The organism is Mycobacterium sp. IDUB_36 (assembly GCF_055419225.1).
Map to the genome: position 1 here is coordinate 860,905 of NZ_JBVAXH010000002.1, position 57,671 is coordinate 918,575.

Annotated in this window: 46 protein-coding genes and 3 tRNA genes (1 of these 49 running past the window's edge); 14 read left to right on the forward strand and 35 right to left on the reverse strand. The window is 65.8% G+C overall.

Features of this window, described 5'->3' with window-relative positions; translation table 11 throughout:
• Positions 1-26: 26 nt before the first annotated feature.
• The 8 genes from ACZYW1_RS22265 to lipQ form a co-directional block, all read right to left on the reverse strand.
• Positions 27-4,829 carry an NAD-glutamate dehydrogenase gene (locus tag ACZYW1_RS22265; RefSeq protein ID WP_463788617.1) on the reverse strand — a complete coding sequence of 1,601 codons (4,803 nt, stop codon included), beginning with the start codon at positions 4,827-4,829 and terminating at the stop codon, positions 27-29.
• 44 nt (positions 4,830-4,873) lie between these two features.
• Entirely contained in the window at positions 4,874-6,550 is a 1,677-nt protein-coding gene (gene ettA, locus ACZYW1_RS22270) for an energy-dependent translational throttle protein EttA (RefSeq protein ID WP_463788618.1), read from the reverse strand.
• Positions 6,551-6,677: 127 nt separating this feature from the next.
• Entirely contained in the window at positions 6,678-7,127 is a 450-nt protein-coding gene (ssb, locus tag ACZYW1_RS22275; protein ID WP_463788619.1) for a single-stranded DNA-binding protein, read from the reverse strand.
• A 222-nt stretch (positions 7,128-7,349) separates the two neighbouring features.
• Positions 7,350-9,356, reverse strand: coding sequence for a bifunctional copper resistance protein CopD/cytochrome c oxidase assembly protein (locus ACZYW1_RS22280; RefSeq protein ID WP_463788620.1), 2,007 nt, complete (start codon positions 9,354-9,356; stop codon positions 7,350-7,352).
• Positions 9,357-9,380: 24 nt separating this feature from the next.
• Entirely contained in the window at positions 9,381-11,720 is a 2,340-nt protein-coding gene (locus ACZYW1_RS22285; RefSeq protein ID WP_463788621.1) for a glycerol-3-phosphate 1-O-acyltransferase, read from the reverse strand.
• Entirely contained in the window at positions 11,717-13,384 is a 1,668-nt protein-coding gene (locus ACZYW1_RS22290) for an HAD-IB family hydrolase (RefSeq protein ID WP_463788843.1), read from the reverse strand. The genes ACZYW1_RS22285 and ACZYW1_RS22290 overlap by 4 nt, the downstream gene beginning before the upstream one ends.
• 62 nt (positions 13,385-13,446) lie before the next feature.
• Entirely contained in the window at positions 13,447-14,904 is a 1,458-nt protein-coding gene (locus ACZYW1_RS22295; protein ID WP_463788622.1) for a wax ester/triacylglycerol synthase family O-acyltransferase, read from the reverse strand.
• A 231-nt stretch (positions 14,905-15,135) separates the two neighbouring features.
• Positions 15,136-16,383, reverse strand: a complete 1,248-nt coding sequence (lipQ, locus tag ACZYW1_RS22300) for an esterase LipQ (RefSeq protein ID WP_463788623.1) — start codon at positions 16,381-16,383, stop codon at positions 15,136-15,138.
• A 187-nt stretch (positions 16,384-16,570) separates the two neighbouring features.
• Here lipQ and ACZYW1_RS22305 point away from each other — a divergent pair.
• Both ACZYW1_RS22305 and ACZYW1_RS22310 read left to right on the forward strand, forming a co-directional pair.
• Positions 16,571-16,644, forward strand: a tRNA-Arg gene (locus ACZYW1_RS22305).
• A 100-nt stretch (positions 16,645-16,744) separates the two neighbouring features.
• Positions 16,745-17,500: an enoyl-CoA hydratase gene (locus tag ACZYW1_RS22310; protein WP_463788624.1), complete on the forward strand. Its 756-nt coding sequence runs from the start codon at positions 16,745-16,747 to the stop codon at positions 17,498-17,500.
• Between the two features lie 15 nt (positions 17,501-17,515).
• Here ACZYW1_RS22310 and ACZYW1_RS22315 read toward each other — a convergent pair whose 3' ends face one another.
• The 5 genes from ACZYW1_RS22315 to ACZYW1_RS22335 are packed head-to-tail and all read right to left on the reverse strand — an operon-like array spanning position 17,516 to position 23,538.
• The gene (locus ACZYW1_RS22315; RefSeq protein ID WP_463788625.1) at positions 17,516-18,334 is read right to left on the reverse strand and encodes an HpcH/HpaI aldolase/citrate lyase family protein; all 819 of its coding nucleotides are present in this window, start codon (positions 18,332-18,334) and stop codon (positions 17,516-17,518) included.
• Positions 18,334-18,837 carry a MaoC family dehydratase gene (locus ACZYW1_RS22320; protein WP_463788626.1) on the reverse strand — a complete coding sequence of 168 codons (504 nt, stop codon included), beginning with the start codon at positions 18,835-18,837 and terminating at the stop codon, positions 18,334-18,336. The genes ACZYW1_RS22315 and ACZYW1_RS22320 overlap by 1 nt, the downstream gene beginning before the upstream one ends.
• On the reverse strand, positions 18,834-19,994 hold the full coding sequence (locus tag ACZYW1_RS22325) for an acyl-CoA dehydrogenase family protein (protein WP_463788627.1): 1,161 nt from the start codon (positions 19,992-19,994) through the stop codon (positions 18,834-18,836). The genes ACZYW1_RS22320 and ACZYW1_RS22325 overlap by 4 nt, the downstream gene beginning before the upstream one ends.
• On the reverse strand, positions 19,991-21,982 hold the full coding sequence (locus ACZYW1_RS22330; protein WP_463788628.1) for an acetyl/propionyl/methylcrotonyl-CoA carboxylase subunit alpha: 1,992 nt from the start codon (positions 21,980-21,982) through the stop codon (positions 19,991-19,993). Before ACZYW1_RS22330 ends, ACZYW1_RS22325 begins: the two co-directional genes overlap by 4 nt.
• A 5-nt stretch (positions 21,983-21,987) precedes the next feature.
• Positions 21,988-23,538: a carboxyl transferase domain-containing protein gene (locus tag ACZYW1_RS22335; RefSeq protein ID WP_463788629.1), complete on the reverse strand. Its 1,551-nt coding sequence runs from the start codon at positions 23,536-23,538 to the stop codon at positions 21,988-21,990.
• An 81-nt stretch (positions 23,539-23,619) separates the two neighbouring features.
• Here ACZYW1_RS22335 and ACZYW1_RS22340 point away from each other — a divergent pair, with 81 nt between their 5' ends.
• Together ACZYW1_RS22340 and ACZYW1_RS22345 are read left to right on the forward strand one after the other, a co-directional pair.
• Positions 23,620-24,255, forward strand: coding sequence for an SACE_7040 family transcriptional regulator (locus ACZYW1_RS22340; RefSeq protein WP_463788630.1), 636 nt, complete (start codon positions 23,620-23,622; stop codon positions 24,253-24,255).
• A 99-nt stretch (positions 24,256-24,354) separates the two neighbouring features.
• The gene (locus ACZYW1_RS22345; RefSeq protein ID WP_463788631.1) at positions 24,355-25,110 is read left to right on the forward strand and encodes an MmpS family transport accessory protein; all 756 of its coding nucleotides are present in this window, start codon (positions 24,355-24,357) and stop codon (positions 25,108-25,110) included.
• Here ACZYW1_RS22345 and ACZYW1_RS22350 read toward each other — a convergent pair.
• Positions 25,107-26,423, reverse strand: a complete 1,317-nt coding sequence (locus ACZYW1_RS22350) for an MFS transporter (protein WP_463788632.1) — start codon at positions 26,421-26,423, stop codon at positions 25,107-25,109. The two genes, ACZYW1_RS22345 and ACZYW1_RS22350, sit on opposite strands and share 4 nt — an antisense overlap.
• A 24-nt stretch (positions 26,424-26,447) precedes the next feature.
• On the opposite strand from ACZYW1_RS22350, the gene cmrA reads away from it, so the two are divergent.
• Positions 26,448-27,251: a mycolate reductase gene (gene cmrA, locus ACZYW1_RS22355; protein ID WP_463788633.1), complete on the forward strand. Its 804-nt coding sequence runs from the start codon at positions 26,448-26,450 to the stop codon at positions 27,249-27,251.
• Position 27,252: 1 nt separating this feature from the next.
• On the opposite strand, the gene ACZYW1_RS22360 is transcribed toward cmrA, so the two are convergent.
• A complete protein-coding gene (locus tag ACZYW1_RS22360) occupies positions 27,253-28,800 on the reverse strand; it encodes a helicase HerA-like domain-containing protein (protein ID WP_463788634.1) in 1,548 nt (515 codons plus the stop codon).
• Between the two features lie 119 nt (positions 28,801-28,919).
• On the opposite strand from ACZYW1_RS22360, the gene orn reads away from it, so the two are divergent.
• Both orn and ACZYW1_RS22370 read left to right on the forward strand, forming a co-directional pair.
• On the forward strand, positions 28,920-29,567 hold the full coding sequence (orn, locus tag ACZYW1_RS22365) for an oligoribonuclease (protein WP_463788635.1): 648 nt from the start codon (positions 28,920-28,922) through the stop codon (positions 29,565-29,567).
• Between the two features lie 34 nt (positions 29,568-29,601).
• Positions 29,602-29,674 (forward strand) — tRNA-His (locus tag ACZYW1_RS22370).
• 47 nt (positions 29,675-29,721) lie between these two features.
• Here ACZYW1_RS22370 and ACZYW1_RS22375 read toward each other — a convergent pair.
• Both ACZYW1_RS22375 and ACZYW1_RS22380 read right to left on the reverse strand, forming a co-directional pair.
• A complete protein-coding gene (locus ACZYW1_RS22375; protein ID WP_463788636.1) occupies positions 29,722-29,898 on the reverse strand; it encodes a hypothetical protein in 177 nt (58 codons plus the stop codon).
• 130 nt (positions 29,899-30,028) lie between these two features.
• Positions 30,029-31,243 (reverse strand): L,D-transpeptidase, encoded by a 1,215-nt coding sequence (locus ACZYW1_RS22380; protein WP_463788637.1) that lies wholly within the window; start codon positions 31,241-31,243, stop codon positions 30,029-30,031.
• Between the two features lie 161 nt (positions 31,244-31,404).
• On the opposite strand from ACZYW1_RS22380, the gene ACZYW1_RS22385 reads away from it, so the two are divergent.
• Positions 31,405-31,480 (forward strand) — tRNA-Lys (locus ACZYW1_RS22385).
• Here ACZYW1_RS22385 and ACZYW1_RS22390 read toward each other — a convergent pair.
• Positions 31,481-32,071 carry a TetR/AcrR family transcriptional regulator gene (locus ACZYW1_RS22390; protein WP_463788638.1) on the reverse strand — a complete coding sequence of 197 codons (591 nt, stop codon included), beginning with the start codon at positions 32,069-32,071 and terminating at the stop codon, positions 31,481-31,483.
• A 47-nt stretch (positions 32,072-32,118) separates the two neighbouring features.
• Between ACZYW1_RS22390 and ACZYW1_RS22395 the strand changes: the two genes are divergently transcribed.
• Complete coding sequence (locus tag ACZYW1_RS22395) at positions 32,119-33,006, forward strand: lysophospholipid acyltransferase family protein (protein ID WP_463788639.1); 888 nt, start codon at positions 32,119-32,121, stop codon at positions 33,004-33,006.
• Between the two features lie 4 nt (positions 33,007-33,010).
• Here ACZYW1_RS22395 and ACZYW1_RS22400 read toward each other — a convergent pair whose 3' ends face one another.
• A complete protein-coding gene (locus ACZYW1_RS22400) occupies positions 33,011-33,238 on the reverse strand; it encodes a DUF3618 domain-containing protein (RefSeq protein ID WP_463788640.1) in 228 nt (75 codons plus the stop codon).
• 118 nt (positions 33,239-33,356) lie between these two features.
• Here ACZYW1_RS22400 and bcp point away from each other — a divergent pair, with 118 nt between their 5' ends.
• Genes bcp through ACZYW1_RS22415 form a run of 3 tightly spaced genes read left to right on the forward strand, consistent with a single transcriptional unit; the run spans position 33,357 to position 34,706 of the window.
• Complete coding sequence (gene bcp / locus ACZYW1_RS22405; RefSeq protein WP_463788641.1) at positions 33,357-33,836, forward strand: thioredoxin-dependent thiol peroxidase; 480 nt, start codon at positions 33,357-33,359, stop codon at positions 33,834-33,836.
• A 5-nt stretch (positions 33,837-33,841) separates the two neighbouring features.
• Positions 33,842-34,360, forward strand: a complete 519-nt coding sequence (locus ACZYW1_RS22410) for a hypothetical protein (RefSeq protein ID WP_463788642.1) — start codon at positions 33,842-33,844, stop codon at positions 34,358-34,360.
• 28 nt (positions 34,361-34,388) lie between these two features.
• Entirely contained in the window at positions 34,389-34,706 is a 318-nt protein-coding gene (locus tag ACZYW1_RS22415) for a hypothetical protein (RefSeq protein ID WP_463788643.1), read from the forward strand.
• Here the strand turns inward: ACZYW1_RS22415 and ACZYW1_RS22420 are convergent.
• The 3 genes from ACZYW1_RS22420 to ACZYW1_RS22430 all read right to left on the reverse strand — a co-directional run bounded on the left by ACZYW1_RS22420 (position 34,703) and on the right by ACZYW1_RS22430 (position 35,849).
• The gene (locus ACZYW1_RS22420) at positions 34,703-34,990 is read right to left on the reverse strand and encodes a DUF732 domain-containing protein (protein ID WP_463788644.1); all 288 of its coding nucleotides are present in this window, start codon (positions 34,988-34,990) and stop codon (positions 34,703-34,705) included. The two genes, ACZYW1_RS22415 and ACZYW1_RS22420, sit on opposite strands and share 4 nt — an antisense overlap.
• A 120-nt stretch (positions 34,991-35,110) precedes the next feature.
• On the reverse strand, positions 35,111-35,488 hold the full coding sequence (locus tag ACZYW1_RS22425; RefSeq protein WP_463788645.1) for a hypothetical protein: 378 nt from the start codon (positions 35,486-35,488) through the stop codon (positions 35,111-35,113).
• Entirely contained in the window at positions 35,481-35,849 is a 369-nt protein-coding gene (locus ACZYW1_RS22430) for a hypothetical protein (RefSeq protein WP_463788646.1), read from the reverse strand. The genes ACZYW1_RS22425 and ACZYW1_RS22430 overlap by 8 nt, the downstream gene beginning before the upstream one ends.
• A 592-nt stretch (positions 35,850-36,441) precedes the next feature.
• Here ACZYW1_RS22430 and ACZYW1_RS22435 point away from each other — a divergent pair.
• Positions 36,442-36,813 (forward strand): hypothetical protein, encoded by a 372-nt coding sequence (locus tag ACZYW1_RS22435; protein ID WP_463788647.1) that lies wholly within the window; start codon positions 36,442-36,444, stop codon positions 36,811-36,813.
• Positions 36,814-36,947: 134 nt separating this feature from the next.
• Here ACZYW1_RS22435 and ACZYW1_RS22440 read toward each other — a convergent pair whose 3' ends face one another.
• The 7 genes from ACZYW1_RS22440 to ACZYW1_RS22470 form a co-directional block, all read right to left on the reverse strand.
• Positions 36,948-37,310 (reverse strand): DUF732 domain-containing protein, encoded by a 363-nt coding sequence (locus tag ACZYW1_RS22440; RefSeq protein ID WP_463788648.1) that lies wholly within the window; start codon positions 37,308-37,310, stop codon positions 36,948-36,950.
• Between the two features lie 124 nt (positions 37,311-37,434).
• Positions 37,435-38,274 (reverse strand): phage major capsid protein, encoded by an 840-nt coding sequence (locus ACZYW1_RS22445; RefSeq protein ID WP_463788649.1) that lies wholly within the window; start codon positions 38,272-38,274, stop codon positions 37,435-37,437.
• A 187-nt stretch (positions 38,275-38,461) separates the two neighbouring features.
• Entirely contained in the window at positions 38,462-38,926 is a 465-nt protein-coding gene (locus ACZYW1_RS22450; protein WP_463788650.1) for a hypothetical protein, read from the reverse strand.
• Between the two features lie 438 nt (positions 38,927-39,364).
• Complete coding sequence (locus tag ACZYW1_RS22455; protein WP_463788651.1) at positions 39,365-39,634, reverse strand: hypothetical protein; 270 nt, start codon at positions 39,632-39,634, stop codon at positions 39,365-39,367.
• Positions 39,634-39,807, reverse strand: coding sequence for a hypothetical protein (locus ACZYW1_RS22460; protein ID WP_463788652.1), 174 nt, complete (start codon positions 39,805-39,807; stop codon positions 39,634-39,636). The genes ACZYW1_RS22455 and ACZYW1_RS22460 overlap by 1 nt, the downstream gene beginning before the upstream one ends.
• A gap of 80 nt (positions 39,808-39,887) precedes the next feature.
• The gene (locus ACZYW1_RS22465) at positions 39,888-40,706 is read right to left on the reverse strand and encodes a helix-turn-helix domain-containing protein (RefSeq protein ID WP_463788653.1); all 819 of its coding nucleotides are present in this window, start codon (positions 40,704-40,706) and stop codon (positions 39,888-39,890) included.
• Complete coding sequence (locus tag ACZYW1_RS22470; RefSeq protein WP_463788654.1) at positions 40,706-40,909, reverse strand: hypothetical protein; 204 nt, start codon at positions 40,907-40,909, stop codon at positions 40,706-40,708. Before ACZYW1_RS22470 ends, ACZYW1_RS22465 begins: the two co-directional genes overlap by 1 nt.
• A gap of 1,619 nt (positions 40,910-42,528) precedes the next feature.
• Between ACZYW1_RS22470 and ACZYW1_RS22475 the strand changes: the two genes are divergently transcribed.
• The gene (locus ACZYW1_RS22475) at positions 42,529-42,807 is read left to right on the forward strand and encodes a DUF732 domain-containing protein (RefSeq protein ID WP_463788655.1); all 279 of its coding nucleotides are present in this window, start codon (positions 42,529-42,531) and stop codon (positions 42,805-42,807) included.
• Positions 42,808-42,817: 10 nt separating this feature from the next.
• Here the strand turns inward: ACZYW1_RS22475 and ACZYW1_RS22480 are convergent, their stop codons facing one another.
• From ACZYW1_RS22480 to ACZYW1_RS22505, 6 genes are all read right to left on the reverse strand, one after another.
• Positions 42,818-44,407, reverse strand: coding sequence for a recombinase family protein (locus ACZYW1_RS22480; protein ID WP_463788656.1), 1,590 nt, complete (start codon positions 44,405-44,407; stop codon positions 42,818-42,820).
• A 425-nt stretch (positions 44,408-44,832) separates the two neighbouring features.
• On the reverse strand, positions 44,833-45,225 hold the full coding sequence (locus ACZYW1_RS22485) for a CDGP domain-containing protein (protein ID WP_463788657.1): 393 nt from the start codon (positions 45,223-45,225) through the stop codon (positions 44,833-44,835).
• 753 nt (positions 45,226-45,978) lie between these two features.
• Entirely contained in the window at positions 45,979-47,313 is a 1,335-nt protein-coding gene (locus tag ACZYW1_RS22490) for a M20/M25/M40 family metallo-hydrolase (RefSeq protein ID WP_463788658.1), read from the reverse strand.
• A gap of 105 nt (positions 47,314-47,418) precedes the next feature.
• The gene (gene acpS / locus ACZYW1_RS22495) at positions 47,419-47,811 is read right to left on the reverse strand and encodes a holo-ACP synthase AcpS (RefSeq protein ID WP_463788659.1); all 393 of its coding nucleotides are present in this window, start codon (positions 47,809-47,811) and stop codon (positions 47,419-47,421) included.
• A gap of 75 nt (positions 47,812-47,886) precedes the next feature.
• Positions 47,887-57,120 carry a fatty acid synthase subunit beta domain-containing protein gene (locus ACZYW1_RS22500; protein WP_463788660.1) on the reverse strand — a complete coding sequence of 3,078 codons (9,234 nt, stop codon included), beginning with the start codon at positions 57,118-57,120 and terminating at the stop codon, positions 47,887-47,889.
• 488 nt (positions 57,121-57,608) lie between these two features.
• Positions 57,609-57,671, reverse strand: partial view of a low temperature requirement protein A gene (locus tag ACZYW1_RS22505; protein WP_463788844.1) — the 3' end only. Its footprint extends 1,173 nt past the window's final position; only the last 63 of its 1,236 coding nucleotides appear in the window; the start codon falls outside the window, past its right edge; it ends in the stop codon at positions 57,609-57,611.

The following is a 57,671-nucleotide window of genomic DNA, read 5'->3' on the forward strand; positions in this document are numbered from 1 at the left end:
GCTGCTCTGCATCGTCGCCGGCTGGCTCAACCTGCTGCTCCTCGCCCGCTGGTACGCGTCATCGAACGAATCTGGCGCGCCGCCACCGATAGTGTGGCCAGATCACGCTGACCGCTTTCGTAGATCTCGATCAACGTCCGGCGCGCCCGCTCGACTCGCGACGCGCTGGTGTGCTCCCATTCGGCGATCTTCTCCTCGCCGGTCTCGTCCGGCTCGCCGACCGCCAGCACGTCGAAACACAGCGAGCGCAGCGACGAGTAAATGTCGTCGCGAATCGCCAAGCGCGCCAACGAGTGCCAGCGGTCGGCACGTGGCAGTTCGGAGACCGCGGTGAGCAGGCCGTCGGTACCCAGTCGATCCATCAACGCGAAGTATGTGTCGGCGACCTCGGCGGGGTCCCGGTCTTCGATGTCGGCGACGTCGATGATGTCCAGCAGGCTGTACCTGTACAACCCGACGGCGACCATGTATCCGAGGTCGTCCGATGCGCCTTGCCGGACGAAGTCCGCGGCCTCCTTCTCGACGATCGCTTTGTCGTCACCGCGCAGCCACTCCGACATCCGCGGCGTCAGTGCCGCGACTTTCTTTGCGAACCGGTTGATTTCAGCACCCACGGCCAGCGGTTGCGGTCGGTAGTTGAGCAACCATCGGGCCGCTCGGTCGATCAGGCGGCGGGTGTCCAGCGTCATCTGGTCGGACACCGTGATCGGCAGCCCGGCGTCTCGAATGCTGTGCCACAGTTGCCCGATGCCGAAGATGGCGTCTGTCGCCGCGTAGGTGCGGACGGCATCCACCGGGCTGACCCCGGTGTCGTGCGTGATGCGGTAGTCGTAGCTGATCCCGGCGGTGTCCACCAGATCGTTGACCAGCATGGTGGTCACGATCTCGCGCCGCAGCTGGTGGGTACGGATCGCCGGCCCACTCCGGGTCCGCAGTGCGGACGGGAAATACTGCGGCAACTTGCGTGCGAACACCTCTTGATCCGGCAGATCGCTTTCCAGCAGTTCGTCTTTGAGCGTCAACTTGACGTGGGCCATCAGCGTCGCGAGCTCCGGTGAGGTGAGCCCCAGGCCGACCTCGAGCCGGCGCGCGATCTCCTTCTCCGATGGCAGCGCCTCCAGTTCGCGGTTGAGGCCCCGCTCGGCCACCAGATACCTGATCTGATCGGCGTGCACCGGCAGCAGGCTCGGGGCGTTCGCACGGCTGGTGCCCATCAGATCGTTCTGATCGGCGTTGTCGGCGAGCACCAATTCGGCGACCTCGTCGGTCATCGACTCGAGGAGCTCTGTGCGTTCACCCGCGTCGATCTTGCCCGCGGTCACTTCCGCGTCGACGAGGATCTTGATGTTGACCTCGTGGTCCGAGCAGTCCACACCCGCGGAGTTGTCCATCGCATCGGTGTTGATACGGCCGCCGCACAGGTCGAACTCGACGCGGCCGAGCGCCGTGACCCCCAGATTGCCGCCTTCGCCAACGACTTTCGCGCGCACCTGGTTCCCATTGACCCGTAGCGAATCGTTGGCGCGATCGCCGACGTCGGAATCGGATTCCGCTTCGGCCTTGATGTAGGTGCCGATACCGCCGTTGAACAGCAGATCGACCGGTGCCCGCAGGATCGCGCGGACCAGGTTGGGTGGCGTCATCTCGTGCACGTCGTCTTCGATGCCCAGTGCAACGCGCACCTGCTCACTGATCGGAATCGACTTGTGCTCGCGGCTGAAGACGCCGCCGCCCACGGAGATCAGCGACGTGTCGTAGTCATCCCAACTGGAGCGGGGCAGGTCGAACATCCGCTGCCGTTCCTGCCAGGAGGACGCCGGATCGGGATCGGGGTCGAGGAAGATGTGCCGGTGGTCGAAGGCGGCGAGCAGCCGAATGTGCTTGGACAGCAACATGCCGTTGCCGAACACATCACCGCTCATGTCGCCGACGCCGACCACGGTGAAGTCCTGGGTCTGGGTGTCGACACCCATCTCCCGGAAGTGACGCTTGACCGCTTCCCAGGCGCCCTTGGCGGTGATGCCCATGACTTTGTGGTCATAGCCGACCGATCCACCGGAGGCGAAGGCGTCACCCAACCAGAACCCGTAGGACTCGGCGACGTCGTTGGCGATGTCGGAGAAGGTCGCGGTGCCCTTGTCGGCTGCCACCACCAGGTAGGCGTCGTCACCGTCGCGACGCACGACTTCCCTCGGCGGCCTGACTTCCCGCGTGTTGTGGTCGACGTTGTCGGTGACGTCGAGCAGTCCGGAGATGAACAGCCGGTAGCAGGCGATGCCCTCGGCCCGGTTCGCGTCACGGTCGGCGGCATCGTCGCCGGTGGGCAGCGGTGGCTGCTTGACCACGAATCCGCCTTTGGCGCCGACCGGCACGATGACCGCATTCTTGACGGCCTGCGCTTTGACCAGACCCAGCACCTCGGTGCGGAAGTCTTCCCGGCGGTCCGACCAGCGCAACCCGCCGCGCGCCACGAACCCGAATCGCAGGTGCACGCCCTCGACCCGGGGTGAGTAGACGAATATCTCGAACTTGGGCCGCGGCAGTGGGAGCTCTTCGATGAGCTGGGCATCCAGCTTCAGCGCCAGCACATTCTGGATGCGTGCCGAATCTTGGCTCGTCACAAAGTAATTGGTTCGCAACGTGGCTTGGATCAGTTCGGCGAAGGCGCGCAGGACCCGGTCGGTGTCCATACTCACCAGTGCGTCGATGTCCTGGGCCACCGCGACGGCGGCAGCCTGCGCGTCGCGGGTCTTCGCGCTCGACGGGCCGGGATCGAAGAGCGCTTCGAACAAGGCCACCAGCGCCCTTGCGGTGGAGGGGTTTTCGTTGAGCACCGATTCGATGTGCGACTGGCTGTAGGCGAAACCGGCCTGCCGCAGATACTTCGCGTAAGCCCGCAGCAGCACCACCTGCTGCCAGGTCAGATCGGCGCGCATCACCAGCTCGTTGAAGCGGTCGGTCTCGGCGCGACCTTCCCAGATCGCGGTGACCGCATCGGCGAATCGCTGGGCGGTGGCTTCGCGTTCCGGGCCCGGCCCAGCGAGCGGGACGGTTGGTTGCGGACTGATCTTGAATTGGTAGATCCAGATCAGCAGCCCGTCGGGGCGGGTGACGGTGAAGGGTCGCTCTTCGAGTACCTCGACTCCCATCGACTGCAGCATCGGTAGCAGTTCGCTCAAGGATGCGGTCCGGCCACCCAGATACCATGTCAGCCGGACGGTTTCGTCGTAGTCGTGGTCCGACAGCACGAGTTTGACCGAATCGTCGGTCAGTTCGTCGAATATCGTGATGTCGCCGATCGCGTCGGCCGGTGTGACGAACTGTTTGTACGATTCGGTGAAGACACCGGCGTAATGCTCGGCCTCGACAGGGTTGATGTCGGCTGCGGACGCCTCGGTGATCAACCGGTCCGACCAGGTACGTGCGGCCTCGGTCAGCAGCGACTGAAGCCGAACCCGGTTCGCGTCGGAGGTGTCGATTTTCGTGGCGTTGTCTTCACGCAGCCGAACCATGAAATGCAACAGCGCCCACGGCGATTCAGTGACACGGGCGGTGAATTCAAGACTGGTGCCGCCGAACTCGCGAACCAAAATGTCCTCGATCTGCAGGCGCACCGCCGTGGTGTACCGGTCACGCGGCAGATACACCAGGCACGAGACGAAGTAGTCGAGGCGGTCGGCGCGCAAGAACAACAATGCGCGGCGGCCCGAACCGAGATCGACCACGGACTTGGCCATCGCCAACAGCTCTTGGGCGTTACGCGCGAAAAGCTCAGAGCGGGGCACGGTTTGGATGACGTCGAGCACCAACTGCCCGGGGTGGCCGGGATCGAGGTCGGCCAGGGCAATCGCCTCGTGTACCCGCCGCGCGATGATCGGGATCTCCAGGACGTCGGCGTTCATCGCCGCCACCGTGAACAGGCCGATGAGGCGGTGCTCGAAGACTTCGCCGTCGGCGTTCTCCCGGACGGCGAAGACGTAGGGGTAAGCACCGAAACGCAGGTAGCTCGCCACGTCGGTCTGCGCGAGCGCAAGCAACTCGTCGTCCAGCGTCAGCCGCGGGCGAGAACCCTTGCGGCGGCGCAACACTCCAAGGCTGGCAGTTGCCGCGTCGCCGGACACCCGGCCGTCGCGCACCGGGCAGCGCTGGTACCCCAGCAGGGTGAAATGCCCGGCGGAAAGCCAGCGCAGCAGCGTGGCGACGTCGGCGTTGTCGTCACCGGGATAGTGGCCGTTCGCGTTGGACTCGACGTCGTCGGCAAGCTCATCGAGAACTGCGATCATCGCCGCCGCGTCGGCCGCCACGCGCTTCAGGTCGGCCAGCACACCCGGCAGCAGACGTTCGGCCTCGTGCAGCGCGATGCGATCCACCGACGGCGCCAGCTCGACGTGAATCCAGGTCTCGTCGATGCCGTCGCCGGAGTCGTTGGGTCCGACGGCAAGCAGGTCGCCGGCGTCGTCGCGGCGGACCCGGAACACCGGGTTCATGATCGCGGCGTAGGCGACCCCCAGCCGATGCAACAGCACGGTCACCGAGTCCATCAACATCGCGCCGTCGTCGGTGACCACCTGCAGCGCCGGCCCGAGGCCGCTGGGGTCGTCGGGCAAGTAGACCGCCACCCGGCTCTCCCCCGCCGGTCGGTGGGAGCCGAGCCGGTAATGCGCCGTCAGTAATTCCGGCGTCACCGACGGAGTCGACGCCGATTCGGCGCCGGCATCGGCATCGTCCTGGTGGGGGCCTTGATAGCTGTCGGAGTAGGCATTCGAGATCCACCGCGGGATCTCGTCGCTGTCGCTGAACTTGGTCCAGGCATGCGCATCAACCGTCATGACGACCGCTCCTCAGACGCGTACCAACGCTGGCACGCCCGACACTAGTCGCGAGTCAGCCTGCGATGGGTCACCCGGTGCGGCCGCGCCGCATCGGCTCCGAGACGTTCGATTTTGTTCTCCTCGTAGGAGCCGAAGTTGCCCTCGAACCAGAACCACTTGGCCTCGTGCTCGCCGTCGCCCTCCCACGCCAGGATGTGCGTGCAGGTCCGGTCGAGGAACCAGCGGTCGTGCGAGATCACCACCGCGCAGCCGGGGAACTTCTCCAGCGCGTTCTCCAGCGAGCCCAGTGTCTCGACGTCGAGGTCGTTGGTCGGCTCGTCGAGCAGGATCAGGTTGCCGCCCTCTTTGAGAGTCAGGGCCAGGTTGAGTCGGTTGCGTTCTCCACCGGACAACACACCGGCCGGCTTCTGCTGGTCGGGTCCCTTGAAACCGAACGCCGAGACGTACGCGCGCGAGGGGATTTCGTTCTGCCCGACCTGGATGTAGTCGAGCCCGTCGGAGACGGTTTCCCACACGTTCTTCTTCGGGTCGAGGCCGCCGCGGGTTTGGTCGACGTAGCTCAGCTTCACGGTCTCGCCGACCTTGACGACGCCGCTGTCCGGCTGTTCCAGGCCGACGATCGTCTTGAACAGCGTGGTCTTACCGACACCGTTGGGGCCGATGACGCCGACGATGCCGTTGCGCGGCAGTGTGAACGACAGGTCCTTGATCAGCGTGCGGCCTTCGAAGCCCTTGTCGAGGTGGTCGACCTCGACCACCAGGTTGCCCAGCCGCGGACCGGTCGGGATCTGGATCTCCTCGAAGTCGAGCTTGCGGGTCTTCTCGGCCTCGGCCGCCATCTCCTCGTAGCGCTGCAGACGAGCCTTGCTCTTGGCCTGCCGGGCCTTGGCGCCGGACCGGACCCAGGCCAGTTCCTCGGTGAGCCGCTTCTGCAATTTGACGTCCTTGCGGCCCTGTACCGAGATCCGCTCGGCCTTTTTCTCCAGGTAGGTGGAGTAGTTGCCCTCGTAGGGGTACGCGCGGCCGCGGTCGAGTTCCAGAATCCATTCGGCCACGTTGTCGAGGAAGTAGCGGTCGTGGGTGACAGCCAGAACCGCGCCCTCGTAGGCGGCCAGGTGCTGCTCGAGCCACTGCACACTCTCGGCGTCGAGGTGGTTGGTCGGCTCGTCGAGCAGCAGCAGGTCCGGCTTGGACAGCAGCAACTTGCACAGCGCGACGCGGCGCCGCTCACCGCCGGACAGGTGGGTCACCGGCTCGTCGGGCGGCGGGCAGCGCAGGGCGTCCATTGCCTGCTCCAGCTGGGAGTCGAGGTCCCATGCGTTGGCGTGGTCCAGCTCCTCCTGCAGCTTGCCCATCTCCTCCATCAGCTCGTCGGAGTAGTCGGTGGCCATCAGCTCGGCGACCTCGTTGAAGCGGTCCAGCTTGACCTTGATGTCGCCGAGGCCCTCCTCGACGTTGCCGCGAACCGTCTTCTCTTCGTTCAGCGGCGGCTCCTGCTGCAGGATGCCGACCGTCGCGTCATTGGCCAGGAATGCCTCGCCGTTGTTGGCCTTGTCCAGCCCGGCCATGATCCGCAAGACGCTCGACTTACCAGCCCCGTTAGGGCCGACGACACCGATCTTGGCGCCCGGGTAGAAGCTCAAGGTGACGTCGTCGAGGATGACTTTGTCGCCGTGCGCCTTGCGGACCTTCTTCATCGTGTAGATGAACTCAGCCATGTGGCGGTGTTGCCTTTCTGATTGCGAGGTAATACTCGCGCCCCATCCTAGGCAACTTCTCCGGCTCCTCCTCACGCTGCCGCGCTGCGTGCATCGTCGCCGGATTGGCAACACCGCCATGGGGCCATCAAGCCGAGAGCGGCAGCGGCGCCTCCTCGGCCGAAGTGGCGTCGACGTCTTTCTCCTCGTCGGCCTCGGCGGCGGGGGCAGCCGCTCCGGACGAGACGGTCTTCTCGACGCGTGCGATGCACCGGGAGAGGTCGGGACCGACGGCGATGGCCCGCATCTCGAGGTTCGACCGCTGGTTGCCGTCGCGGTCCTCGTACTCGCTGGTGTAGACGTGCCCGGACACGATCACCGGCGAGCCCTTTCCCAGCGATGCACCGACGCCCGAAACCAGCCGGCCCCAGCAGTTGACGGTGATGAAGAGCGAGTTGCCCGGCTCCCAGGTGCCGTCAGCGGCCCGGCGGCGGGCATTGCTGGCCACCCTGAACTTCAGGACTTCCTGGTCGCCGATTCTGCGGCGCTTCGGGTCGTTGACGACGTTGCCGACCACGGTCAGCGGTGTTTCGAACATTTCTTGTTCACCTTTCCTCGATGGCGACAACATCGCCGCCTGTGCTGACCCCATTCACCGTGAGGCCGCCGACATCGCGGCCGGTTCTCGCGACTGGTGCGGCGGAGGTGTGGACAAAGCCTCAGGTGTGGATGAACCGCCCGGCGGCTGCGGCCGGTAGTCGCGCCGAGGTGGGCGCGCACATTCGTGACCTGGACCGGCGAGGTGAATGTGGCGGCGGGCCTAGCGTTGCTCTGACGGGTCGCGGCGGGCCAACTCGGCGAGCATCGCGTTGTAGGCCACCAGGTCGGTGTCCTCGTCGCGATCGGCGGCGCGATCCAACCGACGTGCCGTGCGCTCGTCGCTGCGCGACCACTGCACCATCAACGCGATCATGACGACAGCCAACGGTATTTCGCCTGCCGCCCAAGCCATTCCGCCACCGAGGCGTTGGTCGCCCAGCAGGTCGGTGTGCCAGCTCAGGTGCAGCGCGCGGTAGAAGCTCCCGCCGAGCACGTTCTGCATGCTCATCAGGATGATCGCGAAGAAGGCGTGCAGCGGCAGCGAGGCGAACACCACCGCGACCTTCGCCAGCGGTGGAATCGGGCGCGGAGTCGGGTCGACACCGATGACAACCCAGTAGAACAGGTAGCCGCTGGCCAGGAAGTGCAGGTTCATCACCACGTGGCCGATGTGGCTGCCGACCGCGGCGTCGAACAAACCGCCCAGGTACAGCCCGTAGAACCCGGCGACGAACAACGCCGTCGCGACCACCGGGTTGGTCAGAAACTTCGAAATCCTGCTGTGCAGGGCGGCCAGCAGCCACTCCCGCATACCGGGCGGATCGCCCCGGCCGGCCGCCGGGAGCGCTCGCAACGCCAACCCGACCGGCCCGCCCAGCACCAGCAGGATCGGAACGAGCATCGACAGCATCATGTGCGCCGCCATGTGCATGCTGAACATCGCCGGCATGTATCGGCCCACCCCCGACGAAGTGACGAACAACAGCGTCAGGCAGCCCAGCAACCAGGACACCGTCCGGCCCATCGGCCACGCGTCACCGCGTCGGCGAAGCCGGCGCACCCCGGCCACATACAGCCCGGCGAACACGATCGCCGCGGTCCCGAAGATCAGGTCGAACCGCCAATCGACGAACACTCGCAGCAAGGTCAGCGGCCCGGCGAAGTCGTAGCCGATCTTGACGTCGGCGATCGAGGGAATGCCGATCGGCAGCGGCGGAGGCGGTGTGCGGCCCAGACCGACGGCGATGCCGAAGGTGAGGCCGAACAGCACCGCTTCGACCAGCGCAAGCCGGGTCAGCCTCGCGCGCGAGGCCGAATCTGATTGCAGCGCAACCACTCCCGCTCGACGTTGGCGCCAGCCGACGACACCGAGAAGGCACAGCGCCGCGAATTTGGCGACGACGAGTCGCCCGTATTCACTGGAAATCAGATCCGACGGGCGGATCCGCACCGCGGCGTTCACGACACCGCTGAGCGCCATCGCACCGAAGCACCACAGGGCGATCGTCGAAAATCGGCGCACGGCCAGGTCGGCATGCTGCCCACCGCGGACCACATGGGTCAACAGCGCCAGCAGACCGCCGGCCCACACGCTCCCGGCGACGAGGTGGATCAACAGGCTGTTGGTCGCCAGGTCGTGGGAACCGCCGGCCGACGAATGACCGGTGAGCCCGAGTGGGACCAACGTGACCAGCGAGCCGGCCAGCAGCAACGGCGTCCACGACCAGCGCAGCACCGGAAGGCTGGCCACCGTCAGCACCCCGGCCAGCAACGCGGTCCATCGCCAGGCCGCCGAGATGTTGATGATGCCGGCCAGCGACCACAAGCTCGCCGGATTCAGGTTCGCGGTGAATGGCTGACCCGAGACATCGGAGATGGTCAGCGGCACCAGAAGGGCTGCGCACACCGCCCACGCGCCGGCCGCCACCGTCCCGACCCGCAGCGCGCGATAGCCGTCCGCGTCCAGCACCCCGTTCTGCTGCGGCGGTACCAGGAAAGCAGCCATCAGGAAGGACCCGACCGCCACTACCGCTGCGACCTCCCCGGCGGCCCGGACGAACGGCAGCCCGATCGTGGTCACCGGACCCGGATCGGGCAATCCGGTGGCGGTCAGAGCGGCCGTCAACGAAAGCACCCCGATACCCGCGGCGGTGCAACCGGCCAGCGCCGCCACCGCGAAGAGCAGCGGCCATGCCGCGCGCCGGGTGGCGACCGCAGTACCCGTCATACCCAAAGAGTACGGGCGCGTTACCTATGCCTGGCTCGCACCGCGCGACTCGACCTCGCGGGCGACGAACTGGTTGCGCGCGATCTTCGCGACGTGATCGAAATCTTGCAGAATGGCCTGCAATTCGCGGCGGAAAGCGAGCCGTCGCTCGGCCAGGTCCGGACCGGGCTCGAGCAGATCCTGGTCGGCGACCACCTGTCGTGCGGTGTCGAACAGCAGCGTCGACACCGGCTCGCTGCTGCGCACCCGACCTTGCGCGACGTACTGCTTGCCGACTCCGAGCGCCAGCTGGGTGAGCTCCTTGGCGCCGATGTCGGCCGGGGCGTCGCGGAGCACATCGGCCACGATCTCATAGGCCTCGAAGAAGACCCTCAGCATCGCGTCCGACATCAACGGCCGCTTGGCCCAGAGCACCGCGTCGATCTCCGCCGGGCCGGCGGCGACCTGCGCTTCCCACCCCTCGTTCCACGCCATCTCATCGGCGATGTTCTGGCGGAACGAGGCCGAATCCGCGAAGTAGAAATCGAATTTCAGCAAGTCGCGCAGACGCATTGCTTGAGTCCAGAACGCGTCGAGCCGATTCCCGTCTACCCGGGCGGCGTAAGCCAGTGCCAGCTCAACGATCACGGTTTCCAGGAACGCGTGGATCACCGAGTTGCGGTAGAACGCAGCGGTGTGTTCGTTCTCTGGAGCAATACGCCACACGGGTTCGCGGCCGCTGTCCACGCGGGTGATCGGATGGCCGTTGGACAGTGAATCGACCGCCGCCCGAACACCTTCCGGTGTGCGCAGCCGTAGCGCGCTGGTCGACATCGGCGTGTTCTTGCGTTCGAGATAGTCCAGGGAGTCCTGCAGCGTGTGGTGCAACTGAGTGAGCGTCAACGCCAAACCGTGCGTGGTGAGCAGCAGCGCCGACACCAGGCCGGTCGCATTGACCGGGGTGGACTGCAGGATCCGCCATGCAACCTCGAACGACATCTTCTGCAGCGCAAGTCGTTTGGCCGGTTCGTCGTCGGCGATGCCGCCGTGGCACGGGCCGAGATACTCACGCATCGAGACAGCCTCGGGAAAGCGGACGTAGATCTTGCCGTAGTTCCGTTCGCCCTGGGCCTTGATGAACTTGTACATCCAGCTCAAACCCTCGGCACGTTTTTCACCGCCTCGGGCATAGGCGGCGTATTCGGCCGTCTCGTGTAACTGATCGAAACTGATCGAGACTCCTTGCAGCAGAATGTCATCGCTGCGACCATCCAGATAGGCGTCGGCCACATAGCTCATCAACCCGAGCTTGGGCGGCAACATCTTCCCGGTACGTGACCGGGTTCCCTCGATCGACCAGCTCAGGTTGAACCGCTTCTCCACCACGTAGCCGACGTACTCCTTGAGCACGTACTTGTACACCGGGTCATTACCGATGTTGCGGCGGATGAAGATGGTCCCGGCCCGACGCAGCAGCGGTCCCATGACGCCGAAAGCCAGGTTCACCCCGGCGAATACGTGTACCGGCGGCAGCCGGTTCTCCTGCATCGCCACCGGCATGACCGCGCCGTCGATGTAGGACCGGTGCGAGAACAGCAATACCGCCGGATGGGCTTCCAGCGCGGTGCGAAGCGCCGCGACTTGGTACTCGTCGTAGTCGATTTCACGATCGAAGCCCCGGCTGAACATCCTGCCGAGGACGGAGACCAGGTCGACCGACACCCGGCTCCACCCGGTGGCGAGCTCATCGAGCATCTCTCCGGCTTTTTCGAGGTCGGCGCCGGGAATCTTCTCCAACCCGGCGCGAAATCGCGCGGACGCCATGATCTCCGGGCGTACCAGGCGCGGTGACTTGTACTGCGGTCCGAGGATTCGGTACTCGGCACGCTCCATGGCCAACAGCGCGCGGCGGGTGACGAAATGCGCGAACTCACGCGGGTTGTCCCCCACGGTGATGTCGCGCCACTGCTGCCGGAGTTCGGAGACTCTGGCCGATTCACCGGCCACGACCTGGGCTCGCGAGCGGTCGGATCGAAGAATGTGCCGTTGCCGACGTTCGCTGGGCTGGTAGGGATTCCAGCCCGGCAGCAGTGCCGATACCCGGTTCAGAGCGGTCGCGTCAGCCCGGGGCATCCAGAAGACCCGCACCGGAACGATCGAGCGGTCCTCGTCCAGTTCGAGCTGCTCGACGAGTTGCGCCAGCTCGCCGGGCGACGGGTCCTGATCGGGCAGCGCCAGCACCTCGAGCTTGGTCTCCGGGTGACGGTCCCGTTGTTGGTCGAGCCAGGTGGCCAGCAACTCCGACTCGAGCGGTGACGACGCCGACGCCAGCACCAGGGTGCTGCGGCCGGAGCTCAGCGAGCCGTTGCCGGCGTCGGCGGTCACGACCGGCCCTTCGGCCGTGGCGAATCTGGTTGCGCCGTGGTCGCCTTGGATGGCGCCGCCTTCTTGGCCGGGGCTTTCTTGGCCGCAGCCTTCTTGGCCGGGGTCTTCTTGGCCGCCGTCTTCTTGGCCGGGGTCTTCTTCGCCGGCGCGGCTTTCTTTGCGGGGGCGGACTTCTTGGCCGGGGTCTTTTTGGCCGCCGCCTTCTTCGCGGGCACGGCTTTGCGCGCCGGCCCGCTTCGGTAGACGTCGTGATCGGGAAGCTCGTCTTCCGGCCAGTTGGCCAACGTGTCCAGGTAGAGCTGGCGAACGCCGGCAATCCGATCCGAGAGCGTCTCCACCGTCCAGTCGGCGACCGAAATCGGCGGGAAGACGGCGACATCCACCGTTCCGGGATTCATGGTGGTGGAATTGCGCGCGGCGATGATCTCCGCGTTGCGGATGACGATCGGTACGATCGGTATCCCCACCGCCATCGCCATCCGGAACGGACCCTTCTTGAACGGACCGACGGTGGTGGTGTCCAGTCGGGTTCCCTCGGGTGCGATCATGATCGAAAGCCCCTGCCGGGCACGCTCTTCCACCTGATGCAACGACTCGACCGCTGCGGCCGGGTTGTCGCGGTCGATGAACACCGAGTCGAGGACCTTGCCGAGCGTGCCCATGATCGGGTCGCTCTCCAGCTCCTTCTTGCCGACGGCGACCCAGTTGTCGCGGATCAGCGCGCCGACGATGACGGGATCGGCCTGGTTTCGATGGTTGAAGATGAACACCGCCGGACGCTCCGCGGTCAGATTCTCCCTACCCAGGATGTTCAGCTCGACACCGCTGGCGGTCAACAGCATCTGCGACCACGTCGATGTGAAGAAGTTGACTCCGCGCCGTCGGCTGCGAGTCAGCAGGCCGATCCCGAGCGCTCCGGCGGCCACCGGAAGCACCGACCCGACGCCGGCCAGAGTGCGCAACTGCGCGGTGATCCCCCCGCCGCTGCGACTGCTGAACCGCAGAATCGGCCATCCGCGCCGCTTGGCGACCGCGGCCATCTTGCCTTCGGGGTTGGTCGGCCGCGGATTGCCGACCAGATACATCAGCGCGACGTCCTCGTCGCCGTCGGCGTAGAAGTAGCTGTCTTTGAGGTCAATTCCGTTCTCGCCGGCGAACTTCTGGACCGCGGCGGCTTTGCCTGGCCCCCACAGGATCGGAGCGACCACGTTACCGGTCAAGACGCCGTCGTCGTCGGTCTCGAATTTGTTGGTCAGCGTGTTGAGGATGCCGAGGAAGGCGGCCACCGGCGCGACCTGAATGGTCAGCGCCGATGAACTGAGCACCACGGTGTGTCCGCGGGCCAGGTGAGCCCGGACCAGTTCACGCATCTCGGGATAGACACGGGACTCGATGCGCTGGACGAACAGCCGCTCGCCGATCTCCTCCAAATCGCTGAGCATGCGGCCACGTAACGCCGCGGACGCCTTGCCGATCAGCTCTTCGAATTCGATCCGTCCGAGCTGGTGATTGAGGCCGGCGGTGACCATGCTGATCAGTTCGCCGACGCCCATGTCGCGGCGGCGCAGGCGTTCCTGGGTGAGGATGACGGCGGTGAAGCCCGCCACCAAAGTCCCGTCCAGATCAAAGAACGCGCCGACCTTCGGTCCCGGTGGGCTCGCCATGATCTCGGCGACCGATCCCGGTAGCCGCAGATCGCGCGCGGAACGATCCACGTTGTCAGTGGTCACTTCGCGCCCTCCGATTCCTCTGCCGCGAACGACGACGGCACCGCCTGCGGGACAGGATCGCCTGCCAACGCCAGGATTTCGTTGAAGCCGTCCAGCAGGCAACGGGCCCACAGCGCCTCGTCACGAACAGCAGCCCGGTCGTAGCGCGTCGTGATGGTGCAGTAGCCGCCACGCGAGATCAGCACGACCATCATCCCGACGCCGGGCAATGGACCGATACCGTACTGCCGCAACACCTTTGCTCCGGCGATGAAAGTATCGCCGGGGTACACCGGCACATTGCTGGCCTGTACGTCCGAGCCCACCACCGATCCGGTCATGGATTCCAGCAGCGGCCCGGGCAGAACGCTCAAAACCGGCGCGATAGAACCGATGATGTCCATCGCGGGCTCGTCCCGCCGCTGGGTCATCTGCAATCGGATCTTCTGCATGCGCGTCACCGGATCTTTGGTGCCGACCGGAGCCGCCAAATTCACCCCGGTGAAACGATTTCCGCCGGCCGCGTCGGATTCCGCCCGCAGACTGACCGGCACCGCCATCGGCAGCGTCGAAATCGGCACCCCGAGCGCCTCGTGGTAGCGGCCCAAAGCGCCCGACAGGCCGGCCAGGTAAGCGTCGTTGATCGAGCCGCCACCGGCTTTCGCGGCGCGACGTAGATCCGACAGCGGGATGTCGATCGCTTCGCTTCGCGTCGCCAGGCTGCGGCGGCGAAGCAGCGGCGACGGCTCGGCGGCCCGGCCGACCACCCGCGCCCCGGAGCGGGCGTAGCTCAGAACGCCCGACAACGCGGCGCTCGGGCGGGAAACCGCCCGCCCGACTACCGAGGCCGCGCCCCACAGCGCGCCGCCCGCACCTTTCGCCACCGTGAGCGGCAACCGGTTGAAACCCTCGCGCATGAGGTCGTTCGCCGTCAGGTCCTGCGGAATCGGCTGGTCAGGTGTCGGCTGCGACGGTGGGTCGCGCTCGAGGTCGTAGATGTGGGCGAACATCTCCACGCTGCCGACTCCGTCGGTGACGGCGTGCGAGAGATGCAGCAACGTCGCGGCTTTGCCGTCCTGTAGTCCCTCGATGAGGGTCGCGGTCCACAGCGGCCGGGCGATGTCCAACGGCGATTGCAGCGTCAACTCCGCGAGGTCGAACACGTGCCGCAGCGATCCCGGTTCGGTGACCCGGAGTCTGCGGACGTGGTAGTCGAGGTTGAAATCGGGGTCGACGACCCAGCGCGGCGACGCCGTCGGCAACGTCGGCACGACCACCTTCTGCCGCAGCCTCAACGCTTTCCTCGAGGCATAGTCGAAGCGAGTGCGGAACCGGTCCCAATCCGGGGTGCGGTCCAGGATCTCCAGCGCCATGATTCCCGAGCGAGTCCGGGGGTTGGCCTCCCCGCGATGTAAGAGGTAATCGACTGGTCCCAGCGCCGTGGGCAACCCGGCTGCGTCGACCTGATCAGCCATTGACCGCTCCCCGCGTCAACGCTGCCATCGCCACTGAGACCTCCCGTTTCGACTGGGCCGCGCACCCCGTCCCGGGACGCTGCAGGCAAACTCCAAACTAGTCCGGTTGGCGCGGCAGTGGTAGCCGATTGTGCGGATCGGAACGCGACATCGGACACGTCTCAGGTGGCGTGCGAATCATCCTGTTGTGCTTCCGAATTCGAACCGAGCAAATGCTCGGGCGCCGGCCGCCTAGCCGGTCGATACGGCGCGTTGGTCCAGAGCGCCGGCGTGCGACCGGGCATGTTGTCCGTAGACCACACCCAGGAAGTCGGCGACCGCGTCGGCCGCCAGCCGTGACCGGACCGTGGCGAACAAATCGAAAGCGTGGTGCGCATTGGGCAATTCGGCGTAGCCGACGGTGGCGGCACCGGCTTTGCGGAGCGCACCGCAGAAGGACCGCGCCTGCACATTCGGGATCACCGAATCGTTTTCGCCGTGCAGGACGAAAAATGGCGGCGCATCCCGGTGGACGTGCGCGATCGGCGAGGCCGACTCGAAAAGCTCCGGACTGTCGGCGTATTGCTCTTTCATGACGAAGAGCTCTAGAAACGCCATCATCATGTCGTGCATTTTCGCCGGGTCGGTCAGGTCGTAGACGCCGTAGTAGGGCGCGGCGGCCTGAACGGTCGTATCGGCATCCTCGAAGCCGGGCTGTAGCCGTGGATCGTTGGCGGTGAGCGCGACCAGCGCAGCCAGGTGGCCTCCGGCGGAGCCGCCCGTGACGGCGATGAAGTCGGGATCGCCACCGTAATCGGCGATGTTCTCCCGAACCCAGGCCAGAGCGCGCTTGACGTCGACGATGTGCGCGGGCCACGCGTTGCGCGGGCTCTTGCTGTAATCGATCGAGACGCAGACCCAGCCGAGCTCGGTCATCCGGCCCATCAGCGGATAGCCTTGCGGCCGTCTGCCGTTGACGGTCCATGCGCCACCGGGAATCTGCAGGAGCACGGGTGCCCGATCGCCGGCCTTGACGTCCCGATGGCGCCAGATGTCCAGCATGTTGTCGCGGGCATTGGGGCCGTAGACGATGTCGGAGGTCTGCGCCGCGTAGCGGCGGTGACCACCGGCGGAGTGCCGCATGCCGCCCCGACGCTGCGGACGGTCGCTGATCGGATGCCGAACCGTGTCGCGGTAGTCGGCGCCGAACGCGTCGTGCAGCGCGTCGGTGAGGACCCGGTCGGCGCGCTGTGCCGCCCAACTCGTCGCCACCTTCGACAGCGGCGTCACACCGGACAGTGCGTGCCCCGTGACGACGTGCGGGGGGAATTCCGTCGACAGCCATCCCGCCAGGAAGCTGGCCACCGTTGGCGAGCCGCGCAGCAGCAGTGAACCGGTGCGATACGCACCGATCGGCCCGGAGGCGAGCTGTGCGCCGTGGCGCAGCATCTCGGCACATGCGCGCGAGTATCGCGTCCTGACATCGAAGGCAACGGTCATGCCCTGCCACTCCTCATCGTTGAGCACACGCGTTGGCTGGCGCGGAATGACCGTCGGCAGCGTTCGTGTGTGGCGGGCCTCACACTAGCCCAGTAACTCGTCCCGCCAAGGCACGGTGCTCCGGCGTTGCGGCGCGGGTATACCCACTTTCTGGTTTGGCTACACTGACCTGGCTTTGAAGTCCTCGGCCCCCGTAGCTCAGCTGGATAGAGCACATGACTTCTAATCTTGTGGTCGCAGGTTCGAATCCTGCCGGGGGTGCAGCTCAAGCGGGTGCCATTGTGACCCGTGTGATTCCTGTGGCTCATGTCCTCCGACGGCGCACGACGTGCCGTCGCCGGCGAATCAGCGGAGGTAACCGATGGTCCACGACCTGGTCCTGTACAGCGTCGATCAGCACGTCGCGCTGATCACCATCAACGATCCGGACCGGCGCAATGCCGTCACCGGCGAATCGTCGGCGCAGTTGCGCGCGGCCGTCGAGCGCGCGGAAGCCGATTCCGGGGTGCACGCGGTTGTCGTCACCGGCGCCGGCAAGGCGTTCTGCGCCGGGGCCGACCTCAGTGCCCTCGGCAGTGCCGCCGAGGAAGGATTACGGCAGCTCTACGACGGGTTCATGGCGGTCGGCCAATGCACGCTGCCGACCATCGCCGCCGTCAACGGACCGGCTGTGGGCGCCGGGCTGAACTTGGCGCTGGCCGCAGATGTGCGTATCGCCGGTCCCAATGCGCTGTTCGACGCTCGTTTTCAGAAGCTCGGTATTCATCCCGGCGGTGGCGCCACCTGGATGCTGCAGCGCGGTGTCGGACCTCAGGTAGCCCGCGCCGCCCTGCTCTTCGGCATGCGTTTCGACGCCGAATCGGCTGTGCGACATGGTCTTGCGCTCAGCATCGCCCAGGACCCCGTCGCGGCGGCCCTGGAACTGGCGGCCGGCCCGGCGGCCGCGCCGCGTGAGGTGGTACTGGCCACCAAGGCAACCATGCGCGCCACCGCGAGCCCGGGTTCGGTCGACATCGAACTCCACGAACAGGCCAAGAACACCGAACTCGGCCCGCAGGCCCGCTCCATTCAGTCGCCGGAGTTCGCTGCGCGACTCGCCGCGGCCAAACGTAAATAGCCGCAACCGAACTCGTCAGGAACCGGCTTCGCCTGCCAGGTGCACGATCCGCTCGGCTCGACGCAACACCGGCGCGTCGACCATGTGACCTTCGAATGCGAAGACACCGCGCTCGTGACTTGCTGCGGCCAAAACATCGCGTGCCCAATGCACTTCGTCGGGTGACGGGGCGTAGCCGGCCCGGATGACCGGCACCTGGCTCGGGTGGATCGCGACTTTGGCGTCGAAGCCGACCGCAACCGCGTCATCGACCTCGCCGCGCAACCCGTCGAGGTTCTTGATGTCGAGGTACACCGAATCGAGAGCGACGCGTCCGTAGGCCTTCGCCGCCAACAGCGACTGCGAGCGGACATGTCGCGCGACTTCCCGGTAACTGCCGTCGGGGTAACGGTTGGCCGTGCCGCCGAGGACGGCGAACAGATCCTCAGCGCCCCACATCACGGCGATCGCGTTGTCCACCTGAACGGTCTCGGTGACCATCAGGGCGCCCAGCGGAGATTCGACCAGGACGATGACATTCAGCGGCGCCAGAGCGCTGACCTGTTCGACCGCTTCGCATTTCGGCAACATGACGGTGTCGTACGGCGTGTTCTTCAGTGCCTGCAGGTCGAGTTCCTGGTCTTCGGTGCCGAACTGGTTGACACGCACCACGGTTCGCGACGGATCCAGCGGGACGTCGACCAACGCCTGACGGGCGGCGGGCCGGTCGGCGGCCGCGCAGCCGTCCTCGAGGTCGAGGATCACGACATCGGCTGCGGCCGCGGCCTTCTGGTAGCGCTCATGGCGATCAGCCGGGCAGAACAGCCATGCCGGGCCGGGATTGCTCAGCGCCATCAGGCCTGCCCTTTTCCGGCCCCGTGGGCCTGCTTTCGCACCATGGTTTTGCGGTGAGCGGTCGCGACGACATCGCCGTGCTGGTTGCGGCCGGTGTGCGCGAACGTGACGATGCCTTCGCCCGGTCGGCTCTTCGATTCCCGCTTCTCGACGATGATCGTTTCGGCGTACAGGGTGTCACCGTGGAAAAGTGGCTTGGGAAAGGCGATTTCAGAAAAACCGAGGTTACCGACGATGGTGCCCTGGGTCAGCTGAGCAACCGACAGACCGACCAGGGTCGAGAGCGTGAACATCGAGTTGACCAGCCGCTGGTTGAACGGTGGCAGCGCGTCGGAAAACGCGGCGTCGAGGTGCAGCGCCTGGGTGTTCATCGTCAGGGTGGTGAACAACACGTTGTCGGCCTCGGTGATGGTGCGGCCCGGCCGATGCAGATAGCGCACCCCGGTTTCGAACTCCTCGAACCACAGGCCACGCTGAACTACCTCGCGGAATTCTTCGGTCACAACCCCACCTCGCGGGCGATCAACATCAGCTGCACCTCTGTGGTCCCCTCACCGATCTCGAGAATCTTGCTGTCCCGGTAATGCCGGGCCACGGTGAATTCATTCATAAAGCCGTAGCCACCATGCACCTGGGTGGCGTCTCGGGCGTTGTCCATGGCCGCCTCGCTGGCGACCAGCTTGGCGATCGCAGCCTGTTTTTTGAATGGCTTGCCGGCCAGCATCAGGGCCGCGGCGTCGTAGTAGGCCGTGCGGGCAGTGTGAGCGCGAGCCTCCATCCGGGCGATCGTGAACGCGATGGATTGGTACCGACCGATCGCCTGCCCGAACGCTTCGCGCTCGCGCGCGTACTTGACGCTCTCGTCGACACAGCCCTGTGCGACGCCGGTGGCCAACGCCGCGATCGCGATGCGGCCCTCGTCGAGAATCCGCAGAAAGTTCGCGTAGCCGCGGCCACGCTCACCCAGCAGGTTCTGCTCTGGCACCCGGACGTCGTCGAAGCTCAGTGGGTGGGTGTCGGAGGCATTCCAGCCGACCTTGTCGTATGCCGGTTCGACGGTGAACCCCGCCGTGGGCACGGGAATCAGGATCGACGAGATCTCTTTCTTGCCGTCCCGCTCCCCGGTCACAGCGGTGACCGTGACGAGTTTGGTGATGTCGGTGCCTGAGTTGGTGATGAACTGCTTGGAGCCGTTGATCACCCAGTTGCCGTCGTCCAGTTGCGCGGTCGTCTTGGTCGCACCCGCATCGGTGCCACCGCCGGGCTCGGTCAGACCGAAGGCACCCAACGCGGCACCACTTGCCAACTGCGGCAACCATTCCTGCTTCTGAGCGTCGCTGCCGAATCGGTAGACGGGCATCGCGCCCAGCGAAACACCGGCCTCGAGGGTGATGGCCACGCTCTGGTCGACCTTGCCCAACTCCTCCAGCGCCAGGCACAGGGCGAAGTAATCGCCGCCCATGCCACCCCACTCTTCCGGGAAGGGCAGACCGAACAGGCCCATCTCGGCCATGCCGGCCACCACTTCATAGGGGAAGGAGTGCTCGGCGTCGTGCTTCGCCGCGACCGGGGCAACCACGGTTTGAGCGAAGTCGCGGACCGTCTTGGCCAGCTGTTGATACTCGTCCGGAAGCGTTCCGGTCGACAGAAAGTCACTCATGCGTTGCTGTCCTCTACCTGGATTCGGGCCAGCGGCTGGCCCACTTTCACCTGATCGCCAACGGCGACAAGAAGTTCGACCACACCGTCGACGGGCGCAGTCAGCGCGTGCTCCATCTTCATCGCCTCGACCGTGACAACGACGGTGCCCGCCGTGACGCCGGCGCCGTCGTCGACGCCGACCGCGACGACCGATCCGGGCATCGGACTGGTCAGCTCGGCGTCACCGCTGTGTACCTCGTCTTCGCGGACCGATGCCTCGCGCACCTCTTCGAGCACCCCGACGGCGCCGTCACCGGCCAGCCAGATCTTGCCGTCCTGAACGGCGACGGTGTAGATGACGCGCAGTCCGTCCAGCGTCACCGCCAGTTGGCCCTCCACCAAAGCGGCCCGCAGCGAACGTGATTCACCGTCCTCGATCCGAACTTGGGCGCCCTCTGGCCCACCGACGATATGGACGTGGTCGACGCGATCGCCCGCCCGCAGCCGGATGCTCACCGGCGCGTGGCGGCCGACCCGCCAGCCCGACGGCACCGCCCACAAGTCGGCGCCCGGCGCGGGGAACCGGCTCAGCCAGCGCAATGCGGCCGCGGCGATGAACTGGTCGTCGGAGGCAGCTCGGGCGCGGAAGTCACCGGCGCGGCGATCCAGCAGACCCGTGTCGAGGCGGCCCGCAACCACATCCGGGTCTGCCAGCAGAAAGCGAACGAATTCGATGTTGGTCACCACGCCGAGCACCGCCGTATCGGCCAGCGCCCGATCCAGCGTGCGCAACGCAGCGGCCCGATCTTCGCCGTAGCCAATGACTTTCGCCAGCATCGGATCGTAGTCGCTTCCGACGGCCATACCGGCGGACAGTCCCGAGTCGATCCGCACCCCGGCCGCGTCCGACTCGGTCACCGCGAGGACGTCGCCGCCGGTGGGCAGGAAGCCGTTCGCTGGATCCTCGGCATAGATGCGCGCCTCGATGGCGTGACCGTGCAGGGCAATCTCGGACTGCTCGACCGTGAGCTGCTCCCCCGCGGCGATCCGGACCTGCCACTCGACCAGGTCCCAGCCGGTGACCAGTTCGGTCACGGGATGCTCGACCTGCAGGCGGGTGTTCATCTCCATGAAGAAGAACTCGTCGGGCCGGTCGGCCGAGACGATGAACTCCACGGTGCCGGCGCCGGCGTAGTCCACGCTGCGCGCGGTGTCGCATGCGGCGGCGCCGATCCGGGCCCGGGTCTCGGCATCGAGCAGCGGGGACGGGGCCTCTTCGACGACCTTTTGGTGCCGGCGCTGCAGGCTGCATTCCCGCTCACCGAAGTGCACGACGTTGCCGTGTCCGTCGGCCAGCACCTGGACCTCGATATGCCTGGGCCGCAGCACGAATCGCTCCAAGAACAGCGTGTCGTCGCCGAAAGCGGCGGCGGCCTCGCGCCGGGCACTGAGCAGCGCCGCCGCGAGGTCGGCCGGTCGCTCGACCATGCGCATGCCCTTGCCTCCGCCACCCGCGGACGGCTTGACCAGAACCGGGTATCCGATTTCCTCGGCCGCCGCGATCAGGTCGTCGTCGCTGAGCCCGGGCCGGGCGAGGCCGGGAACCACCGGTACGCCGAAGGCGGACACCGTCGCCTTGGCGGCGATTTTGTCGCCCATCGTGTGAATAGCGCCGACCGGCGGCCCGATGAACGCGATACCGGCTGCCGCCAGCGCGGCCGCGAAATCGGCATTCTCCGAAAGGAACCCATAGCCGGGATGAACGGCGTCAGCGCCGGTGCGTACGGCCGCGTCGACGATCGCAGAGATATTCAGGTAGCTCTCGCGCGCCGCGGCCGGACCGATGTTGATCGCGACGTCGGCCTCGGCGACATGGCGTGCGTCGACATCGGCATCGCTGTAGACCGCCACCGATCGAATGCCCATCGCCCGGAGCGTGCGGATCACGCGCACGGCGATCTCGCCGCGGTTGGCAATCAGAACGGTTCGCAATTCTTTGACACCCATCGCACTCACATCCGGAAGACGCCGTAGGAGACCGGCTCGACCGGCGCGGTGGACGTCACTGAAAGCGCAAGCCCTACAACTGTTCTGGTGTCGGCGGGGTCGATGACGCCGTCGTCCCAGAGCCGGGCCGTCGAGTAGTACGGGTTCCCCTGCTGCTCGTACTGGGCGCGGATCGGAGCCTTCAGCGCCTCTTCCTCGTCGGCGGTCATCTCTCCGCGCACCGTCGCGAGCACCGACGCCGCCTGCTCACCGCCCATCACGGAGATCCGCGCGTTCGGCCACATCCACAGAAAGCGCGGCGAATAGGCCCGCCCACACATCGAATAGTTGCCGGCACCGTAGGACCCGCCGATCACGACGGTGAGCTTGGGCACCCGCGCACACGCCACCGCGGTCACCATTTTCGCGCCGTGTTTGGCGATCCCGCCCGCCTCGTATTCGCGGCCGACCATGAACCCCGAGATGTTCTGCAGAAACAGCAGCGGCACCATCCGCTTGTCACACAATTCGATGAAATGTGCACCCTTGACCGCGGATTCGGAGAACAAGACACCGTTGTTGGCCACGATGCCGACCGGATGGCCATGAATGTGGGCGAACCCGGTGACCAGCGTGCTGCCGTATTCGGCTTTGAATTCCGCGAATTCGCCGCCGTCGACGATCCGGTGGATGACGTTGTGCACGTCGTAGGGAATCCGCGGGTCGACGGGGACGACGTCATACAACTCCGACTGTTCGGCGATCGGGTCCACGGTGGGCACGATGTCCCAGATCGGTCGTTCGCGCGGTCCCAGCGTCGATACGATGCGCCGCACGATCCGCAACGCGTCGCGGTCGTCCTGAGCGAGGTGATCGGTGACACCCGAGGTCTTCGAATGTAGCTCTCCGCCACCGAGATCCTCGGCCGAGACGACTTCGCCCGTCGCGGCTTTGACCAGTGGCGGGCCCCCGAGAAAAATGGTGCCCTGATTGCGGACGATCACGGCCTCGTCGCTCATCGCCGGAACGTAAGCCCCACCGGCGGTGCAGGATCCGAGCACCGCGGCGATCTGAGGTATTCCCCGGGCACTGAGATTGGCTTGGTTGTAGAAGATCCGGCCGAAATGATCGCGGTCCGGGAAGACTTCGTCCTGGCGGGGTAGGAACGCGCCGCCGGAGTCGACCAGATAGATGCAGGGCAGCCGATTCTGTGTCGCGATCTCCTGGGCACGCAGATGCTTCTTGACCGTAATCGGGTAGTAGGTACCGCCTTTGACGGTCGCGTCATTGGCGACGATCATGCATTCGCGACCAGAGATCCGGCCGATTCCGGTGATGATTCCGGCGCCCGGACACTCGTCGTCGTACATGCCGTCGGCAGCCAACGGTGCGATCTCGAGCAGTGGGCTTCCGGGATCGAGCAGTCCGTCGACGCGATCGCGCGGCAGCAACTTGCCGCGATCGACATGGCGAGCGCGTGATTTCTCCGGGCCGCCCAGCGCAGCGGTCGCGAGCTTGCCGCGCAACTCCTCGACGAGGGTTGTGTGCGCCGTGCGGTTTTCGGCCGGTGAGGTCATCGGGTACACGCCATTTTCGGTTAATGGTCACTAACTCGTGTTATGTTAGTGGCCATTAACCGAACTGTCCAGGGAGGCTGGATGGCCGCATCCGCCCCGGCCGAGCGTGGTCCAGAGCCACCAGCGCCCAACCCCCGCAGTCGGCGCAAATCGGATCGCCGGCTGCAGCTTCTGGCCGCCGCCGAGCGGCTCTTCGCCGAGCGGGGTTTCCTGGCGGTGCGACTCGAGGACATCGGCGCAGTGGCCGGCGTCAGCGGGCCGGCGATCTATCGGCACTTCCCCAACAAAGAGTCGTTACTGGTCGAGCTGTTGGTGGGGATCAGTACCCGGCTGCTGGCGGGCGCTCGTGAGGTCGGGTCGAGGGAGTCAGCAGACGCCTCTGCAGCGTTGGACGGGCTGATCGACTTCCACCTCGATTTCGCGCTGACCGAGCCCGACCTGATCCGGATTCAGGACCGCGACCTGGCATATCTGCCGGCCGCGGCCGAGCGGCAGGTGCGACGGGCTCAGCGCCAATACGTGGAGGTATGGGTGGGCGTCCTGCGCCGACTCGAACCGGGGCTCGCCGAATCCGACGCCCGGTTGATGGCGCACGCCGTGTTCGGACTGCTCAACTCCACGCCGCACAGCCTCAAGGCCGACGGCGCCGCACGGTCCCGTTCGGTGATGCGGGCGATGACGGTCGCCGCCCTGACCATCGGCGCACCGCCCGGATAGCGCTGCGTTCGGTGGTCTCTGGCGGTGCGTCGGCGCTGTTCATCGATTGTTTCGGCGCCGAAGGTTGCGCTGCAGGTACCCTGCAGAAATGAGGTGGGCATGAGCGATCGACGTCACCCTGAACACGCCCGTTCGACCGATGAGCGGAACGAGCAAACCCGGCGGCTGCACCAGGCCTACCAGCCCTCCGTCGACCCTGCCTATGGCGGCCAGCCCGCTTACCCGCCGCCGTATTGCGGTGGCTCGGCCCAGGATCCGAATGCGGCAAACCCCACCGACCGGCTGCCGCAGTACTGGACGCAGGGTCAGTCGCCGACCGGCCAGCCGCCCCACGACCCCGACCCCGAAAAGCCGAAAGCTCCTCGTTGGCTGTGGATTGCGGCCGTCGCGGCCGTACTCTTGGTGACGGCCTTGGTCGTCGCCCTGGTGATTGCGAACGGCACCGCCAGCAAGCAGACGGCCGTGCCCGCGCTTCCGTCGTCGCCGAGTTCACCTCGGCCGATTCCCGTGGTGCCGCGGTCGCCGTCGCAAACCGCCCGCGCGCCCGAGCCGGCGACCACCGAGCCCGGCCAGCCCGCCGATCCGGGCTCGATGCAGACCGTGGTCTACAACGTCAGCGGCAACGGCCGGGCCATCAGCATCACCTACGTGGACACCGAGGGCATGATGCAGACCGAATTCAACGTCGGGCTGCCGTGGACCAAAGAAGTCAGCTTGCCCGAGTCGGGCAGCAAGACGCCCAACGTCACGATCGTGAACATCGGGCACGACGTGACATGTTCGGTGTCCATCGACGGCGTCGAGATCAATCAGCGCAGCGGTGTCGGCCTGACGAGCTGCACCGGCAACGGCTAGGCCAGGCGGCGCGGGGCACGCACCATCAGCAGGCCCACCAGGCCGACGGCCACCACCAAGAGCAGTCCGCCCATGCCGGCCCGCTCGGCGTGGAATTGGTCGACGAAAACCGAATACAGCAGTGGCGCCACGAAAGTCACGGCCCGCCCGGTCATGGTGAACAGACCGAACGCCACCCCTTCTTTGCCCTCGCTGGCTAGCCGCAGCAGCAGCGTCCGCGCGGACGCCTGCGCCGGACCGATGAACACGCACAGCAGCAATCCGGTGACCCAGAATGCTTGCGGCCCCGAGAGCAGCATCATGGCCAGCCCGGCCGCCAGGATGCTGCCCAACGATCCGACGATCACCGGTTTGGAGCCGAACTTGTCGTCCAGGTATCCGCCGACGACGGCTCCGATCGCCGCCACGATGCAGAACGCGACGCCGAACATCGGTACCTCGGCGGGTGAGATCCCGTACGCCTTGACCCCCAGCACGCCGCCGAACTGCGTGACACCGGCCAGCCCGTCCCGGAAGACGGCGGCGGCCAACAGGTAGTAGACGAGGTTGCGATCGCGATGCCACTCCCCGACCAGATCGCGCCAGAGTTTGCGGTAGCCCCCGAACGGCCCGTACGACGGCGCGGGGGCGTCGGTTCGCGCGGGCAGCCGATAGGCGGTCAGCAGCAACGGCAGCGCGAACACCGCCAGCCATCCCGCGGCCACCAGCATCGCGATCCTGATGTTCATGCCGTCGGCCGCCGGCAGCTGCAGCAATCCTCGGGTGGGACCGTCGCCGGAGATGCAACCGAACAAGACGACCAGCAACAGGCCGACGCTGCCGACGAATGCCGCCGTCAACCCCAGCCCGGATATCCGGCCGGAGTTCTGCGGTGTCGAGAGCTGACGCAGCATCGCGTTGTACGGGACGCTGGCCAGGTCGCCGCAGGCCGCACCGATACCCAGTAGCGCCAGCCCCAGCCACAGGTAGCCCGGGCTCTCGCGGACCAGACTCATCGCGCTGATCAAGACGACCACCAGCCCGGTGAGGACGGTCAGGGCGAGACGTCTCCGTCGCGGGTCGTCCACCCACACCCCGATCATCGGCGCCAGGAGAGCGACGATCACCCCGGAGATCGCCAGCGCGCGACCGAGCCAACTCGCCGGCGTAGCGCCCAACGGCGCTCCCTTGCCGACCGCGGTGGTCAGGTACACCGAGAACACGAACGTGACGACGACCGCGGTCACTCCGGCCGAGCCGGTGTCCCACAGTGCCCATGCCAGGACCTGAGACCGCTTGGCTCCGCGCGAAACGTCACTGCTGATTTCCGACATCGCTGGTCTGTCTACCATTAATCCATGCCGGTACCCGCCCCCAGTCCCGACGCTCGCGCAGTTGTCACCGGAGCTTCACAGAACATCGGCGAAGCACTCGCCGTCGAACTGGCCGCGCGCGGCCACAGCCTGATCATCACGGCACGGCGCGAGGATCTACTCAACGCGCTGGCCAGCCGCCTGACCGAGCAGTACGGAGTCGCGGTGGAAGTGCGGGCGGCCGACCTCGCCGACGCAGGCGACCGCGCGAAACTGGTCGACGAGCTTGCGACGCGCAACATCTCGATTTTGTGTGCCAACGCCGGCACGGCGACGTTCGGTTCGGTGGCGACGCTGGATCCCGAGGTGGAACGCGCGCAGGTTCAATTGAATGCGGTCGCGGTGCACGACCTGGTGCTCGCGGTACTGCGCGGCATGATCGAACGCAAAGCCGGCGGCATCCTGATTTCCGGCTCGGCGGCCGGCAATTCGCCGATCCCCTACAACGCGACCTACGCGGCGACCAAGGCATTTGCGAACACCTTCAGCGAATCGCTGCGCGGTGAGCTGCGCAAAACCGGTGTGCACGTTACGGTTTTGGCTCCCGGGCCGGTACGCACCGAACTTCCCGACGCGTCGGAGGCATCGATCGTCGAGAAGCTGGTGCCGGACTTCTTGTGGATCTCCACCGAGTACACCGCCAAGAAGTCGCTGGATGCGTTGGCGCGCAACAAGATGCGCGTGGTCCCCGGCGTGACGTCCAAGGCCATGTCGGCGGCCAGCCAGTACGCGCCGCGCGCGATCGTCGCGCCGATCGTCGGTAGCTTCTACAAGAAGATGGGCAGCTGATCTAGCGGCGGCGTCGTTTGGTATTACCTCCGCTGCCGCTGAACAGGTTGCGGATCAGTTCGGTGCCAAGCGCTTTGAGGAAGGTCTGGAAGCCGCGGCTGTTCACGAATCTGCTGAACCAGCCGGGTTTCTTCGCAGGCTCGGGCGCGTTCTTCGATCCGGTTTGCGCCGGCTGGTCGGCTGGGGCCTTCGCCTTTTCGGCTTCGATCTTCTCGTAGGCGGATGTCGAATCGACGGTCTTGCCGTATTTCTGTTGCAGCGAACTGGATTTCGCGGCCGAGCTGATCGCGTCGTTGCCGATGGCGGCCATCAACGAACGGGGTGAACGCAGCCGGGTCCAGGCGACCGGGGTAGGCGCGCCCCGCTCTGACAACACCGTCACGACGGCCTCGCCGATGCCCAGCGACGTGAGCGCAGAGGCGAGGTCATAGACATCGGTCTTCGGGTAGGTGCGGACGGTCTTGGTCAATGCCTTCTGGTCGTCGGGCGTGAATGCCCGCAGCGCGTGCTGGATACGCGCGCCGAGTTGCGACAACACGCTATTGGGAATGTCGGTGGGCAACTGGGTGCAGAAGAACACCCCGACGCCGCGGGAGCGGATCAGCTTCACGGTCTGTTCCACCTGGTCCAGGAACGCTTTCGATGCGTCGGCGAACAGCAGGTGCGCCTCGTCGAAGAAGAACACCAGCTTGGGTTTGTCGATATCGCCGACCTCGGGAAGCGAGGTGAACAGCGTCGACAGGATCCACATCAAGAACGTGGAGAACAGCACCGGGCGGGACGCCTGGTCGCCCAGTTCCAGCAGCCAAATCGTGGCCGGCGTTTTGTTGTCGCCGTTGAGCAACGTGTTGGGATCGAGTTCTGGCTCGCCGAAGAAGGTGTCGCCGCCTTCGCCTTCCAGATTGACGAGGGCACGCAAGATGACTCCGGCCGTCTGCGCCGAAACCCCGCCCAGGCCCTTCAGATCGGCCTTACCCTCGTCGCTGGTGAGGTGGCTGATCACCGCACGAAGGTCAGCCAAATTGAACAGTTCATAGTGCTTCGACTCGGCCCAGTGGAAAATCAGACCGAGCGTCGACTCTTGAGTACTGTTCAGGCCCAACACTTTTGACAGCAGGATCGGCCCGAAGCTGGCAATCGTGGCCCGCACTGGAACACCGATGCCCTTGGTGCCCAGCGACAGGAATTCCACCGGAAAGCCACTCGGAGACCAGTCGTCGCCGGACTCCTTGGCCCGAGCGGTGATTTTGTCGCTGCTCTCGCCCGGCTTCGACAGCCCGGACAGGTCACCCTTGACGTCGGCCATCAGCACCGGCACACCCGCAGCGGAAAGCTGCTCGGCGATCACTTGCAGCGTCTTGGTCTTGCCGGTACCGGTCGCGCCGGCGACCAAACCGTGCCGGTTGATGGTGGCCAGCGGAATGCGGATTTGCGCGGTCGGATCAGCTTTGTCGTCGACGACCACCGCGCCCAATTCCAGTGCCTGACCCTGAACGGCGTAGCCCTTGGCGATCTGCTGCGCTGGGGTCTCGGTCGATTCACTACTCACTGGGCCCGCTGCCTCTCCCCTAGAAGTCGTGGTCGGTGACAAGGCTCGACCTTACTGGCTGTCGCCTTCAGCCGGGGTGGCTGCAGCCCCGCCAGCTAACTTTGCCTACTGTGAACTCCGTGCGAGACGAACTGGTGTGGATCGACTGCGAGATGACCGGGCTGGACCTGGGCTCGGACAAGTTGATCGAGATCGCAGTCTTGGTGACCGACAGCGACCTCAACATCCTCGGCGACGGCATCGACGTGGTGATTCACGCCGACGACGAAGCCCTGTCGTCGATGATCGACGTGGTGACCGAGATGCACACCAAGTCCGGCCTGATCGAAGAGGTGCGGACCTCCACCGTCGACATCGCGACCGCCGAAGCAGCGGTCCTGGATTACATCCGCCAACACGTCAAGCAGGCGAAGACGGCGCCGCTGGCAGGCAACTCGATCGCCACCGACCGTGGCTTCATCGCCCGCGACATGCCGACACTGGATGCGTTTCTGCACTACCGCATGATCGATGTGAGCTCGATCAAAGAGCTGAGCCGGCGGTGGTACCCACGGATCTACTACGGCCAGCCCGCGAAGGGTTTGGCACACCGCGCACTGGCCGACATCCACGAGTCGATTCGCGAGCTGAAGTACTACCGGGGCACCGCGTTCGTCCCACCACCTGGGCCCTCGACCAGCGAGATCGCCGCGGTGGCCGACGGGCTCGGGGTGGCTCCGGCCACGCCGGAGGAAACTGATTCGGCTACCGGGGACACGAACGGTTAGTATCGACGTCGCCGCTGATCGTCGGGCGGCAATGGTGGCTGTAGTTCAGTTGGTAGAGCGTCAGGTTGTGATCCTGAATGTCGCGGGTTCGAGTCCCGTCAGTCACCCCGAATAGACGCCATCAGTAGGGCGTCTCGAATGGCCGAGTCGCCGTCTAGCGTTGGCTGCGCAAGGCGGCGCGGCGCATCTCGAGTTCGAATCCGCCGGCTTCGGCCGCGTAGCCGATTGCACCGGCCGCCGCACCGACTACGTGCCACAACACCATGCCGCCGAAAGCGGCGAGGCGGCTTCGTTCTTCGGATGCCCCGCGGTGACGGGAAGTTTCACGCATACCACCAAGGCTAAGTGCATTCACGCCCGCAGGGTCGAACGACTGATCAGATCGGCGCGTCAGGCATCCATCGGATTAACTGAGCGCGAATGAGGTTGCCGGGTAACCAATGTGGCGTTGCGAATCCGTGTCACGCCTTGGCGTTGCCGGCGTGCCACTGGTCCCACGGGATGTTCCAGTCACCGAGACCCTCGGTGCCCGACAGCGGCGGGCCGACGGTGTTGAGCACCTCGACGATGTCGCCCCGCTTGGTGTGCTCGAAGAACCACTGCGCGTTGCTCGGACTCACGTTCAGGCAGCCGTGACTGGTGTTGGAGTGACCTTGGGCGCCGACCGACCACGGAGCCGAGTGCACGAAGATGCCGCTGTAGGACATCTGGGTGGCGAAATCGACCTCGGTGCGATATCCGTTGGGCGAGTTGGCCGGAACACCGTAGGTCGACGAGTCCATGATCATGTGCGCGAACCGCACGCCGAGGATGTAGGTCCCGCTGGCGGTCGGGGTGCTGTCTTTGCCCATCGATGTCGGCATGGTCTTGACGACCTCGCCGTTGACCCGAACCGTGACCATCTTGGTGGTGTCGTCGGCGGTCGCGATGACCTCGTCGCCGATGGTGAAGTGGGTCCGGGCGTTGTCCTGCCCGAACAACCCGTCACCGAGATCGACCCCGTAGGTGTTCACCGCGACGTCGACGTTTGTTCCCGGCTTCCAGAAATGCTCTGGGCGCCAGCGCACTTCGCGGTTGTTCAGCCAGTAGAACGCGCCTTCGACGGGCGGGTCCGCGGTGACGCGGATCGCCTTCTCAGCGGCTTGGCGGTCCGCGATGTTCTCATCGAACTGAACGGCGACAGTCTGTCCGACGCCCACCACCTCGCCATCGCTTGGCCTGGGGTACGCCATCGTCAGGTTGTGTGGCGAATGGGTCTGGAAGGACAGCTGCCGGGTCGCGACGCCGCCCAGCCCCCGCGCCTTGGCGGTCAGCGTGTACATCCGGTTGTAGCCGAGCCGTTCGCTGGTGGCCCAATGCACGCCGTCGGGGCTGAGTTGCCCATCGACCGTCCCGCCGTTCTCGTTCACCATCTCCACCGAAGCCAGCACACCGTTGTCGGCGCTCACCGTCACCGGGGTGTCGACTGCGACACCCACGGCGCCGTCGGTGACCGACGTGGTGAGCTTGGGAACGAGCAGGTCACCGAAGGGGGTGGCTTTGTCCATGATGGCCTTGGGCGCCGGCGCGCTGCCGTTGCCGCTGCACGCGGCCGCGCCGAAAACGGCGAGCAGCACCGTCAGCACTGCCAACGACCGGCGGCATGCATGCTGAAGTCCGGTAAAGCGACCTGCCACCTGCGCTGTTCCCCCTTGCGACCATAAGAGCTGTGTTTCTGCGGGATATTCTAGGGTGTAGACGCTTGTCGACAGTGACCCGCAACCAATCCCGGACCCGACGATTTCGCCGGTCGACGGAATGGCTGTTATTGTCTCAGACGCGGTCCGGTAGGACGCACGCGCCGTTAGCTCAGTTGGTAGAGCAGCTGACTCTTAATCAGCGGGTCCGGGGTTCGAAACCCTGACGGCGCACCATCACCCACCCGGTCTCGAATGCGGCGCCGGAGCAATGATCCGTCGCGCCGCTTCCACCGCGGCCGCCCGGCGGGCCGCGACAATCGCCGGATCGGCTGCCGAAGCATCAGGATGCGGCGACTGAGCCCAGGCCAAACCGATCCCGAACAGCAGCACCAGTAGATCCATCGGGTTCCACGACGCGTCCACATCACCGGCGGCCTGCGCGGCTTCGATGACGGCGATGTCGCGCAGGGCTACGGATTCGGTTCCCTGGACCGGCGGCGGCTCGAGCGTCAAACCTTCGAGGTTCGCCCACGTCATCATGCGGAGATGCTCGGGCCGCCGGGACGCCAAGTCGTAGATGTCACCGACGAATTCGGGCACTGCGTCGCCGCGCAGCGTCACCGCAGCGAAGAACTCCGCCATGTCGGTGGCGACCACTCCCCGGAACAGCGCCTCCTTGTCGGTGAAGTGCGCGTACAGCCGTTCCTTACTGGCGGAGGCCGCCTTCGCGATCCGGTCGATCCTGGCGCCGGCCAGCCCGTACTGGGCGAACTCGGAGCGCGCCGCGATCAGGATCGAATCCCGCAACTCTGTGGTGGTTCGCACATCAGGATTGTAACCATACGAACTAGTTCGTTTGGTACGGTGGTCGCATGACTTCCCACTCCTCGGACATCGTTGTGGATCAGCCCGCCGATTCCTCCACACCGGAACTCGCCTCGCGACGCGTACAGGCGTTGCGCTACGCGCTGGACGGGCTCCAGACCCACATCGCCCCGCTCATCGACCTGTACCGCCCGCACGTCAGCGGGCCAGAGCATCTACCTGACGACGGCCGGTTTCTGTTGGTGGGCAACCACACTCAGTTCATCGGCGGCGAAGTCCTGTTGATCCCGCACTTCGTGCGGCGGGCGATCGGCGCGCGCGTCCGGACGCTGGCCGACCGGAGAATAGGGGGGCGGCCGGGCCTCAGCCGTGACGTGATGATCGCTTACGGCGGCGTCGTGGGAGAACGCGACGCGGCGCGCGAACTCATGCGCAACAACGAGACCATCCTGGTTTTCCCGGGCGGGGGCCGTGAGATCGCGAAATTCAAAGGCGAGGAATACCAGCTGAATTGGACGGGCCGATCCGGATTCGCCCGGATCGCGGCAGAACACGACTATCCGATCATTCCGGTCGGCCTGGTCGGCGGTGACGACGTGTACAAGAGCATGGTCACCCGCGACGGCGTGATCGGTCGGCTCTGTCAGGCCGTCAGCGCCAAGATGACCGGGCATCCCGAGCTGGCGATGCCGTTGATGCGCGGTGTCGGCCCCACCCTGCTCCCCCGCCCGCAGCGGATGTATCTGCGGTTCGGCCCGCCTATCGCCACGACGAAGCCGCGCGATACGTCGGCCGACGACTGGACGACATCGTTGAAGGAACAGACTCAGGCGGCGCTGGAGGCAATATTGGCCGACCTGTTGGCCGTTCGTGCCGATGACCCGTTCCGCGAATTGAATCCACTGGCGTGGACCAGCGCGGCTCGGGCCGCGTAACCGACTACTTGTTCCGGATCCGGTTCACCGCCAGAGCGGCGGCCAACGCCGCGACCCCGGCCAGCGAGATCAGCACCGCGGGCTTCGTGACGAAGCCGATGACGCGGGCCTTGGCGTCGTCGGCGAGTCGGCGGGGGTTGGCCCGCACAGCCAGCGAGTCGACGGTCGACGCGAGCTGGTCGCGGGCCTTGTCGATCTCCTGCTTGATGGCTTCGGGGTCCCGCTCCGCCACGCTCGTCCTCCCTGTCGTCGGCGACCCAGACCAGGCGCGGTCTAGGTTGGTGCCTGCCGGACCTACCCTAGATCAGCCGGCGCCCGTCCCACCTGCCGGTGAACAGAAAGGTAGCTCCGTGACCGACTCCACCCGCCTCGCACCGGGCGACAAAGCGCCCGCCTTCTCCCTTCCCGACGCCGACGGCAACAAGGTCTCGCTGGCCGACTACAAGGGCCGTCGCGTGATCGTCTACTTTTATCCCGCGGCGTCCACCCCCGGATGCACCAAGCAGGCCTGCGACTTCCGCGACAGCCTGAGCGAACTCAGCGGGGCCGGCATCGCCGTGGTGGGTATCTCCCCCGACAAGCCCGAGAAGCTGGCCAAGTTCCGCGATGCCGAGCACCTGACCTTCCCGTTGCTGTCCGATCCGGAGCGCACGACGTTGACGGCCTATGGCGCTTTCGGCGAGAAGAAGATGTATGGCAAGACGGTCCAGGGCGTCATTCGTTCGACGTTCGTCGTCGACGAGAAGGGCAAGATCGCCGAGGCGCAGTACAACGTCAAGGCTGCACATACGTCAACAAAGATCCAAAAGATCTTGGCCAGCAGCGAGTAGTCATCGTGTCGTTCTGGGACGCGGCTATAGAAGCCGTTAGCGAAGCCTACGAAGCGGTCTTGCACTTCTTTAGGGATAACGACGACGGAGATTCCGAGCGTGTAAAGGCAACGCCAGGCAGTGATTTCGGTACCCCTGACACAACGGAACGTGTTGAGCAGGTCCGTATTCGATTTGACGGACACAGCCCGCTTCCCACTATCGGCGTGCTGAAGACGATGGGGTACCACGTCGGCAAGGGTGGACGACTGCCCCATGACAGGCGCGAGATCCTCTGGCGGACTTTCAGGGTTTATCTGACCGGCACGGGGGGCGACCGGTCAGACGTAGACGACTACCTCAGCGACTGGGGACCACGTTGCAGCTCAGCCAGGTTGGACAAAATGATCGGCGTTCTGGGCGGGTTGATCGCAAACGCGAAGCGCAAGACGCGAAATGACATGTCGGAAGCCATCAGCGACTGGGAGGACGATCAACAGTGGCTGAAAAGCATGCGGCGCGACTGGTTGACTCACACTCACTGACACCGGGCCACCTGGCATAGTCGAACGGGTGTTCGATGACTGGGAGTCAGACCCGACGTATCCGACCCTGTTCCCGGTAGACCGCGAGGTCGTGGTCTCGACGGCGGAGGCCCTGCCCAGCTCGGGCCGAAGGCTAGCGGGCCAACCTCCGGTCTGGGTACGGGCGTTCGGTCTCCAGATCGAACCCCGGATGACGGGTCGTCAGGTGGCGTGGATCAGGCGATCTAACGGCGGCTGGCTAGCCGTGGTGATGGTGCCGGCCTCCAGCGGCAACGGACGGTCTCGGTTGACCATGCCGCTCTGGCTCGACCCCCAGCACGTCGAGCCGAAGACCGGCCCTGACTAGCTGTGGGGCGGGTGAACGTCCGGACATAGTTGGTCGTGAGCTGCTATCTGAATGTCGGATACGTGCGGCACGAGAGACCAGTGGATGTTTGGAGTGATCCCGTCACGCCAGTCCCGACACATCCTCTTTCCGGTATCGAGGATGAAGGCGTCATCGGTACCAAAGCCGCTCACCCCATGACTGTGGATGTAGTCGATGTAGCCCTGATCGTCAGCGTGAACCGGACCCGCCAGCGACAGCGAAGCGCCTAGTAGGCCGAACGTTATCGCCATCGCTTTCAGCATTCCCGCCCTCTCCTGTAGCCCAGCGGGTCAACTTTCCACGCAGACGAACGGCGTTAATCTGGCTACTGCCAGGTTCATGCCGTTCTCATAACTAGCGCAGCCATCTCGGCCGAACAGTCACTACGGGTCCACGACGATCGGCGAGAGGCGCGCCGGAGGCCGAGGTCGCTTCACCCGTCGCACCGGCTCGTCGGGAACCTCCGGCGAGACCAGCGGTAGAGGGCGGTAGTCCCACGTCCTGGTATCAGCCGGTAAAGCCAACCTCTGGCGGTACCAAGCGGACGCGGTGAGGCCCCCCGCCGCCATCACCTGCGGTGCCTGGTATCCCAGTCCCGGAGCCTGGGTATTGAGCCATTCCGCGATCTGTCGAGCGCGGACCGCGAAGCCGTCAGAGTCGGTGATCGGCGGGAAGCCTTGGAGGTCTGCCGGCAGTGTGGCTGCCAACGCCTCCGGTGACTGGAGGTCTCGCCGCTGATTGCGGCGGCGAGGGCTACCCACGAGACCACCTAGCCGCTGCGCCCATCCTGCCCAAGTCTGATCGGGTCAGGATCTCGTCATCGCCTGGAAGGCTGACGGCCTTCAGCAGCGAGGCGAGCAGCGCCCGGTACTGGCGTAATTCCGCTACCTCGGGTGCCTGGACGGGTTGTCCCTGACTGCCACGGACCCGGAGGTCGTCGGCGGTGTCAACGACGGCTTGCAGCCGTGCCGCTACATCAGCGACCCGGCAGGCCGACTCCAAGATGATGAGCTTCTCCGGAGCGTCATCGAACGTGTAGACGGCGTGAATCTCACGCCAGATCGCCCTTCCAGCGGCTTTGAGGCCCGCTGGAGCCCTCGGGATCGCGGTTGTTTCCGGCATGGTTCCCCCTGTCGTTGGTGGTGGATAGGCGCAGCTAGGAGAGCTGCAGAAGTCGTTGCTGGTTTGGCAGCCGGCCTGGAAAACACAGGTCATGCGGCGGCACGGACGACGGCTGGCGTATTACCAACCGGTCGCCGGGCGGGGCGCAGGGGTGCTCCGGGTGGGGGTCTGTCAGGGGGCGCGGGCACCGTCGACCGCGCCGGCACGCTCTTGCGTGCCCCTACCTGCGTGCCTGCCCTGCACCTAGTAAGTGCAGGCCCCGCGCGAGGAAGGGTGCTCTGCCTAGCAGGCGGCGGTACCCGCCCACCCGGACCCTGCGTGCCCTGTCCCCTGCTGTGCCAGTGCCGGCTACAACCCGAGCAGCGGAGCAGGCGAGAGCCTGCCCCTCCAAGGGCAGCAGAGTTGCCCGACGCCCAACACTGCGGCCATGCCGCTGTGCGGCAATCAGAGGGTGCTGGCTGTCCGCCAAGCGGACTAAATCAGCTAGGTAGCAGCCGAATTGCGTAAGAATGGCTGTATGCCTATTTCACCGAATCAGTGGCTGGACAACTTCCACATCTGGTGGAGGGAGGGTGAGGTTGGCCCACAGTGGGTGCCTGACAACGCCCCGGTGAAGGTCTTGGAGAGCGGCGTCCTGATGTTTCGGGAGCCAGACGGTGACGGCGAGATGTACCACTTCTACGCCCCGCACACCTGGCAACGAATGAGAGCGAATGACGCCAATCAGTCCGCTTCTCTGCCAAGCGAACCCGAGACATCGACGCACGAGAGTGTGTGGTGCGAGAGGTTCAGAGTGTGGTGGGTCGAGCCTCACTACAAAGGTTTTACCGAAGACGAGTACCGCATGAAGGTCACGGAGAGCGGCATGCTGATTTTCCAGCACAAGGAAGGCGGCGGATTTATCGCGAAGCCGCCGCATACCTGGAGCCAGGTCAAGACAGGCGACGTTGACCCGTCTCGCTGACCGTAGGAGACCTTCCGGATCTGGGAGGTTAATGAAGTGCGTGATAGGGCAGTAGTGCGAATCCCGCTACAACCAGAATCCACCTGTGGACGTTGGGGATGCGGTTGATCGTCCGTGACGGGTAGCCCGCCGACTTACCGCCGGCCGTAGTCATCGACTTTTTGGAGCTGATCGGGACAGAAATACCCCGCCGCCCCCGCCAACAGTGCGCCCCCCGTCCGCGGTGTTCCCCCATTGGCGATGTGATCGCGGATTAGCGCTCCTACCGGGACTCCACTACGGAGGGCGGCACACTTATTGACACCATCACGTACCAGCGCGTCTCGCTGCTCTGGCGTGTTGTAGCCAAGTCCGAAACTGTCGAGCAACCCGAGGAAATCGTCGACTTGATCAGCGTGTGCCGGAGATGCGAAGGCACTCGGTAGTGCCGCAGCAACGATTACCGCGAGACTTGCAGCAGCTGATCTCACCCAATGCTTGTCCCGGGCCGGGTTCATACCCAGCACGATAAAGGTTTTCAGCCAGACCCCCGGCCCTTTTACGCGGGCCGAGGATCTGCTGTTCTCTATTCAGCTACCATCACCGGTACCTCCGTAGCCCGATGATTAAGAGCCATCGCCTTTACGAGGTGTGATAGATCCGGATCACCGAGGCCGGCGACAGGTTGACCCAGCCATAGCGGGCAACGCCCGAGATGAACCACGAATCATTCTGCGGGACATAGGTCTTGGTGACCGTGGTGCCCTTACGCAAAACCAAACGGCTCTGGGTGGCATCGACTGCCCAGGCCAGGGTGGTGGCGTCAACCTGACTGGAGATCAGGATCGGCACCCCCGCGACGAGAATGGTCCCGTCCTCCTGGAATTGCAGGAGCGACTGGTTAGAACCCGTTGCGGTCTTCAGCTTCGACAGAGCCTCCGCAGTAGCAGGCTTGACCACAAAGTGGCTCACTTTCGCAGGGACGGTGGCGTTCTGTGCGGCGAATACCGCGGCGATGAACGGGTCCAGGTTCGCCAGGGTCGTACCCTGATCCACCTGGGTCGAGGCCAGCGACAGCAAGCCTGACGGCCCGTTCGTGGTCGTGTTACCCAGCACGGCCCCGTCAAGCGACCAGATGATCTGATCGGCAATAGAGTTACCGATCTGGGCCGCGATGTCCGGGTCCATGTCATCGAGCATTTCCGAGCTGGCCTGAGTCGCGCCGGCGATCTTGAACGCCGTCGCGGTCACATTCCCTGTGTCGATGTTCGACAACGGCAGGTCTGCAAGCTCCGCGACGAACCCGGTCGTGACCGGAGTGGTTAGGAGCGGGAAATCCACGGCGGGACGCTCGGTGCTGAACGGGGTCGACATGGTGGCCGCGATGGACTTCGCCTTAACGGTCTGGTCAACCAAATCGCCTAGGTCGTGGCCAAGAAATGCGGCGTCCTGATCGGCCCGCTTGTTTGGTGAGTAGGTCATTGTGACCCTTTCGGTTGTGCGCCAAAGGATTAGCCCTCGGAGCGAGTGGATTTAGGGACCGCTGGTCACAGACCAGAGGCAGGTGGGCGACAAGCCCTCTATCCACGACCCCGTTGCCCGCCGTCGCAGACGGCAGGCGGGGTCAAGATTGTGTGTAAGCCCTTGCGGGGCTTTGAATTAGCTCTAGTTAGACCTTCGACAGGTCGGCCCAGGAGACAGCTGGTTTAACGCGACCGCCACCCGATCCTTGGCTCGGATCGGTCGCACTTACCACAGGACGGAGAGCCAGCCCCGGCCGCTGCTCGATCAGCGCGGCCACAGCATCAGCTACGGCGGCGCTATCCACGTCGCCGGCCTCGGTCAGGAGATCAGCGAGGGTGACCTGACCAACGTCGAACAGATCACCAGGGGCAGCAAGATCACCAGCGAGGCGGGCTACTTCGGCCCGCTGGAAAGCCTCGACACGGGCGTTGGCTGCGGCGAGGGCTTCGCGTGCCTCGTTCCGCTGTACGCGGTACTTCGCTGCTTCGGCCCCCGGACTCTTGCCGCGACCGTCCCCGGGGGGAGTTTCGGTCTGGGTGGTATCCACGTCGGCGGTCTGGTCGGTCGTCGGGGTTGCAATGGTCTCGGTCTCGACTACGGGTGCGGTCATGCTGACTCCTGGAGGGTGTTTGGAAGGGTGGACGGGACGTGCTCAAAGGCACTCCGCAGGGGCTGTGGTGGGGCAAGAGCTACCTCCACAGCATCGGCAGGTACGGACACCTTCGGGACACGCTGAGGGTGGTGTTTCCGCCAAGCCTGACTAGGCGTCGGGAACGGGAACAGCGCCACTATCGGAGCGCATACCTCGCACGGCGGGTGAATCGAATCCCACGTATCACCGAAGTTCTGGTGAGCCCATGCCGCCTGAGCGGCACAACGATCACAAAGACCTAGGGAGACGTAGACGTTCTTGGTGGTCTCCCAGCGGATTGCTTGTCGCAGGGTCTCGGGCTTCGCGTCTAGGTTGCGTTTCATCGGGGACTCCTGGTGGTTCGGTAGTGGTGGGCGAGGGTGAGCAGCGAACCGAGTACGGCGGCGGTAGCCGGGATCACGGGTAGCGGCGATCGAATAAACAGCGACGCAAAACGTCGACGGAGGTGTCCGCAGCGAGCCCGAGCCTGCGAGCTACGCCGGCAGTACGCTCGGCGTCCTCCCACCAGGGAACCGAGCCCGCCTCGCGGGACTTCGCGGTGACGAACTCGGACGCCTCCAGGTATGCCTCGTAGGCGGCATCCCGTCGCTCCTGCGGCACTTCCTTGGATCCGATGAACGGGCTGTCGTGGCCGACGAAGGCGTTGGCCTGATATGGCCTAGCCACTACTCATCCCGCCCATCAGGACGGACCCACGCAGTGATGGTGCTGCCGGCCAGCATGTGGCCGTCACCCTCGGTGAGCTGGACTGTGGTGTTGTCAGTGATCTGGTAGGTGACCTCCGGGCCACCGCCTTCGGTAGCGGCGCGGATGATGGCAGCTTCTAGTGGATTGGTCATGGTTCTCCTTCGGTGGGTGGGCATAAAAAACCCGCCTGTGGTGCAGGCGGGCAGTCGGGGGTGGTGCTGGTGGTGGTGGCCTACTCGGACCAGACACACTCCAGCGGCTTATTCAGATCCGGGACGTATCCCCACGGGTCGGCAAGTTCGACGCGACCATCGGTCGTCTTCTCCCTAGCCGCCGCGTCGATCGCAGCCCACTTGGCATCCTGGGAGCGGATGAACTCCTGCATCGCGGGTGAGGTGTACATAGGCGTCTCCTTTTCGATCGGGTTGTCAGGGGCCGCGACTAGCGCGGCCATTGTCGGCGAAGCCGACTCTCTTTCCTGGACTTCGCCTGGCGGCTCCGTCCAGGGCTCATCACTTCGTGCTTCGCTTCGTTGCCGATCCAGATCGACCTGACCGACCGCCGAAAAGTGGTCGGGAAGGTCTGGATCGTCCTCGACCTTGTTGGTCGAGTCCTGATCTGTTGACCCGATGCCGAAGGTGTCGGGTAGTTCCCTAACCAACATCTCCGGATCTGTTGGATCCGGATCTGTTGTACTTCTATTGTTGCTGGTCAGATCATCCGACATGTCGGATGATGACCCGCCAGATGTCGGATGATCCATGTCGGGTAATCGAAGCTCGTACACATCGGCTTCGTGGGTGCGGCGGTTGCCTTTGGCTGTTAGGTGAATTAGACCTTTGTCACGGAGTTGTCGGAGTACCCGGGTGATCTGATCGGGGACGACGCTGGCCACTTCCGCAAGCCGCTCACGACCGGGATGTGCGTTCTTGCCCTCGGCGTTGGATCGGTCGAAAATCTCATCCAACACAGCTCGTTGCGTACCGGACAGGTCCTTCATGTACAGACGGGCATCTTGTAGCCAAGTCAGTTTGGAGAACTCGGCGGTCATCACGCACCCTGCGGGATGATGCCGGCCCGAAGGTCGGCCACGTCTAGGCAAAGTGATGCCACCTCGGCCTGGGCGGCAGCCAGATCCCTACGGGCTTGGTTGCGGGCGACGCGGTAGCCGCCCGATTCCGCCCTTAGCTTGGCAATCTCACGCTGTGCGCTGATCGGCCAAGTGTCCTGGTCGTCGTACTTTGCTCTGTGCACGGTGTTACCTCTTTCGTCGGCTGCCATCTAGGCAGCACTTTTAGGCCCCCAGCTCGAATGCTGGCGACCGGACCCGACGGTTGCCGGGTACATCTTGTGGTGTTGTTGGGGTGGTGGTGACGACTCCGGAGGGCAATCCGGAGCCGCCACCGTTCCCCACCCTGGGAAATGCCACCGGCTACCAGACCGCTGGACTTCGCAGGTCGTCGCCAAAGGAGAAAAACGACGACCGCGCTCAGCCGATCCCGAATCGGATCGGCGAGATTGTGTTGCTGGCTACGCTACGAAGCCAGCGCGGCCTCGATCTTCCGCAGGCGGTGCCTGCTGGCGATCAGGTCGGCGCGGTAACGTGCCGATGCCTCGTTACGGCATCCTCGGCACGACCCGTTGTAGCGGCCGGCGCTGCGGTGATCTGGCTTTTTGCATGGTGGATACATCGTTTGACTCATTCCTCACCGGACGACCGGGGCGGTATTGCAGCGGCACGCTGCGTTCTCTGGGTTCGTGGCCGCATCCGCGGCCCTCATTACGTGGCGATGGCTTGAAGCCGATGAAAAAGGCCCCGGTCCCGGCGGTGGTGTCACCGGGGCCAAGGCCAAGCTTGTAGGCGGGAGCAGGGAATTCTCTCCCGCCCTCCTACTTATGGTAGTAAAAGCCTCCGCACAGAAGACCAGCTCAGCGTTGGTAGATGGGGACTGGCTGCACTGTGCTGTCAGGTCGTTCCTGCAACGAAATCCAGGCCGCCGATTCGGCCTCTAGCGCCTTTCGCAGCCCTTCTATATCGCCAGCGTAGCCCTGACGCGGGGGTGCGAGGCCCCGGCTAGTGAACTCCAGATTCCGGTCCTCGCGATCTTGCTGGCGCTTCCGCTTCATGCGCTTTCGCTTCGGTATTGCATCTGCATCGGCCTGCTCGCTCGCCACCTGCTCGCGGCAGTCGCCATCGCAGTACGACGGCCAGCGACCATCGCTCATCAGGCCATTGCCGGTCCAAGGTCGGGTGACTGTAATTGGTCGCCCGCAGCGCTGACACGTTCCGTAGTAGGTCTTCGTGTCGCGGAACCCTACGACGTAACCGTGCACGGTCCACCAGACCTGCACGGCATTCGGGTGGGCGGCACGCCACGCCGCTATGCCGTCAGCGCTGGCCTGCATCGCTCTCAGGGTGGCGGTGCTCAGGGCACCTTTACGTCCCAAACTCTTAAGGGCCGCTTCACGGATTACTCCGTTCGGGTCGATCCGAGACTGTGGACGGGGGTCACATTCGGCATAGCCGCCTGCGGTTCCGCTTCCGTACGCCTTCATCTACATAGCCTCCTAGAGCGATTGAGCTCGCCACCAGGACGGGCTGTTGCGTAAAGGGATCCTTTGTTCGACTACACCGACATGGAGGGCAGTGCCCTCCACATGTTCCAACGACCTGACAGGCGTTCTATTCCTCTGGAACCCGAACGACTCTAGCGGCGTCTAATCCGGCATGGACGAAGACGAACGCGAGGCGATCCGAGCCCGAAGGGCTCGACCCCGACGACCCAGCCGTGAGAACGGCGCTCGATCTGGTGCGTTGGGAGCTGCAGTTATTCGGGCTCTGACGCGGCAGAACGGAACTAAGCTCCAAGCCCATGAAGCTGCTGTTAGTTCCCCTGGTGGGTGCCGCGTTTCTGCTGTTCTCCCCTGCGGCGAACGCCGACGCCAACAGCTACCTCGCCTACCTGCGGGACCACGGCACATTCGTGATGGCGTACGACGACGCCACTCGAGTGTCTTACGGCCTGCACGCGTGCGAGATGCTGCACGCCGGGATGACACCCGAACAGGTCGGCTCCTCGGTATCCCCCTCGGATGCGAGAGGGATAGTGGCGGCGGCGCAGCACGAGCTATGCCCGGACACACTCCACTAATCTGCCACCGTCACTCAGGTCCCACAGCCTCCACGGTTCCATCGTCACGCACATTTACTCCGCGGATCGTCGGGTCGTCGTTCATAGCGTCCAGGGCGTCCCGGATGGCCTGCTGCTCCTCCGTCAACACCGGTTCGGGCCATCCCTCGGGTAGCTCGATCCCCCACGGAATCACCTTGGTCTGGGTCGTCGTACCCCTCGGCGGAAAGTGCAAGACCAGCCGGATACCGGAATCCCTCAAGACCTGACGGCGGTCGGTGGACTCATCGCTCCACAGTTCCCGGTACGTTCTGCCCGTCCCCTGCGGCTCCCAGCGTGCAGGGACGACGGCGTTGGCCGATAGCTCAGATTTCCGCGCCACCAGCGCGGCCAGCCGGGACTTGTATAGCTCCTCGTCATCGACCAGTCCGCTATCCGACTCCCACCGCAGCCGCTCCAGCGACTGCTCGGTCTGCCTCAAATCCTCGCTGCGATCCTCGCCGGGGATGAGGACCATCCGCATCATCTCGTGGTCGCCGTAGGCGTCGAGGAATTGCTCTTCCAGGAAGCTCTCCACCCTCTCCAGCGTCACCGCTCCCCGGCAGCCCGTCAGGGGGCGACCGCAACGGACGTAGGTGTGCATCTTGCCGCTAGAGGATTTTCTTCGATGACGCGCGAGCGAGAACCCGCAGACGCAGTAACCCACGCCGGCCAGGGGGTTCGGCGTCATCTGCCGTGCCTTACCGCTGGCGCTACGGTCCCCCAGCGCGCCCTTTATACGCTGCCATTCCTCTCCAGTGAACGTCGGCTCAGCCATCCGGATTGGCTGGCCTTCGGGATCGAGGACCAGCTTCTCCCCCGTCCTGCGTTTGTTGTCCGGGTTTTTCTTAGTGGGTGCCGGCTCGAATACCGCCATCGTCCGGTAGCCCTGGGTTCGCTGGGAGGTCAACACCCGCTTAAGTGTGGCGACCGACCAATACTTGTCAGCCCCGCGCGCCCTGCCGACATTGGTATGTCGGCATTCGCAGCCTTCGACGTGCCGCATCTTCTTATCCTCGTGCACCACAAGACATCGAGGGTCATGCAGCCATCGAACGATGGCCGTCAGTGACATGTTCTCGTCAACCAGCTTGGTCTTGATCTGGTGAAGCAGGTTGTAACCCTCAGGGTCTCGCTCCAGCGCCTTCCCTTTCCCGCAGGGGTGCTTCACGGTCCGAAATCCCAGCGGAGCCACGCCGTGACTCACGCGGTCGGTCATCCGGAGGTAGTCCAGGCGGTCGGTGGCCCTGGTCTTGAAGCGCGATAGCTCTATGGCGGCGAAGAACGAACCGACGTAGATGAAGAACTCACTCATCATCTGGTCGAGCGAATCCTTCTCCGGGTGCAGGTAGTCCAGGACTACGCCGTCCCCGGCGAAGGCCAGGATCTTACGGTTCGACTTGATCCACTTCGCAAACTCGACACAGTCATTGGTAGACCGGAACGCTCGGTCGATTTTGGAGAACACCAGCACGTCCCACTCATGCAACCGCTCAGGCGCCAGCCACTTCCCAAGGTCCGGGCGTTCGAACGGAGTTGTCTTCCCTGCCGAGACGCCAAGATCCTCGAACAAGCCCACCACGTTGTAGCCCTGGTCTTCGACCAGCGTTCGCCCTCTTCGGTCTGCGCCAGGTGTGACACTTTGCGGGTGCTGTCCCTGTCGTCGTCCAGGTGAGACACACGAGCGCCGACGACGGCGCGGAGCGTTTCCATGTTGACTAGAGTAGGGCGCAGTACAACGTCAAGGCCACCGGGCACGTCGCCAAGCTGCGCCGGGAGCTGTCCGTCTAGGACGAGACCTCGATGATCGGAAATTTAGTATTGTCACGGTGTTTCAGGATCATGAGCTCGCAGCTGTCGAAGGATCCTGTGCCAGCGGTCGGACATGTTTTAAGACGCCGACGCGCCATTACGATGCGATCAACCCCGCTGGACGTGCCGCGCGACGGCGAGTACCTAAAAGCGCCCAGCCCAGATTGATTAAAGGTAGCGCTCTCGCGTCGATAACTAGTTGAAGTTTATCGGCGTGAAACCACCGGCGTCGGTGAAGGTCGGCGGCAACCATCCGGGCTCACCGGGCACAATCGTGTTGTCGGTGACCGGATACTTCACCTGTTCGAAGACCTGCTGCGGTTGGAAGTAGCCCCCGGTGGTGGTGCAGCTGTAGGACCCGCAGCTAGTGCGTACCGGCACGTTGTGCGCCGGAACCCAGACGACGCGAAACCGCACCCAGCTACCGTCGGCATTCCTCGGCCCATCGCAGATCGTGCGCGTCTGGCTGCCCAGGAATCCCCACAGGTCATTGGTGCAGCCAGGGTTCGCGTCGGCGTTTGCTACAGGCGTCAGGCCGACAGTGGCGGCACTGACCATGGCGGCGGCCGTAGCTAATTTCAAGATCATGGTTCTCGCCTAATCAGTAAGGTTTTGACGGAAACAAACTACCTCGACAGACCAAGTTTGATACGGCTAATCCAGCTTGTTACAGCTGTTAGCTGGCGCGCCGAAAGCTACTGCAAGTTACTGGTGGGACTTCTGATGTTCTTGGAGTGCGGACGGATTGGGCGTCCGCAGCGGTGCCGGGCCGCACCGGCAAACGTTCGCTTGTGCTGCCTCGCCCCCCAGGACAACCACCAGCGGCCACGCCGCCGGCCGACCCTAAATCCGCCGCATTCGAACTCAGCGTCCAGGCCGCAGAAGCTGCTACCGATAGCACTGCATTCAGCGCCGTGCTTCAAACCCTCGCTGGCGCTCTGCAAGTCGAGGGTGACTCGTCCGCCTTGCGTGGGGGCGCCCGACTGGTCGCGGCAGGTGTCTTTCGAAATCTGAATCGCGAGGTGTTCGGTCGGATCGCTAGGCCGTCGCGGCCCCACGGTTGAGCACTGGCCGCGGCCCTCGTCCTGTCGACTCCACCGATAACGCCCAGCCGTTCGAACGTCGCATTACATAGCCGAGGGCACTCCCCGTGCGACGATTTGCGTTCGATCGGGTCGCGGCTATCGCAGGCGCAGTATTTACTCGTGGCCTACTTGTGTGACTCACCTCGCACGACGAGCAGGCCGCCGCACAAGCAGCGCCGATCATCCAATCGACAGCACCTCGTGCTCCTACGCGCAGACACGTTCCAGAAAGAGGACACCGCCTAGGGGCGTTCAGCTACTCAAGGTTCACGAGATTCGCGAGTAGCAGCGCTTCGGCGGTCGCGGCCTTTTCCAGCACGCCCAGGTCGAGGCTCTCGTTGACGCTGTGCGCCTGCGTCGCCGGATCCTCGACGCCGGTGACCAGGATCGCCGCGTCCGGGTAGGCCGCGGCGAATTCGGCGATGAAAGGGATCGACCCGCCCATGCCCATGTCGATCGGTTCGGTACCCCAAGCCTGCCGGAATGCGGCCCGCGTGGCGTCGTAGACGGGTCCTGTCGCATGAATGACGTACGGCTGGCCGACGTCCCCGGGTGTCACCGTGACGTGCGCGCCCCAGGGCGCGTGCTGCTCCAGATGGGCGGTGAGCGCGTCGAGGTGCGCGGCCGCGTCGCCGCCCGGTGCAACCCGCATGCTCACTTTCGCACGGGCGCGTGGAATCAGCGTATTCGATGACGCCGCAACCGAAGTGGTATCGATGCCGATTACCGTGATGGCCGGCTTGGCCCACATGCGTTGCGGCACCGAGCCGGCACCGATCTCGCCGACGCCGTTGAGCAAGCCCGACTCTTCACGCACTCGCCCGGCGGGGTAATCGACTGCCGCGGCGGTGCTTTCATGCAGGCCGGCGACCGCGACGTTGCCGTCGTCGTCGTGCAAGCCGGCCAGCAGGCGAGTCAGCACCATCAGCGCGTCCGGCACCACTCCGCCCCACAGCCCGGAGTGCAGGCCGTGGTCGAGGGTGGCCACTTCGACCACGCAGTCGGCCAGCCCGCGGAGCGACACCGTCAGCGCCGGGACCTCGGTGGTCCAGTTGTCGGAGTCGGCGATCACGATGACGTCGGCCTTCAGCACGTCACGGTGAGCGGCCAGCAGCCGGCCCAGCGACGGCGATCCCGACTCCTCCTCGCCTTCGACGAATACCGTCACTCCGACCGGCGGATTGCCGTCATGGGCCCGGAAGGCCGCCAAATGCGTTGCGATACCGGCCTTGTCGTCGGCGCTACCGCGACCGTAGAGTCGCCCGCCGCGTTCGGTCGGCTCGAACGGCGGCGAGACCCACTGGTCCGGGTCGCCTTCGGGTTGCACGTCGTGGTGGGCGTACAGCAGCACGGTCGGCGCGCCGGGCGGTGCCGGGTGCCGGGCGATGACGGCGGGCGCGCCGCCTTCGCTGACGATCTGCACGTCACCAAAACCGGCTTGCGCCAACAGGTCAGCGGTGACCTGGGCACTGCGGTGCACCTGGTCGCGCCGTGCCGGGTCGGCCCACACCGATTGGATGCGGACCAGGTTCTCCAGATCGTCGCGCACCGACGGCAACAACTCGCGTACGCGCTCGACGAGATCGCTCATGACGTCGAGGCTAGCGGTTGGTTCTAGGGTCGAGATCGACGCCGGCGGGCAAAAGCGCGAGAGGCGACCACGCTGATGTCGATTTGGGCGGTAAAAGCCGTGTATCTAGGGCAGCTCGAGGATCGCGACCGCCGCCGCCGTGTCGGCTTCGTGCGTCAACGACACGTGGATCGTCACGTCCTTGAGGTGCGTGGCAATGTCGCCGCTGAGCCGCACCTTGGGCCGTCCCCACATGTCGGTGACCACCTCGATGTCGCGGTGGATGTCCTCGCGCAACACCGGCCGCTGCGAGAATCGCGACCCGGACCAGGCCTTGATCACCGCCTCCTTGGCCGCCCACCGGGCCGCCAGGTGGCGGGCCGCCGACGAACTCTTGTCCGAGGCGTCCCGCCGCTCACCCGGCGTGAAGGTCTCGGCGAAGACGGTCCCGGGTTGATCGACCTGCTCGGCGAATTCAGTAATGGAGACCAGGTCTATCCCCACTCCGACGATGCCCATGGGTGTCGCTCCTCCTCATCGCTGAGCTCTGCATCGTCGCCGACACGGCTCATGGTGAGAAACCTATCGGATCACTCAGCGGCCATAGACGTCGTCGTCACCCAGCCGCGCATCGGCGTCGAGCAACATCGCCGACTCCTGACGCTTCTCCGACCCCTCGTGGTCGAACCGACGGTCGGCGGGCCGCTCGTACATTGCCCGCCCGCCCGCGATCGCCGAGGCCAGTCGACGCTGTCCGGCCAGCAGGCGAGCGTCGGCCCGCTGCTGGTAGTCCGCGCGCTCACCGGCGTCGAGGGTGGCCAAGAAGGCCTCCGGGTGCACCAGAGCGACCAGGCCGGAGACGTGGCCGAACCCGAGGCTGGTCACCAGACCGGCCTTGAGCGGGAACTTGTCCCCGAGTCGCAGCGTCTCGCGGATCCACACGAAGTGTGCCGAGTCGGCGAGTTCGTCGTCGACGCAGTCCAGGCTGCGGTTCGGCGGGATCACGCCGTCGCGCAGGATCTGGCACAGGCCCATCATCTGGAAGACCGCAGCGCCACCCTTGGCGTGCCCGGTGAGGCTCTTCTGCGACACGATGAACAGCGGCGCACCGTCGGACCGGCCGATCGAATCGGCCAGCCGCTCGTGCATCTCGGTCTCGTTGGGGTCGTTGGCCAGCGTCGAGGTGTCGTGCTTGGAGATCACCGCGACGTCGTCGGCGCCGACGCCGAGTTTGGCCAGCGCCCGCGCCAACGGCGAGTTCTTGCCGCCGCGACCGGCACCCAGCGCGCCCAGGCCGGGAGCCGGAATCGAGGTGTGCACACCGTCGGCGAACGACTGCGCGTAACCGACGACCGCGAGCACCGGCAGACCCATCTTGACCGCGAGGTCTCCGCGGGCCAGCAGGATCGTGCCGCCGCCCTGGGCCTCCAGGAAGCCGAGCCGGCGACGGTCGTTGGGCCGGGAGAACTTCGCGTCGCTGATTCCCCTGCCGCGCATCATCGAGGTGTCGGCGGTGGCGGCCATGTCGCCGAAGCCGATGATGGCCTCCAGCGTCAGGTCGTCGAACCCGCCCGTGACCACCAACTCGGCCTTGCCGAGCCGGATCTTGTCCATACCCTCTTCGACCGAGACCGCTGCCGTCGCGCACGCGCCGACCGGGTGGATCATCGCGCCATAGCTACCGACGTAGGACTGGATCACATGCGCGGCAACGACGTTCGGCAGGACTTCCTGCAAGATGTCGTTCGGCTTGTTCCGGCCGAGCAGGTTGCCGTGGTACATCGTCTGCATCGACGTCATACCGCCCATGCCGGTGCCCTGGGTGCTGGCCACCAGGCCCGGGTGCACCCATCGCATCAACTCGGTCGGGGTGAAGCCCGACGACAGGAACGCATCGACGGTCGCGACGATGTTCCACAGCGCCACCCGGTCGACCGAGCTGGCCATGTCTGCGCTGATGCCGAACACCGTCGGGTCGAAGCCGGTGGGGATCTGCGCGCCGACGGTCCGGGACAGTTTGGTCTTGCGCGGAACCCGGATCTCGGTGCCCGCCTTGCGGGTCACCTGCCAGTCGCTCGATCCCGGAATCGGCTGCACCACTGTGTGTTCGGCGTCGAACTGCGCGAACCCGCGGGCGTCGGCCTCCGAGGAGACGACGAAGGTGAAGTCCTTGTCCAGGAACACGCTCACCATCAGCGGCGAGGCGTGATCGGGGTCGATCGCACCGTCGTCGACGAACTCGCGGATGCCGACGCGATCGACCACCACGTCGTGGTAGCGCTCGACCAACTCGGCCTCGTCGATCAGGTCACCGGAGTCGGTGTCGTACCAGCCCGGTGTGGGATCGTCCTCCCACTTGATCAGCCCGGTGGTCCAAGCCAATTCGAGTACACCGGCGGCCGACAGTTCGTTGTCGACCTCCATCTCGAAGCGGGTCCGGGACGAGCCGTACGGGCCGAGTTCGGCGCCGCCGACGATGACCACCAGCTCCGACGGGTCGATGTCGAGGCGGTCCCAGACCGGCTGTGGCGCCGGGTTGAAGCCGCGCGGCGGCGACGGCAGCGCGGCGATCGTGCCCGCGTCGGAGTCGTCCTCCTCGGTGGCCGCGCCCGCCGTCATCTCCTCGCGGGCCTTGGCTGCCAGTTCGGCCATGTCCAGGTCGACATCGCCGAGTCCACCGGTGAAATCCACGTTGATCGGCGACCGGGCCGCGGCGGCCCGCGACTCGATGTTGCAGAGCCCGAGCAGCATCTCGGCCATCTCTTCGGTGGAATACGTTGTCACACCGGCTTCTTCGACCGCGCTGACGATCGCGTCGTTGTGACCCATCAGCCCGGTACCGCGGGTCCAGCCGATCAGCGCGTGGGCCAGGCTGACGCGCTGCGCCCACGACGACTCGGCTCCCCAGCGGGTCACCACGGCGTCCAGCGCCGACTTGGCCTCGCCGTATGCCCCGTCGCCACCGAACATGCCGCGGTTCGGCGAGCCGGGCAGCACCACGTGCAGCCGCGAGGCGATGTCACGCTCGGCACCGATCTTGGACAGGCCGCCGATGAGCCGTTGCACGGCCCACAGCAGCACCTTCATCTCCATCTCCGAGCGCGAACCGGCTTCGGACAGATCGCCCACCACCCGCGGTGCCGCGAACGGGAACAGCAGCGTCGGAACCTGAGCGTCCTTGATGTGAATCGACTGCGGCCCAAGACTTTCGGACTGCTCGTTACCAACCCACTCGGCAAGCGCATCGATGTCGGAGTAGGACGCCATGTTGGCCGCCACCACCCAGAGCGACGCACCGAAGCGGGCATGGTCGCGATAGAGGTTGCGGTAGAACGCCAGCCGGTCGTCGTCGAGCTTGGACGTGGTGGCGATCACGGTGGCGCCGCCGTCGAGTAGCTTGCCGACCACCGACGCGGCGATCGAACCCTTCGATGCACCGGTGACCACGGCGACCTCGGCGTGGTACGGGCCGGGGTCCGGGTTCTCGGCACCGGCGGCGATCCGGCCGTACAGCGAAGCGTGGATCTGCCGCCCGGCGGCCAGCGCCCGGCCCTGCCACCAGGTGGCCTGGGTGGCCACCACGTGGCCGGCTCCCTCGAAGCGTTCGGAGAGGCGGGCCCAGTCGGCGTTGGCTTCGTCTTCCTCCAACAGCCACAGTTTGACCAGGTCTTCGCGCGCACTGGCCCAGCGGTCGTCGAACACGACAGCCTTCTTGCCGTCGAACACCGGAGCCACCAGCCGCGGCCAGTCGGCGCCGAGTTCGGCGGTCACCAGATCGATCAGCTCGGCGTCGGAGGCAGCCGGCGGCGCGCTCACCTTCTCGTCGAGACCCAGCTGACCGAGCACCAGCCTGGCCGCCGACGCGAGCACCCCGTCGCGACCGGTGATCTGCTCGGTGAACTCGCCGAGCGCGGCCGCGTCGACGGTCGCGCCGCCGCCCGCAGCGCCGCTGGACGGCAGGGCCACCGCGATGCCCCGGCGGGCCGCCACGGACGTGACAGCGGCGTCGATGACGCTGTCGACCGCGGCGGCGTCCGCCAGCGCACCCTCGTGCAAGTTCCCCAGCGAACCACCACGGACGCTGGTGCCCTCGCGAGTGCCGAGCGCGACCTCGACCGTGACGTGCTTGACCCAGCCCGCGCCGAGCTCCCAGGTCTTGGTGACCCGTTCGGCGATCGCGGCGGGCCGCTTGCCGGACGGTCCGAGGATGGTGCGCAGCTGGTCGTTGATCGCATCGGAAAGCACTGGGCCGTAAGGCTTGTACGTGCGAGCCAGCTTGGTCACCTGGGCCCGCAGCCCGGCCAGGTCGGCCTCGGCGGCGCCGTCGATGGCACCGAGGTTCAGCTCCGAACCCAGGTCGACCAGCAACTGGTTGCGTCGCGAGGACGCGCCGTCGGTGATGGACTCGATGGAGTCCAGCTCCTCGATCTGGTCGATGCGCATCTTGGCCGACAGCGCGATCAGGGCCAGCGTCGCGTCGGCGGCGTCGAACCCGATGTCGTCCGGCCTCGGAGCACCCGACGGAGCCACCGGCGTGGCCGGAGCGGCGGCGGGCGCTGCTTCGGCGGACGTCACTGCGGCCTCTGGCGCGGCCGGCACCACGTCCACGACGTCCTCGGGCTCGGGGTCGGTGTCGGTGGCGAACAACACCGCGGCGTCGCGCTCGGCGTTGAGCACTTCCACTGTGCTGTGGGCGTATTCGGCCAACTTCAGCGTGTTGGTCGCCAGACCCGCGACGGTCGGCGCCGACTTCACGCCGATCTCGACGAACCGCTCCACACCGAGACCGCCGGCGGCCTCCTCGGTGAACAGCAGATCCTGGGTCTCGATCCAACGGACCGGGCTGGCGAACTGCCACGCCAGCAGCTCGATGATCAGCGTGCGGGCCAGGTCGAACGGCCGCTCGTTGCGCCAGTAGTCGTAGTTCTCCAGAATCTCGTCGAGCGGCTCGGCCGGTACCAGATCCCGGATCTCCTGGATGAAGTCACGCTCCAGGCTGAACGGCCGCGGCACCAGGTTCGGGATGTAGCGCCCGATGATCATCTCGGCGTCTTTGCCGTGCGGCATGGCCCGTTCCAGCGAACGCCGGAACTCGGCGACACCCACCCGCAGCACCTCCGAGTGGAAGGGCACGTCGATGCCCGGCACCAGGATGAATGACCGCTTGCCGCCGGAGATTTCACGCCGACGCTCGACTTCGGCCTCGAGCTCCTCGAGCCCTCGGACGGTGCCGGCGATCGCGTACTGCGAGCCGCGCAGGTTGAAGTTCACGATCTGCAGGAATTCACCCGTGCGTACCGAGACCTCCTCGACGAACGCCGGAACGTCGGCGTCAGCGAGGTCGATCTGCGACGGCCGGATTGCGGCCAGCCGGTAGTTGGACCGGCCCAGCTCGTCGCGCGGCACGATGTCGTGCATGTTGGACCCGCGCTGGAACACGGTCTCCAGCAACGCTTCCAGGCCGTAGACGTCGCTGACGCAAGCCAGCGCGGTGTACTCGCCGACGGAGTGGCCGCAAGCGATCGCGTCCTCGACGAAGGCGCCCTGCTCGCGCATCTCGGCGACCTGAGCCGCGGCCACCGTCGCCATCGCGACCTGGGTGAACTGGGTCAGGTACAGCACGCCCTCGGGGTGTTGGTAGTGCACGCCGCTGGCGATCAGGCTGGTCGGGTTGTCCCGCACCACGTGCAGGATCGAGAAGCCCAGGGTTTCGCGGGTGTACTTGTCCGCGTCGTCCCAGACCTTGCGGGCGGCTTTGGAGCGGGCGCGGACGTCCATGCCCATGCCCTTGTGCTGGATGCCCTGGCCCGGGAACGCGTAGACCGTCTTGGGCGACGCCAGCCGCGCCGTCGCCGACATCACCAGGTCCGAACCGATCCGGGCGGCGACCTCCAAAACCTCGGCGCCACGGTCTATTCCGACCCGGTCGACGCGGAAGTCGACCTCGTCGCCCGGGCGGACCATGCCCAGGAACCGGGCCGTCCAGCCGATCAGCCGGGCCGGCGGGCGGGCTTGGCCGTCGGTGGCGGTCACCACGTGCTGCGCGGCCGCCGACAGCCACATGCCGTGCACGATCGGCGAGTCCAGGCCGGCCAGCAGTGCTGCCGCCCGGTCGGTGTGGATCGGGTTGTGGTCTCCGGAGACCACCGCGAAGGGCCGCATGTCGACCGGCGCGGTCAGCGTGACGTCACGCCGGCGGCGCCGCGGGGTGTCGGTGGCGTTCTCGGAGACCGCGCCACCGGCGCGAACTGGATCGGTCAGCTCGGCGGGCCCGGTGCGGCCGCGGATGGCGAACCGCTCTTCCATGGTGGCGAGCACCGTGCGGGAGGAATCGGTGACGGTCACCGAGACCGGGACGACTCGGCCTACTTCGGTATCGAAGGCCACCGAAGTGGTTGCGGTGACGGTCAATTCAGCCGGCACCTTGGGCAGCGCGGCAACCAGGTGGGCCGCGTGGTCCAGGTGCACCAGGCTCAGCAGACCCTCGACAACCGGTACACCGGAGCCGGTGACAGCGGAGCCGATGGCCGCGAAGACCGCGGGCCAGCACCGGCCGACCAACGCGTCGGGCACGGTGGTCAGCGTCGGCGCCAGCAGGTCGCCGAAGATCGCCGTGACCCCGGTGTGGTCGGCGACCCGTTCGGGATCCCACGGCACGGTCACCGTCGCGGTGCCGTTGTGCACCCGGGGCAGGGTGTCCGGCCCGTCGGCACCGGCGGCGATCGCCAGCACCGAGCGCATCGCCTCGATCGCGTCCTTGGTGCGAATCACCGGGATCGCGCCGTCAATGGTGTTGGCGGGCAGGCTGAATCGAATGTCGATCCACACCCCGGCGATCGGAACGCTCAGCACGACCTGCTCGCCGTCGGTCTGCAGGCGCGCGCCGGTCGACGAGTGGGTCGCCCGCGGCCCCTCAAGCCCGTCGAAGTCGCCGTTGTGCACCTGCCAGTCGGCCGGGTCGGCGATGCGGTGCACCGGGTTGGTGGCAACGCGGTTGGCCCACAACACATCCGGTGCGTCGAGCACGGTGGCCAGCGGACCCCGCACGTCGAGACGGCCCTGCCGTCGCGCGGTGACCGGGGTGGGCGTCGTACCGGTGGCGAGCACGTCGTCGACCGCGGCCTGCTCGAAGCGGTCCAGCAGGTCGCCGACGGGCTCGTCGAGCCGGGTGATACCCGCGACGGCCGCGGTGCCCGGAATGATGCAGACCTGGTCGGCGTCGTAGCGCGCGTCGTGTGCCTGCCACAGCGAATCGCTGCGCCACCAACGGCGTACGTCCTTGTCGATCACCGGCACGAAGTTCACCGGCTTGCCCGGCGTCTTGCACTGCGTGACGAAGAACGGCACGTCCGCCGGGTGCAGCTGCACGGTGGCGGCGTCCGGGTAGCCCGCAACCAGCGCGGCGATCGCCTCGGCCGGGCGCTCCAGCAGTTCCGGGTCGTCGAAGAGCGTGTCGATCGGCCCGGAGTCCTGCGGGTGCAGCCGCGCCTCGGCGCGCTGCAGCATCGCCTCGAACCGGTCACGCCAGGTGTCGGCCAGCCAGGGGCTGCCGGGGGCGGCGGTGTCCGCGGTGCTGTCGCCGTCGCCGATGGCCAGCTCGACGTAGCGCTGTAGCCACTGCAGATAGGTCATCTCGCCGATGTCGCCGAAGTACGGCTTGGCGGTGTTGGCCATCGCGGCGATGATCTCGTCGCGCCGGTCGGCAACCGCGTCGCCGTCACCGGCCACCTCGTCGAGCAGCCGGCCGCAGCGCGAGGCGGTGTTGTCGATCTCGTGGATGTCGGCGCCGAGCTGGCTGCGGCCAGAAGCCATGCCGCCCTGCGCTTTTCCAGCACCCACCCATTGGTCGGTGCCCTGGATGTCGACCAGCATCTGCTTGACCGACGGCGACGTGGTGGCCTCGAGGGCGGCCATCGCCGCGGTGCCGACCAGGATGCCGTCGACCGGCATCAGCGGGAAGCCGTAGGACTGGGCCCAGCGCCCGGACAGGTATTCCGCCGCCTGCTCCGGCGTGCCGATGCCGCCACCGACGCAGACGGTGATGTTGGGCCGCGACCGTAGCTCGGAGTAGGTGGCCAGGAGCAGGTCGTCGAGGTCTTCCCAGGAGTGGTGGCCACCGGCGCGTCCGCCCTCGACGTGCATGATGACCGGCTTGGTCGGCACCTCGGTGGCGATGCGGATGACCGAGCGGATCTGTTCGACGGTGCCCGGCTTGAACACGACATGCGAGATGCCGATCTCGTTGAGCTCGTCGATCAGCTCGACGGCTTCTTCCAGCTCGGGGATTCCAGCGCTGACCACGAGCCCGTCGATCGCCGCACCCGACTGGCGAGCCTTCTGCACCAGCCGTTTCCCTCCGACCTGCAGTTTCCACAGGTAGGGGTCGAGGAACAGCGAGTTGAACTGGTAGGTGCGGCCCGGCTCGAGCAGCCCGGCGAGCTCCTCCACGCGGTCGTTGAAGATCGGTTCGGTGACCTGGCCACCGCCGGCCAGCTCGGACCAGTGGCCCGCGTTGGCAGCGGCGGCGACGATCTTGGCGTCGACGGTGGTCGGCGTCATTCCCGCGAGCAGGATCGGCGACCGGCCGGTGAGCCGGGTGAATTTGGTGGAGAGCTTGACCCGCCCGTCGGGCAGGGTCACCACCGTCGGCGCGTAGCTCGACCACGGCCGGGCGACTTCGGGAACGGCGCCGACGGTGAAGAGGTTGCGCTGACCGCCGCGGGTCGCCGCGGGCACGATGCCGACGCCGAGTCCGCGGATCACGGGCGCGGTCAGTCTGGTCAGGATGTCACCGGGGCCCAGGTCGAGGATCCAGCGCGCGCCGGCCTCGTGGACCTGGATCACCTCGTCGACCCAGTCGACCGGCTGGACCAGGATGGCCTCGGCCATCGCGCGAGCCAGGTCGACGTCGATGCCGACCTTCTCCGCCCATTCCCCGACGATGTCGATGCTGTCGGCGAGTCGAGGGGTGTGGAAGCCCACTTCGACCTGAACCGAGTCGAAGACCGGCGCGAAGACGTCGCCGCCGCGGAGCTTGTTCTTGCGTTCCGCTTCTTCCTTCTCCGAGATCTGCTTGCAGTACAGCTCGAAGCGGGACAACTGCTCGGGCGTGCCGGTGATGACGACCGAACGCCGGCCGTTGCGGATGGAGAGCACCGGCGGCAGCACCGTGCGGACGTCCTGCGAGAACTCCTCGAGCAGGCGGTAGAGCCGCTCGGGGTCGGCGTTGGTGACCGACACCATCGGCGAACGATCGCCCAGCACCGAGATCCCGCGCCGGCGGGCCACCAGCGTGCCGGCCGCGCCGATCAACTGAGCCATCGCCAGCAGCTCGATGTCGCGGGCGCCGGCTGCCTTCAGTGCCTCGACCGCCAAAATGCCCTGCGAATGGCCGACGACGGCCACCGGCGGGGTGGCGACCAGGTCCATGCCCTGTCGGGCCAGGGTGCGGATCGCCGCGATCTGGGTGAGCAGCACACCGGGCAGCGACACTGCGGCCGAGGTGAGGTGCTTGGCGGACGGCACCGGGTCTTCGGCGGCCAGCGCGCGGACCCATTGCAGCGGCTCGAAGCCGATCGGTCGCACGACGACGAGCTCGTTGGCCACCGGCTCGAGCAGGAGGTCGACCTCACCGGCCAGGGTGGTCAGCTCGGATTCGATACCCGACGACGACACCAGCTCCTCGAGCGTCTCCAACCACGCGCCACCCTGGCCGCCGAATGCGACCGCGTACGCCTCGCCGGCAGTCAGGCGATCGACGAGCGCGTGCGTGTCCGGGGCGAACCCATCGCGGTCGGCCGAGACTCGATGGTGCTCATAGATCGTCACGTGTGTTTCTCCCTCAATAGCGCTCATCCGCTCAGGTGTCAGAGCCGCGCTGCCCCTGGATGCCGTCAACATGCCGACCGAGCCCCCCGGTCATTCCGGCCATGCCTTGGCTGACCCGGCTTGCGCGGGCCGCGCCGAAGGGCGTTATCGGCTGCACTAAGAGTGGCATAAGGAAATTGGAGGTTTCTGCCGGAAATTGGTTACTGGTGAGTACTACGCGCGAGTAATGGTGGGCTGGGTAACAGTCCGCTCAGCGGTCACTGCGGACGTCCGAACCAAACCTGCTGCATGCGGGTGGTTACGGTTGAGTAGCTATAACTGCGCAGATCAAAGCAGTATTGTTACCTAATCGTTATCTGAAAAAATTGCGCCGTATCCGGCGCTCCGGTCGTGCATCGACGAGATGGCGCGCAGCGACTGACGCCGATCCAATCGACCGGACGGCCCGGAAAAGTTTGCTGAGAACTTACTCAAGAGTAAGCTCCGGCTCAGATTTGTGGCGCCGAGTGGCCGCTGCTCGTCCCCCGGCCTCCTGCCAGCGCTGCCGCTGT

Excerpts from the sequence above, each read along its gene's own strand:
- ACZYW1_RS22265 (WP_463788617.1), bottom strand. The coding sequence starts at position 4,829 with ATGACGGTTGATGCGCATGCCTGGACCAAGTTCAGCGACAGCGACGAG.
- ettA (WP_463788618.1), bottom strand. The coding sequence starts at position 6,550 with ATGGCTGAGTTCATCTACACGATGAAGAAGGTCCGCAAGGCGCACGGC.
- ssb (WP_463788619.1), bottom strand. The coding sequence starts at position 7,127 with ATGTTCGAAACACCGCTGACCGTGGTCGGCAACGTCGTCAACGACCCG.
- ACZYW1_RS22280 (WP_463788620.1), bottom strand. The coding sequence starts at position 9,356 with ATGACGGGTACTGCGGTCGCCACCCGGCGCGCGGCATGGCCGCTGCTC.
- ACZYW1_RS22290 (WP_463788843.1), bottom strand. The coding sequence starts at position 13,384 with ATGGCGAGCCCACCGGGACCGAAGGTCGGCGCGTTCTTTGATCTGGAC.
- ACZYW1_RS22295 (WP_463788622.1), bottom strand. The coding sequence starts at position 14,904 with ATGGCTGATCAGGTCGACGCAGCCGGGTTGCCCACGGCGCTGGGACCA.
- lipQ (WP_463788623.1), bottom strand. The coding sequence starts at position 16,383 with ATGACCGTTGCCTTCGATGTCAGGACGCGATACTCGCGCGCATGTGCC.
- ACZYW1_RS22310 (WP_463788624.1), top strand. The coding sequence starts at position 16,745 with ATGGTCCACGACCTGGTCCTGTACAGCGTCGATCAGCACGTCGCGCTG.
- ACZYW1_RS22315 (WP_463788625.1), bottom strand. The coding sequence starts at position 18,334 with ATGGCGCTGAGCAATCCCGGCCCGGCATGGCTGTTCTGCCCGGCTGAT.
- ACZYW1_RS22325 (WP_463788627.1), bottom strand. The coding sequence starts at position 19,994 with ATGAGTGACTTTCTGTCGACCGGAACGCTTCCGGACGAGTATCAACAG.
- ACZYW1_RS22330 (WP_463788628.1), bottom strand. The coding sequence starts at position 21,982 with ATGGGTGTCAAAGAATTGCGAACCGTTCTGATTGCCAACCGCGGCGAG.
- ACZYW1_RS22335 (WP_463788629.1), bottom strand. The coding sequence starts at position 23,538 with ATGACCTCACCGGCCGAAAACCGCACGGCGCACACAACCCTCGTCGAG.
- ACZYW1_RS22340 (WP_463788630.1), top strand. The coding sequence starts at position 23,620 with ATGGCCGCATCCGCCCCGGCCGAGCGTGGTCCAGAGCCACCAGCGCCC.
- ACZYW1_RS22345 (WP_463788631.1), top strand. The coding sequence starts at position 24,355 with ATGAGCGATCGACGTCACCCTGAACACGCCCGTTCGACCGATGAGCGG.
- ACZYW1_RS22350 (WP_463788632.1), bottom strand. The coding sequence starts at position 26,423 with ATGTCGGAAATCAGCAGTGACGTTTCGCGCGGAGCCAAGCGGTCTCAG.
- cmrA (WP_463788633.1), top strand. The coding sequence starts at position 26,448 with ATGCCGGTACCCGCCCCCAGTCCCGACGCTCGCGCAGTTGTCACCGGA.
- ACZYW1_RS22375 (WP_463788636.1), bottom strand. The coding sequence starts at position 29,898 with ATGCGTGAAACTTCCCGTCACCGCGGGGCATCCGAAGAACGAAGCCGC.
- ACZYW1_RS22395 (WP_463788639.1), top strand. The coding sequence starts at position 32,119 with ATGACTTCCCACTCCTCGGACATCGTTGTGGATCAGCCCGCCGATTCC.
- ACZYW1_RS22420 (WP_463788644.1), bottom strand. The coding sequence starts at position 34,990 with ATGCTGAAAGCGATGGCGATAACGTTCGGCCTACTAGGCGCTTCGCTG.
- ACZYW1_RS22430 (WP_463788646.1), bottom strand. The coding sequence starts at position 35,849 with ATGCCGGAAACAACCGCGATCCCGAGGGCTCCAGCGGGCCTCAAAGCC.
- ACZYW1_RS22440 (WP_463788648.1), bottom strand. The coding sequence starts at position 37,310 with ATGAACCCGGCCCGGGACAAGCATTGGGTGAGATCAGCTGCTGCAAGT.
- ACZYW1_RS22445 (WP_463788649.1), bottom strand. The coding sequence starts at position 38,274 with ATGACCTACTCACCAAACAAGCGGGCCGATCAGGACGCCGCATTTCTT.
- ACZYW1_RS22450 (WP_463788650.1), bottom strand. The coding sequence starts at position 38,926 with ATGACCGCACCCGTAGTCGAGACCGAGACCATTGCAACCCCGACGACC.
- ACZYW1_RS22460 (WP_463788652.1), bottom strand. The coding sequence starts at position 39,807 with ATGACCAATCCACTAGAAGCTGCCATCATCCGCGCCGCTACCGAAGGC.
- ACZYW1_RS22465 (WP_463788653.1), bottom strand. The coding sequence starts at position 40,706 with ATGACCGCCGAGTTCTCCAAACTGACTTGGCTACAAGATGCCCGTCTG.
- ACZYW1_RS22475 (WP_463788655.1), top strand. The coding sequence starts at position 42,529 with ATGAAGCTGCTGTTAGTTCCCCTGGTGGGTGCCGCGTTTCTGCTGTTC.
- ACZYW1_RS22485 (WP_463788657.1), bottom strand. The coding sequence starts at position 45,225 with ATGATCTTGAAATTAGCTACGGCCGCCGCCATGGTCAGTGCCGCCACT.
- ACZYW1_RS22490 (WP_463788658.1), bottom strand. The coding sequence starts at position 47,313 with ATGAGCGATCTCGTCGAGCGCGTACGCGAGTTGTTGCCGTCGGTGCGC.
- acpS (WP_463788659.1), bottom strand. The coding sequence starts at position 47,811 with ATGGGCATCGTCGGAGTGGGGATAGACCTGGTCTCCATTACTGAATTC.